Source organism: Chitinophaga sp. (genome assembly GCF_017745275.1).
GTDB lineage: Bacteria > Bacteroidota > Bacteroidia > Chitinophagales > Chitinophagaceae > Chitinophaga.
Genome location: NZ_JAGHZS010000010.1, coordinates 1 through 57671, shown reverse-complemented (window position 1 = coordinate 57671; position 57671 = coordinate 1). Strand labels below are relative to the sequence as shown.

Sequence of the window (57671 nt, the reverse complement as noted above, 5' to 3'; positions counted from 1 at the left end):
CCCTGATTTCAGCATGCCGTCTTTATTCTGGAATACGAGGCGCACCCTGACCGTACCGGTTTGTGCATCTACAATATTGTTGATGGTGAGAATTTTTCCTTCTTCTCCGTAGCGGGTACCATCACCAAACTGGATAAAGAATTTCTCATCGCCCTGACCTTTCTGGATGCGGAGGAATTCCGGCAGGCGGGCCTGTGGAATGTCCATATCTGCAAACATGGGATGTTCGTTCACGATGGTGTTGATGAGGGTTTGACCGGCATTCACGATATCACCTACTTTGATTTGTACGATTCCTATTTTACCGGTTACCGGTGCTTTCACCACGGCATGGTTCACATCAGTACCGGCTTTGGCTACTGCGGCCTTTGCAGCGGCCAGGTTGGCTTGTGAGGAGATCATGGCGGTATAGGCCTGATCTACGGTTTGCTTGGAAATGGCGTCGTGGTCCAGCAGGGTTTTATACCTTTCATAGTCCTTTTTCTTTTGGGCCAGATCGGCTTCTGCCTGTTGCTGACTGGCGGCCACCTGGCCGTATGCAGCGGCGGCGCGGCTCCGGTCTATATCATATAGGGGTTGTCCTTTGGTCACATTGCTGCCATCGGGCACGCGGATGGCTTCCAGGTAGCCGGAAACATCCGGGCGGAGTTCCACCACATCGTGGGCCATGAGGGTAGCCGGAAATTTCTCGGCTACGGTATACACGGCAGGCACCACCTCAGCGGCTACTACCGTTGGTTTCATCTTTCCCATCATCCCGGCCTGCTGTTGCTTTTTGCTGTTGCCACAGGCCACACAGAGTATCATACCTGCCACGTAAAAGTTCCGCTTGTAGTTTACTAGATACATATGAGAAATTAATTGCGAATTACGAATACAAAAAAGCTAACTGCTTACTTAATTTTGCCCATGGCTTTATCCAGGTCTGTTTTGCTGATCAGGGTATTGAGCAGGGCCTGCACATAATCCACCTGCGCCTGTTTCAGCTCACTTTCCGCGGAAGTCACATCCAGGCTGGTAGCTACGCCCTGTTCAAATTTGAGTACAATGCGGTCATATATTCCCTGCGTAAGGCCCATGTTGGTTTTCTGCGTTACAAACCGGGATTTGTTATTGAGATATTGGGTATTTGAATTGGCTACTTCTACCTTAATTTGTTGGCCGAGATAGTCCAGGTCGTTTTGCGACTTCTTTAAAGTAATTTTTCCTTCCCGGATCTGGTGGAGTCTTTCTGTACCGGTAAATATGGGCCAGGAAAGTGTTAGTCCAAGTGCTGACGCGCCATAGCCGGTTTTATACAGGTCGCCGAATTTTTGGGAGAAATAATTAAAGCCATAGTTTACATAGGCGTTTAGTGTAGGAAGATAGCCCATCTTCTTGCTTTTCAGGCTCAGTTCATTCAGGGCAATCTGAGTACGCTGGATGCTGTATTCAATCCTGTCCTGTACCTGGTAGTCGATGGTATCCGCTACATATGCATCCACATTCAGGTCCTGTACGGTTTCGGTGAGTGTGAGTTTTGCTTCCTGCGGCATGCCCATCTGGAACTTCAATAACTGCATCGTATATACGAGAACGCGGATCTGTGTTTCTATATCTGTCACCACATTATTATAGGATACCTGGATACGATCTACGTCTACCCGTTCTGCCACTCCCACCTCATAGCGGGCTTTGGTATCAGAAAGGGTTTTGCTCAGCTGGGCCATATTGGCTTTGGCGAGGCGGATATTTTCTTCATTGGCCAGCACCGCGTAATAGGCTTTGGTGATGGCCACTTTGGTATCTATTTCTGTACGTTTATACGCCTTTTTCGATAAGTCACCATACACATGAGAAGCTTTCAGGCCCAGGAAATAATCGCTGTTAAAGATGGCCTGATCTACCTGCCCGGTAACAGAAGAATTCCATTTGGTACCAAACTGCACGGGGGTTCTTTTGTTGGGGTCTGCACCGGTGAGATCGGGAATCAGGGAAGTTTGTAGTTTAATGTTGTCTATCAGCCCTGCATTGACGTTTGCGTGGGGCAAAAACTTACCGGTAGCTTCTTTTATCTGCTCCTGGGAGAATTGTACATCCAGCCGGGCATTTACCACATCGTTCTGATGATCCAGTCCGTATTGTATGCAATTCACCAGGTTAAAAGCATAGCTGCCAGGCTGGGTCGTATCTGCCTGCCCGTAAGCTGTTATTCCTGGTAGTAAAAGAAGGGTGAAAAGAAAAAAACGACAATGCATACTTATTACTTTGAAAGTATATGATGATTGATAAATACTTAACAACGAACAGGTAAAAAGGTTGTGCCCTTTTTGCGGCCACGGGAACGCAAACGGGACGGGGTGCATCGTAATAGCTAATAACGGTTGGCTAATAGCTATTTTCGTATCTTTCAAAAAAGTTATTGTTAACTATGTCTATGTCCGTTATAAAAGAACCCAAACCCTTTCATCGTGAGTTTGAGTTAGAGCGATTAATCCTGTTCAGTGATGCGGTATTTGCTATTGCCATTACTTTATTGATTATTGAAATCAAATTGCCTGCTTTACCGGGAAAAATGCCTGCCAGTGGTTACTGGGATTTGCTAAGACCGACTGCTATTGAGTTTCTGACCTTTACCGCCAGCTTTGTATTTATTGGAAATTTTTGGGTCCGGCATCTTCATTTATGCCGCTTTCTTCAAAATTACAACGAAGGATTGATTCATCGCAATCTTTTCTTTTTATTTTTTATTGTATCGTTTCCATTTTCTACTTCGGCGATTTTGCATACGTCTGCTCATTTTATGCTACCGTTCTTTATCTACCTCTGTAACCTGACGGGATGTTTGGCGGCGTTATTCTGGATCAGTTACTATGTGTTTCAGAAAAATCCGCAACTGTCGGTGCCAGGGCATCACACGGAGAAAGAGTTGTTGTACCAGCGCTGTAAATATGGATTTCTCACGGCGGCAACGGGTTTTACCTGTATTGCCATGACCTATTTCCTGTACCCTGAGAATACTGCGTACCAGCGTGTCAGTTATATGGTTATCCCGGTGCTGGGTTTGTTTAATTATTTCCGTTTAAAAATAAAAAAACGCAATACCCTTCGCCTGGTACACAAAGTGGAGGCGAATAACTGAAACCGTAGCTTATGATGGAACTGGATAAAAGGGAAGCGCAATTGCTCCGTCGTGCTATTCATCAGTGGGAGGAAGAGCAACTGATTACTACTGAGCAGGCCGGCAGGCTGCAGGAGAGCTATAAGGTGGTGAATAACGACTGGCAAACCATTACCCTGTATATATTCATTGCCGCCATTTCCTGTGCGCTGATGGCTTTCGGCTCACTGGTACTGGACGAGAAGTGGATAGAAATTATCCGGAAGAAATTTTCGCTCACAGATGGCGTGATTGCACTACTGTTTGCGGGGCTGACCATCTTTTTATGTTACGAGGGCTGGCGCCGCAACAAGCGGCAGCCGGTGTTTTCTTTTAACCGGGAACTTTTCTGGCTGTTGCCCATACTCAGTATAGGCGTCAGCGTGGTATACCTGGGCAAAAGCGTCAGTTACCTCAACGGCAACTACGGTGCTTTCTGGCTGCTGGCCACGGCTTGTTTTGGCGTGTTGGGCATTACGCTGTACTCCAGGCTGATGTGGATTGCCACACTTTTATGCCTGGTACCGGCTTATGTAAAGCTTACTTATTATCTCACCGACGATGCTGCCTATTTCCTTGGCATGAACCTCCCCTGCCGCATGGCGTTATTAGGGGCGCTGCTGGTGGGTGTTGCCTGGATATTACGTCCACTAAACATCTATACCCCGGTGAAACATATTACCTGGAGCGGCGGCTGGCTGCTACTGATTATTTCAGGCTGGCTCATCTCTATCTTTGGTAACTGTGGCACCTGGGATGAATGGCAGCAGTTGCGGCAAATACACTTATTGCAATGGGTGATTATTTATACCGCGCTGTGTGTGGGCATACTGCTGCTGGGCATCCGAATGAAGGACGACCTGTTACGCGACCTGGGCGTTATTTTTCTTTTACTGGATCTGTATACCCGTTACTTCGAATATCTCTGGGATCATACAAATAAGGGGCTTTTCTTCGGAATACTGGCTATTTCATTCTGGTGGGCCGGAAGGCTAATAGAAAGGAGCAGAAAGCAGAAAGCATAAAGCAAAAAGCTATTGTGGAGTATGATCGCAGCGGATATATTATTCGCGTTGATCATACTCCACAATAGCTTTTTGCTTTATGCTTTCTGCTTTCTGCTTTCTGCTACGCCACTGCCACTTCCTGCGCTGCCAGGCCATAGCGGCCGGTATCACTCACGCTCCAGTCGAAATTACCGGTTATCCATGACCGTAGTACGGATACATAACGGAGCAGCTCATAATCCCTTTCATCTCCTTTTAGCGGTAACAGCTTTTCCAGGGTCACAAAAATGGCTACTTCTTCGTTGTGCATGCGGGCGGCCTGGTTGATAGCTTCCTGTAAGCTCAGTTGCCGGTGGTGTTGCAATACGAGCACCAGGTTGTGTACATCACCCTGGCGCGCTTCTTTGGTGCATGAAAACAGGTCGTTGGACCAACAGACGATGTTATTACAGGCCTGTATCATGCGTTGTAGCAAAGGTTGTTCAATAATGGTACGGGGGAGATAAATTTTTTCGATGATTTCTATGGCTTCAATATCCGCGAGAAGGGCGCCGGTAAAGGGGCGCATGTGAATATAGTCTTCCACAGAAGGCACCAGCCCGGCTTCACGGTTCTCCGCTTCCCAGATGCAGGACCTGAAATAGTCGTCCATGCTGCGGATGAAGCGGATGCGCCAGGCAGGGCTACCGATAACGCGCATACGTTCCCAGATACTGCTCAGGGCAGCGGGTAAAGCACCACCAGTTTCCGGTGTTACCAGCCGGTTGGATTGCAGGATATCCATGAATCCGGCCATGATACTTTTAAGGTAGTCGGCTTTACGGCCGGCGGAGGCTTCATCGCATTGGTCATCTAAAATAAAGAGCCAGGTGTTGAAATCGGCTATAATACAAAGCTCATGCAGGGCTGCATTAGGGAAAGCCCTGGCAGCCAGCCAGGCAAAGCGGGCTTTGTGAAAACGCTGCCAGGCTTTTTCGGTAGACAGCAATCCGTGAAAGGCTACCCAGGCAGCTACGTGGTCCTGGGCTTCGTTGACATGTTGGTTAATACCAGAGGGGAAGGGATACCTGATATCAGGCATGTGAATGGTTGTCATGTGTCTTTGGTTTTAATAGTTAACTATTGAGGGTACTAAAAAAGCATAGGCATAACCGGGCTTTTCCCGGCAGGAAAGCTAAATGGCATAGCAAGGACTGCCCTGTCAGGCAGCCGGCAGATAGGTGCTGAAAAATTTTACTTCCTAAACAACTCCTGGTAAAAATTAACTGGCATAGCTAAACAAAAAAATAATCAAACGCCGGTGGCATTTATCGGGATATTCATATACTGCAATACCAACGGCAAGGCACGATGAAACCAGACGGTAAATGAATCGGGGTCCTTCTCCATTAATTCAATAATATGGGCGGAAGACAAATATTGGTAATCACATACTTCAGATGGATTCGGAGATATGTTGCCGTTATAAGTCCCCAGCAACACATGGTCAAATTCATGTTCGGTTAACCCGTTATCAAATTCCGCTCTATAGGTAAACGTAAAAATTTCCTGCATGTCGCAATCGAAACCCATTTCCTCCTGTAAACGGCGATGAGCCGCTGCCGCCGTAGATTCCCCCGGATAAGGATGACTACAGCAGGTATTGGTCCACAACCCCGGGGAGTGATATTTCTCTAACGCCCTGCGTTGTAATAATATTTCCCCGGCATCATTGATGATAAATACGGAAAATGCGCGATGGAGTAATCCTTTATAATGCGCTTCCATCTTTTCCATGGCACCAATAGCTTCGTCGTGCTCGTTCACTAAAATTACGTCCGGTGATTTCATAGTCTCGCAAATATATTTTAATTAAGCTTCTGGCAGATGGAAAAACGGCTAAACTACCAAAAACAACTCTCTTTGTAGCTAAATAATGGTTGAATGGTTAACAACAGTGACTTTAACGGTTACTATACTAAATATATATAAATTTCCGGACTTTTGCAGTATAACAACAACGATTATGGCAGAAGACTTACATATTATACAGGGCAATAAGGCGGAACAGTATACCTCTCTGATCCCGCAGATAAAGGGTTTGCTGGAAGGAGAACCAGACCTGGTAGCGAACCTGGCGAATGTGGCGGCTGCATTAAAAGAGCAGTTCGGCTGGTTTTGGGTAGGATTTTACCTGGTAAAAGGAGATGAACTGGTGCTGGGACCCTTCCAGGGACCGGTAGCGTGTACACGTATCCGTAAGAACCGCGGCGTATGCGGCAGCAGCTGGGCACAGGCAGCCACACTCATTGTTCCTGACGTAGAAGCATTTCCGGGACATATTGCCTGCAGCAGCCTTTCTCGTTCAGAAATAGTAGTACCTTTAATCAGAGACGGCGAAGTAAAAGCCATCCTGGACGTAGATAGCGAACATCTTTCTCATTTTGATACAACAGATCAACAATTCCTGGAAGAAATTGTGGCACTGATTGTGTTATAGCACCACAAAATTTTGTGTCATTATTTTAGGGAGAAACCATTATGCTATTTTTTCGAAAAAGAAATACTGAAACACCACTGCCCGAAGATCTGTTGGCATTTATGTCAACAGATCTCCACTCCCATCTCCTGCCTGGCATTGATGATGGCGTACCCGATGTAGCTACGGCTGTACAGTTTATCGCGCAGCTGCAACACCTGGGCATAAAAAAAATTATTACCACTCCACATATCATGATGGATCGTTATCCTAATTCACGGGATACGATGACCGCACCTTACGAAGCCGTACAGCAATCATTATCTGCCGGAAATATTACCCTCCCCTTTCATTATGCCGCCGAATATTACCTGGATGAGCAGTTTGAGGCATTGATGAAAGCCCCCCTGCTTACGCTCAACGGGCAACTGGTGCTGGTGGAAATTTCTTTTATGTCGCCTCCCCCACAATTACATGGATGGCTTTTTGACCTGGGAGCACAAGGCTATACCCCGCTGTTGGCACATCCGGAGCGATATAACTATTGCCATAAAAATTTTGAGCTGTACCAGCAGTATAAGCAATGGGGCTGCCTGTTCCAGGTAAACCTGCTATCGCTTACCGGGTATTATGGTAAACATATTCAGCAGGCTGCAGAGAAGCTGATGGAATTAAATATGATCGATTACATCGGCACGGATCTGCACCACGAAAAACACCTGCAGGCCATCAGTAATATCAGCAAAAATAAAAAGCTGCGACAAGAACTGGAAAAATATCCGTTCAGGAACCATACGCTGTAGCGCTACCTGACCAGCATTAAATTACCGGTTTGTTTACGCGCCTGCTTTTTGCTATCGGTATATACAAGTACCCATATATACGTGCCCATGGGCTGTTGTGCGCCGTCCCAGGCGCCTTCGGGGTCGGCAGTCCGAAACACCAGGGCGCCCCAGCGGTTGTAGACTTCCATTTTATAATCCGTTACATCATCGTTTACCCTTGCACGGAATAAATCGTTCTGGCCATCACTGTTAGGACTAAACGCAGTGGGTACATATACCGCGCAGTTACGATGGTTCCTGATAATACCCGCCGATCCATGCGTGGCGCAGTTATGCTGGTCTTTGACGTCGAAATAATAATGCCCTTCATCCAGGTGTAACCATATATTCTCCGGCTGCCAGTTGCCGGGATCCAGTTTATAAGCATACGGCGCGGTACCGCCAGCCATTTGCAGGGTTATTTTTCCATCAGTGGTTTCATCACAACTGATATCCTTTGTGGTAACAGCGGCAATTTGCAATGGCGCAGGCTCCGTGAGTGTAATGTTGTTAAGCGGGTCTTCACAGCCTTGTTCATCTTTCACTATCAAATTATATTTCCCGGGTGGCAATTCCTTAAACAGCGGCGTATAGCTGGGTGTGGTGGCACCATTAAAATAATACCGATACGGTGGCATTCCCCCGGTGGTACGCAATTGTATCTCATTCTGGTTATCACCGTAACAGGGAGAACTCACTGTAGTGATATCACTTTTTAAATCTGTTTCCTTCACCACTACTGCCGCAGTTGTGCTGGTACCATTGGCAGAAGCAATGGTCACAGAATAATTACCAGCGGCCAACTGCTCAATATGAGAAGTGGTTTGTCCGCCAGGCTGCCATAGATACGTATAGGGAGGAATGCCACCTATTACCCTGGCAGTTGCCATCCCTGTATTTATCCCTTTACAGGTAGATTGTACGGCAATCACCACCTGCGGCACTTCCCTGATGGTTGGTGAAAAATTATCGATCAATATGGTAGATCCCAGTTCACTTTTATTACAGGGAAGTTTTCCATCTGCCCAAAAAGAAATGTATTTATAATCTTTCGAGGGACTGAACACCGCGTTGTGCTGGCTCCAGCTGGTATGGTAGAAGGGGCCCGACTTCCACAGTAATTCTGCAGAATCTTCCGGCGTATTACCTGCGTAAATAGCGAGATTACCATAACAGGCATCGTAGGTGTAATGTGCAATAAAAGCGAGATCAAAGGAAACGAGGTAGGTGTGTCCGCCTTTCAGCGCCGCTCCCTGTGCAATGGCTTCCGCCCATTGGGCGCCACCATGAAGACCTATATACGTATTTCCATCAGCTGCAGGAACGCTGATAGCATGTACTCCCGGCTGAATATCCGGTGTACCTGCGGCCTTAATCCAGGAGACAGGTACCCTTCCTTCCGCAGGAGTTCCCTCCAGCGATGGATTTTTCAAAGGAATATCCTGGCCGTAAACGATAGTACCCATACTCAGCAGCAACAGTAAGATCCCTGCTTTACTCAGTAACAGATACAGGCCGGTTGATAGTCTTTCGATATGGCTCTTCTCACATGATTTCAGGCTATGTACGAAGCATAGCAAATTATTCATAGATAGTAATTCGTAAAAAAATTAAACGCGTCGGTTTTTCAATTATTGCTTTTATAAAGACACTCCGCTACATATATTATGATTACGCAAATGTATCATTTATTAAAAGAAGAATTATTGAACACTGAATTTTTTTTCCTGCGTTAACGATTTTTTCATCTCCATCATGTAATTGTTATTCTTCTCTGTCCGGCCATCAGCGCTGGTTTTCATAACGGACACGCCACTGAATTTTACTGCGGGAGAAAATCCGTTAGACTTCCCGTTTCTAAAAGGGATCTTATTATTTTTCCATACCGGGTTGGAAACATCTATATTCCCGGTGAGTGGTTGCACACCTGCGATGTTATTATATTTTTCTTTATACCCGGAAATAAAAAATCCTATCTGAGATCCATCATCAATATGATTTTTGATGGAGCAATTTACTTCTCTTGCCTGCTGACCCGGCAGTGCGCTGAGATGTACCGAAATTCCATGTTGCGCGTTATTGAAGGTGATCGGGTTATCTATCTCTATATTATCCACAAAATCCCGGTTGCTGTTAGGTTCAATATCGATGCCCGTCATAGGCGATGTACCGTAACTATTGGAGATCACCGGCCGTATGATTTTCAGGCCATTTACACATCCTACCGAGATCCCGTTGCGGCGGTTGTAATCCAGCTGCGCATTGTAGATGGCTATATTTTGTACCGGGAATGTTTTTACATCCGGGCGTACGTCTTTCAGTTTTAATTGCCCGATGCAAATACCATCTCCCCAGCAATTAGAGATGTTAGGATGAATGATACTGATATTTTGTGAAGAGCGGATATCGATGCCCATGCCCCACTCCCCACTGTTGCCCTGGTGCTTGTCGCGATCCCCTACCAACACCGGGTAGTATACCTTCACATTTTCTACACCGGTGATGCTTAACATGGCATAACGTTCCTGATCATTAGGAGCCAGTAATAATTTAGCGCCCGGCTTGAAAACCAGGTTGCTGTTGCTATGTATTTGTAGGCCTTTTGCGTTGATCAGTATCGGGAAATCCGGGAATACCACCGTTTCATGTTTATCTATTCCTGCCTGTAAGTAGCTGGTATAATCTACAGAGCCATCTTTCACATAACCGGGCGGCAACGAGGTAGTCAGGTCAAATGCTTTGCCCATCAACGATGTAGCCTCCTGCCTGAATGCCGGTGAATCCCCTGCTATGTATGCTTTGGGCAACGGCCTGTAATCAAACTTATTGCCCTGCCCCTCACAGGCGTAGCCGCCGATAAACAATACCACTAACAGAAAAAAAATAGACCTTCTCATGAAACAATATTTTTGATACGTGTGATTGCAACATATATTATGCCACTACCGTTAGCGGCGGAATCACGGAGCCAGCCTGTATAACCGCGTGGCGCATGATAATAGCGCCTGCGCCAATAGAAGCGCCCCTGCCTATTTGTGCGCCACCACCTACATAAGCATTGGCCGCCACATGTACAAAATCGCCGATAACAGCATCATGATCTATTACTGCACCGGCGTTGATGATCACATGTTTCCCGATGCTACAGTTGGATTGTATCACTGCCCTGGCCAGCACTACCGTTCCTTCCCCTATAGTGACATCAGCCGCAATACTGGCGTCTGCGTGAAACAACGAGGCAATGCTATGGGATACACTGGCCGCCAGTCGTTCCCTTGCCTGGTTATTCCCAATACCAATCACCAATGGAGCATCCGGATAAAGCGATGTTTCATAATGTACTGCAGAAGCATGGCCTTCCTGGTCTGTAAACAAGGTCAGCACTTCTCCCCCATTACCCCGTACCAGGTCAGTTAATACGCTGGCATGGCCACCAGCGCCATAAATAACAATTGATTCCTTCATATCATCCAATAGTTTTAGTATTCATCAATGCAGGCTTTATTAATACGTAGATCAATATCAACGGTGCACATACCGTTAATAAGGTCCATAATAACGAGGCCTGGTTATTTATTATAAATGCATTCAACAACAACTGGCACAAGCCATAACCCGCTGCCACCGCCCGATGCGGCAGCTTACGTTCATTGGCCAGCAACTGGTAAAAATGTAACCGGTGTGCTTTGAAAATATTTTGCTTTAACAATAAACGATGTATAATAGTGAGACTGGCATCTACACCGTAAACCGCCAGGAACAATAAATATTTCCAATCGCCGGTGATAAAAATGAGTTTCAGCAACAGGGTAATAATCCAGAAAGCAATGGTAACACTGCCTACATCGCCTGCAAAGCAGAGCGCTTTTTTACGGAAATTGAACACCAGGAAAACAGCGCTGGCCAACATTGGCAGCCAGATAATATCCGTCTCTATAAAACTTACTTCCCGGTAGTTTACATATTGTAGTGCGGCCAATGTAACCAAGCTGTAACAGCCAGTGATACCATTAATGCCATCCATAAAATTATACGCGTTGATAATACCAATTACCAATATATAAAGCGCTGCTACTACGTATACCGGGAACAAAGAAAATGCTGCCAGGTAATAGAACATCAGCGTAACGGCGGTAAAATGAAACAGCACGCGTACTTTGTTGGGCAAGCTATACATATCGTCTACAAAGCTTACACCGCCAATGATTCCCATGCCCAATGCAGCCGGCCAGAAAGTTTGCGGATACAGTACTACTGCCGCTATGGCTGCTACCAGGAATATAATGCCTCCTCCCCGGATGGTCACCGTTTGATGAGAGCTACGTTCATTGGGTTTGTCAATGATATTAAAACGCCGGGCAATACCGAAGTAAGCCAGCATAGCAACAAAAAAGAGTATGGTTAAAATAAGGTACATCATATACTTAAAAAATTACGACTGACTAAAGCTGGCGATGGTTTTACGTAAACCCTCGGCTACATTGACCGGCAGCGCACTGATGCCTAAAGCCTTCCTGATTTTATTGTTCGAAACAATGTAGCTTTCCGTTAGTTTATTTAATCTTTCCGTGTTCAGTGGAAGCTTCATCACATCACCCACCCGGGCCATCGCCTTCACCAACCCGGCCTGCAGCGCCAGTAAGCGGGGCTTTTTTTGCAAGGTGCCGGAAATGATGTGCACCACTTCGTTGGTAGACAAACTTTCATCGTCTGCCAGGTTATAAACACCGGAGGTGATACTTTCATCGCTGATCACCCGGTTCACGATATACGACAGGTTATCTACAGATAAAAAAGAACGTTTATTCCGGAATGCCGCCAATGGATAAGGGATTCCTTTCTTCACAAATCCATATAACAAATTCAGGTTTCCTTTATTTCCCGGCCCATGAATCATACAGGGACGAAAAATAAACAGCCGTTTTCCGGCAGGCAGCGGCTTCGACAACAGGTAGGCTTCCGCCTCCTGCTTGGATTGCCCGTAAGCCGTAACAGGAGCCGGATGTACGTCTTCCTGTAAAATGCCTTCTACTTTGTCCGCCACTGCTTTTACACTGCTGAAGTAAATGAAATCCCTGGCATTACTTTGCAGGAAGAGATCGAATATTTTAATCGTTAAATCACGGTTCACTAAAAAATAGGCTTCCGCATTGCTGGTATTCTTCAGGTCGTGCGCCTTCCCTGCCAGGTGCAATACGGCGGTTACTTTATCCAGGTCTGCCACCGACAATTGCTCCCAGGTGGTGCAGGATTGCAGCAATGGGTTATTGTGATCCTTTGTTCTGGCTATGCCATGAAAAAGATGTTGGCCGGCATTGGCCTGGAGTAAGTAATTGCCGACAAAGCCGGTATGTCCTGTAATGGCGATTTCCATAATTAATTCAAGGTAAGTGCTGAGTAAATAGCCGTTGTTTCCTTTATCACTTTATCGATAGAGAATTCTTTTTCTGCCAGTATGCGGGAATGTTGCCCCATTTCTACCTGTAGCTCCCGGTTTTTTATCAACTCCAACATAGCTTCTGCCAAACGATGTTCATCTTTCGCCGGTACCAGGAACCCGTTGTAACCATCTACCACACACTCTTTGCAGCCGGGTACATCTGTGGTAATAATCGGGCGGCCAATAGCAGCGGCCTCTATCAGTGATTTGGGTAAGCCCTCGCGGTAGGAAGGCAGCACCACAATATCTGCCGCCTGTAACAGGCTCACCATGTCTTTTTGAAAACCAATCCAGCGCAGGTAATTTCCATCCATCAACGCATGAATTTTTTCATGCGGTATGGCAGCCAGGTTTTCTTTATCTACATCTCCGGCTAATATAAATTCTGCCTTATCCTGTAGTTGATTTTTCAACAACCTGGCGGCTTCAATAAATTCCATCACCCCTTTATCATACAACATCCTGGCGGGCAGTACCACCTTTACTTTGCCATTTACGGGCCCCAGTGGAGTAGCCGTAAACTCCTGCAGGTTGACTCCAGACCCTTTGATGAGGCTTACCTGCCTGTCTTCCACCAGGTTCAATGATTTGAAGGTATTGATATCATCTTCATTCTGAAAAATGAAGTGCATATTTTTTTGTTTAAACCCAAACTTCATCATCATCAGCAATACCTTTTGGGTAAAGCCTTTCCGATCGCCGGTGAAGTTGTACCCCAGCCCGCTGATGGCGTTTACTACGCCGCCGGCCTGGCTCAGGCGGGCGGCAATACTGCCATACAACGCCACTTTAATGGTAACGTGGTGTAAGAGATCCGGTTTATGTTTCCTGTACACTTCCCGCAGCAACCGGATACATTTCATTTCATACATGATATTGGTACCCGACCGTTTGAAAGGAAGATCTATAAAGTTAAGTCCATGGCTTTTTATTTCGTTACCTCTACCGGTATCGCAGGTTACAATTGTTACGTCATAACCGGCTGCTTTAGCTGCCAGCGCCACTGGCAGCCTATGCGACAGGAAAAACCAGTCCACATTCACCACCATAAATAACCGTTGTGCTTTTTTCATCTCCATAATATTTTAGCGCTTACCTTATACGATGAGCCCTTGTTTTACGATACGATACTTTCCGCTGGCCTCCCTGGGAATTTCCTTTACATAGGTGACGTCGATGTTCATCCGGTTTCCCAGCCGTTCTCTTAATTCGTGCAGGAACATTTTCTCATCTTTATCCGTAAACGTATTGTCTCTTACTATCTTCAGCTGAATATGATCTGTAGTATTTTGTATGATCTGAAATTTCACGACGCCTTTTACATACTTCACACAGTTGGAGATATTACCCAGGTTAATTTTTCCTCGCTCCTCCGAATACACGAAATCATTGATTCTGCCCTGGATGCTTTCTACAACCGGGTTGTGATTACCGCAGGTGCAGGTTTCCGCCGACAGCTTGATGCGGTCTTTAATGGCATAGCGTACCAGCGGTGTGCCGTGGGTGGTGAAAGAAGTAAATACCAGTTCACCTTCGTTGGCCGGCTGACCTTTATCGTCCAGTATTTCAAAATAACCGGTCAGCAGTTCCATATGTAATTTTCCTTGCGTGCATTCGAGGATAAACGGCGCTCCTTCCGAAGAGGCATATTGATTCACGACGGTGCCGCCGAAAAAGTTTTCAATTGCTTCGCGCTCATGCGGCATCACCGTTTCTGCCGTGGGGAATATTGCCCGCATGCGGTATGAGAGCTGATAGTTATTGGCCAGTCCCCATTTGGCAATTTCATACATGCTGGAAGGAAAGCCCACCGCATACAAGGGTTGCAGTTTATTCAGGTCGTCGATATAATGCTTCGCTGTAGTGGCGTTGATATGGAAAGTGGAATAGTAGCGGATTTTATAGCGCCAGTCGTATTTCCAATACCTGTTCTTCTCCGTATCCTTTTCTGTGAGCAGGGATTTACCACTAAACCAGGCCACCTTATTTCCCAGCTTGTAGCCGTAGCCTTTTCTGAAAAAGTCGAGGGTAGCAAAGCGGTTTTGCATGTCGTCGTAAGTAAACCGTACCTCCAGTGATTTACCGGTAGTACCTCCTGTTTTGGAAAGAATGGCTTGCTTCTTCCCGATGGTATAGATGGATTCAATATTGGCGCGGATATCTTCCTTTGACTGTATGGGCAGCCGATGGAATTGTTCCAGGCTGGTGATTTCCGTTAAACCGAGTTGTGCAAATATTTGCTTATAGTATACTGACTCCCGCGCGGCAAAATTCACAAAGGCAAATAGTTTTTCCAGCTGAAACCGCTGGAGTTTTGGCAGGTCAAACTTACGTGCGGCTTCATAATATTCCATCCATTTGGAATAGTTTCCTGAATGCCTTTTTCTATATTGCAGCACATCGAATAGGGTCACCAGGCCATTCTGGAAAACAGCAGGCAGGCGCTGATATATTTTCTCAGTCATCATTAATTATTTAGGTTCTTCTATGCGCAATCACTGGATATGGTCAGTGACGGTTTTTCTATTTAAAAAATGTTATCGAAAACAATTTCATGGCTAAAATAAAAATCAGGTAATAAAAATGTTTAAACGCAGGTGCCCGCATTTTCAACATTGGGTAAAACAATATTACCGGAATAAATATCCAGGATAATAACCCGAATCTATCAGAAAAAGCAATGTTAAAGCAAAGGTAGAATACGGCTGTCATCACGAGATACAGCTTAAAAATCCTCGTATAAAATTCGTTTTGCTCTAACCGGTTACCGAAGTGCCCAATGACTACAAAAATCATATTGAACGCCCAAAAATCAATCCGGAAGCCCACTTTATAATCATTCAGGTTATCAGTATAGCCTGATATTCTATCCAGTGAAACCAGTTCTGATACAAAGGGAATATTGTTAAATCCAAATCCCATATAGGCTGCTACAGATACCACTGCCAGCAGCACATAATAAAGCCGGATATCTTTTATTTTCCGGATGGCCAGGTCAGCCAGGAAAATAGCGACTACCGACAGGTGAAAAAATGATGCCACTACGGCGCAGAGTATTTTCTTCCAGGTATCTTCTTTGCGGTGCATCCCAAAGTACAGAATGGTAAAGCCCAACGCCACACCATTACGGATGATATTGATACCAATGGCCTGGAAAAAGAAGAAGCTCACAAAGGTCAATAGCAACAATGATCTTTTGGTAGCAGTAATCCTGTAAGTAAATGCAGTTACCGGCCACATCAACAGCACCACCATCAACGCCAGGTAAATCTGGGCACTGAAGAAACGGGAACAGATATACGTAAATACATAAAACAATAAGTCGCCCTTCACTCCCTGTAGCGCCAGGGTGAGATTACCCATACCCGCTACCCGGTTAAAGGTATCAATATAGGCGGCCGTATCTTTTCCCACATCTGCCGACCGGCTACCAAATACCAGGACGATATAAGCCACAATCACACCGACAATGAGATTATCAAATCCCTTATCGTTCCATCGCCTGATATCCAGCTTGAGTACATATAGCAATGCCAGAAAAAAAGCGAATAAGTATCCTACAATATCTTCCCAAAAAAATACCTGCATAAATTATTTACACCTATCCTTTTTTCATAAAACTTAGCGTAAAATGAATATAATCCCCTATACCCAGGAAGTGGTTGTATTTCCTGGCAATTACCAAAGCCCACTTCACCTTTTTATGCTGCAGGTATTTCATTACCCGTCTTACAATCAGTTGCTGATAGTATTTCTTCTGGTAATGTTCCTGCACATTGTCAGTGTTGAGGTAATATACCAGCGACTTGTCCGGCGCCGGCAACCTCACGGACGCCCTGTTTTCCGCGTCCTGTATATAATAAGATTTTACTTCAGGGCTCATAGCTACCTGGAAATGCTGTGCCAGTCGTGCCCACACATCCAGGTCTTCTCCATGGGTAATTTTTTCATTAAACGGCAATATGCTGCTGAATGCTTCTTTCTTCACACAAACCGCAGAAGAATGGATCACCGCATTATTGAGCACCAGCTTGAAATAGTTGCCGATAATACCTCCTCCTGCCACAATATTTTTTTTACCGATCTCCCCACTGCGTGTCATCCCTGCAAAGCCGGTAGCGAAAACGCTGGCGGTAGGATAGTTAGTGATCAATTGTTGTATGGTGGCCAGGAAATCCGGCGCCCATAAGTCATCTCCATCAATAAAGGCAATGTAGCCCGCCTTCGCCTCCCGGATACCGGTGTTACGCGCACTCGATACGCCACCATTCGGTTTGTCTACAATCCGTATCCGTGGATCTGCGATGGCAGCCACTACTTCCCGGCTCTTGTCTTTGGAGCCATCGTTAACTACCAGCAATTCAAAATCTCCCAACGTTTGCGCCAATATCGATTGAATGGTTTTTCCAATGCTTTCTTCCTTGTTATATAGCGGAAGTACCACAGAAAATGTAGGTGTATATGCCATTGCTATGCTGCTTTCTTTTTTAGAAATGTTCCCAGGATAAATTGCCGGTCGTTTGCAGGAATGATAAACCTATAGGCGATCAATGCTGCGCCACCGCCTGCTACTGCCAATGATAATCCCACCTGGATAATATTATGCTGGTTTACAAAATATAAACAACCGGTGCCCAGTATACCAATTACTGCCAGCGTAAGAATCCCAGGCAGCAAGGCTTTGAAATAGCCGTTCTTTACCTGCATCAAATGAGAGGCATACCAGGTGGTAAAGAGCAGGTTTTTCATGGTGAGCACGATCATGCTGGCAATCGCCACTGCATACAGTCCCAGGTCTGTATATTTCACCAGTCCCAGGCTTAACGCGAAGTTGATCACTCCCAATATCAATGTAACAATACCAGGTGTTTTAGCTTTGTTGTATGCCTGGAAAATAGAGAGTAAAGGAATTACCGATACATTCACGATCAGGTGCAGTGTCAGCGTATTCATGAGGGGAGCAAGCACTACGTAATCTTTCCCCAACCAGAAATATAAAATAGACTTGGAAAAACAGCAGATGATACCTACCGGGAAGGCCAGGAATATGGCCAGCAGCCGGACAATACGCTGCGACAACTCCGCCATCTTTTCTGTTTTACCCTGTGTATACAACAACACCAGTGCGGTACCAATTCCTCCCGATACCACGGCACCCAATGCACGAATTAATACCCCCCATTGCATCACCGCCGCAAACTTTCCGGAGGCGGCAGGCCCGAGGTAGATATTAATAATGAAGAGGTCCATATTGAGGAATAATACGGTAGCCACGTGATTCACTGTCAGCCAGCCTCCGAGGCCAAAAATTTCTTTCAGCTTCGCTTTGCGAAAACTTTTAACAGAGATGCTGATATAAGGTGATAATTTTTTCCATATCCGGATACTGTAAAATAACGTAGCCACTGATCCGATGGCGTAAGCAATGCCGATGTACACAATAGACTTGCCAAACGCCAGGATCAGGCAGGGCGACAGGATAGCATAAGTTAGCAGGGCAATCCGGTCTGCGATATTTTTCAGGTATACTTTATTATAGGCGTTCGCTATGGCAGTGAATACACCTGCAATGATGAGCAGTGAAAAGGAGATACTCATCAGTACATATAACTCCCGTGTATCATTTACTAATCCTGCAGGGATATTGAGTAATTTGTCTACATAAAAAATACAACCTAAAAACACCGGGATCACCAGCACCACAATGGTGGCCAGCTGAGTCCAGAAGGCAGTATTGAAAGTATGATTGATTCCTTCCACATCATCGCGTTGCATGTCCATCATCAGGAACCTGGAGAGAGAACCATTGATAGCAATGGTGATAATGTTAACGTAGGAATATAAAGACAACCCAATAGATACGATACCGAATACTGCTACACCCAATGATTTTACAAAGAAGGAAGGCAATAACAACCCGATGATGATATTCAATACAAAGATCATCACATTGCTGAAGAGGTTCGTTTTATAGTTGCTCCTATAGTCAATATCCGTTTTAATGGATACCATGGCCGGTTTCGGCGTTGCTGGGGCTACAGGAGTATCTGCTACCGCTGCTGAATGATACTGGCGCATGTTTCTAAATTTTTGTAAACGATATTCGTAGCTGTAGCTGGTGGCAGGGTAGCCAGCGTTGCTCTTTTATGCAACAGGTCGTCCAGCAATGTGTTTCTGCTGGCTTTGTCCTGTGCAGTAAGCGACGCTACCTGGTATGCCGGGTTATAGCCTACTGAATGGAGAAAGTCTGTACATTTTGTGTGGTATTCAAACAGCATAAACGGTACTTCTGCGATGTAAGACATAATCGCAGAATGCAGCCGGAAGCCAATGAACAGATCACATTTTTTCATATTATCCCAGAAGGCCAACGTATCCTTGTCGTAATCAACGAGGCTGATGGTCACCTTTTTATAAGTCTTCACCTGGCTGATGATCCGCTCTGTCAGCGGTTTATCGCCTACGTGTTCATTGGCGTTAAAAATGAAAAATCTGAATTCAACATCGCTATACATTTCGTGCAGGGAAGAAAGGAGCAGCAGGAGTTGTTGTTCCCGTTCCTGTTCTTTCTGTGGATTGCCGTTATGATATTTTTCATAATTGCATACGCTGATGCCGATTATTTTCCGGTTGTTTTCGGAAGCAGGGGTAGCTTCCGGGGTTACATAGGAAGTATCGTTACCGATGAGCGGCAACAGTGCAGCTACATCAAAGCCCTTTTCCACTTTGCTTTCCAGTTTCATTTCCTGCACATAATCCATGGATTGCTGATCTCTCACCGATACATATCTGAATTTGTTCAGGTAGTTTTTGATGTAGTTGAAATCAGCTTTTGTTTTAAAGGGGCCGACGGAGATACCGAGTGCATATAATTTTTTATACTGGTAGATGTTGCGTACATCTACGATGGACCTGGCGCCATCGCCGAATGTAGAGCCGCCCACGTGAATAATATTACTGCTTTTCAATGCTTCCATATACAGTTGCCCGTATTTGATATATTTATTGGCAGAAAGCTTTGATGACTGTATATATTTCAGTTGGGGCAGGTCTAAACCCTGCACATGCGTGTTCCTGAGACCGAACTTATTTTTAAAAGTCCAGTCTGCCACTACACAGAATACGTCGTCTCCTATGTTTTTATGGCCATAGTATCCCCTCAGGTAAGTGCGATTGCCTGTCATAACAAATTTATACCGGAAAAATGCTTAAATATTATTTGCTGTTATTCGTGTCTTTTTTGTTAGAAAAAAGTTGGGTTATCGCGGTACCAATTCACCGCAATTTCCAGTCCGTTTGCAACGGAAAATACCGGTTGATATCCTACCAGCTGGTTCGCTTTGCTGATATCTGCCAGGCTATGTTTCACGTCACCTTTACGTTCTGGTTTATATGTTGGAGGCACTACAAAATTGGTGATAGCGCCTATTTTTTCCCATAGTTCATTGAGGGTGGTACGTTCGCCAAAGGCGATATTAATAATTTCGGCGGTGGTTATTCCGTCTGCAAAAAGGGCTTTGATGTTAGCCTGCACAGCGTTTTCAACGAAAGTAAAGTCGCGGCTGGTTTCCCCGTCACCATTAATCGTAGGTACTTCTTTGCGCAGTGCGGCATCAATAAACAACGGAATAACGGCGGCATAAGCGCCTTTAGGATTTTGCCGTGGGCCAAACACGTTAAAGTAGCGCAGACCAATGGTATGAAAGTCATATGTCCGGGAAAACACCTGTGCATATAATTCGTTCACATATTTGGTTACTGCGTAGGGAGACAATGGATTCCCGATTTTATCTTCTACTTTAGGTAATCCCGGATGATCCCCGTAGGTGCTGGAGCTGGCAGCATATACCATCCGTTTTACACCGGCATCGCGGGCGGCCACTAATATGTTCAGGAAGCCGGAGATGTTTACCTCGTTGGTGGTCACCGGATCATTGATAGAGCGGGGAACGGAGCCCAGCGCTGCCTGGTGGGATACGTAGTCAATACCATCCATCGCTTTCCTGCAATCTTCCTGTTGGCGGATATCACCTTCCAGCAGTTCGAAATGCGGATTGCTTAAAAAGGGAGCGATATTATTCCTGGAGCCGGTAGAGAAATTGTCCAGCACCCTCACCTTTTTTGCACCGTATTTCAAGAGATATTCTACCAGGTTAGAGCCGATAAAGCCGGCGCCGCCTGTGATTAAAAAGCTATATGCTGATAAGTCTTGCTGATGATATGCCTGTTTGTACATAAATTTTTCTTTGTCGAATATTCCTGAAATACCTGTGTTTATATTTTAAATTACAACCTGCCGTCTACCAGGTCTCTTTGTAAAGTGCCTTTTACGTCGTAGATCACTGAAGTAGGTTTGCACAATTTTTTAATGTCGAGCGCTTTAAACTGGTGATGTGAAACCGCCAGTACTACAGCATCGAACTTACTTTCCGGTGCCAGTTCCTTTACAGACTGCCAGCCGTATTCATGTTCCACTTCTGCTGGTTCTGCCCATGGATCGAGGATGGTGATGTTAGTATTATAGTCTGCCAGGTTTTTGAGTATATCTACTACTTTGGTATTGCGTACATCGGGGCAGTTTTCTTTGAACGTAACACCCAGCACCAGTATTTTTGAGCCTTTTACGGCAATATCTTTCTTCACCATCAGTTTAATAACTTCCTGGGATACATATGCTCCCATGCTATCATTTAACCGGCGTCCTGCCAGGATAATTTCCGGATGGTAACCGGCTTCCTGCGCTTTTTGTGCGAGGTAATACGGATCTACGCCAATACAGTGTCCACCTACCAAACCAGGTCTGAAGTTCAGGAAGTTCCATTTGGTGCCGGCAGCTTTCAGTACTTCTTCTGTATCGATGCCCAGGCAATTGAAGATTTTTGCCAGTTCATTCACAAAAGCAATATTGATATCGCGTTGTGCATTCTCGATCACCTTTGCTGCTTCGGCTACCCGTATAGAGCTGGCCTGGTAAGTACCTGCGGTGATCACTGACTTGTATAAATTGTTTACCTTCTCTCCTACTTCCGGGGTAGATCCCGAGGTAATTTTCAAAATTTTAGATACCGTATGTTCTTTATCACCCGGGTTAATACGTTCCGGTGAGTAGCCCGCGAAGAAGTCCTTATTGAATTTCAGGCCGGATGTTTTTTCAAGTACCGGTACGCAATCATCCTCTGTAGCGCCTGGGTATACGGTAGATTCATACACTACGATATCGCCTGGTTTCAATACTTTTCCTACAGTTTGACTGGCTTTAATCAGTGGTGTCAGATCCGGCCTGTTGTTTTTATCTACCGGTGTGGGTACGGTGACAATGAAAAAATTACAATCCCTGATATCGTCCAGTTGATTGGAGCAGAAAAGCCCGATGCCGGCTTTGTCTGTGGTGAGTACCCGCTGCAGGTCTTCTGACGACAGCTCCAGGGTATGGTCTTCTCCTCCATTCAGTTCTTTAATACGTGCTTCGTTAATATCAAACCCTACTACCTTATACTTTTTGGCAAATTCTACAGCCAATGGTAATCCTACATATCCCAGTCCAATAATTGCAATTTTTACGTCCATATGAGTTCTACGTTTGTAGTTATTTTTTGCTAAAAATGTTTTTTAATCTCCTAAAGGTACTTTTTTTGTGATCCATTCCATCATTCCCGTAGCCATAGCCGTATCCATAGCCGTATCCATAGCTGCCTGACGTTTTCACATCATTGATGATAATGTTAAGTTTAGGCATTTTATGCTGGATGTAAAGGTCCCTGGATAGCTTCAGCTGTTCTTTAAAGGTATAGTTCTGGCGGACTAAAAACAAGGTGGCATCCGCGAAGCGTGCCAGCAGCTGTCCGTCCGTTACCAGGCCTATGGGCGCGGTATCCACAACGATAAAGTCGAACCGGTCCCTCAGCGCATCAAAGAGTTTTGCTGTTTCTTCCTGTAATAACAGTTCAGCGGGATTGGGCGGAATGGGTCCGGAAGAAATGAGCCAACAGTTGTCGTGTATGCCGGAAGGCCGGATAATCTGATCCAGGGAGGATTTACCGATCACGTAGGTGCTGAATCCCACGTTATTGGGAATATCCAGGCCGGCAGAGATCCTCGGTTTCCGGAGGTCCATTTCCAGCAACACCACCTTTTTACCCGATAAAGCCAGTACTGCGGCCAGGTTGGTGGCTACAAACGACTTCCCTTCCCCGCTCATACTGGAGGTGAGCATGATCACTTTCTCGTTGGCACGGGTCAGGATAAACTGTAAGTTGGTACGCATGGCGCGGAACTGCTCTACTATCGGGGAGTTCGACTTTGCCGTGGCCACAATGAGCTGTTGCCCGTTGTTATGGCCAATTTCCGCGATAATAGGCACCGGTGTCTGATCGGATACGTCTTTCTTATGGAAGATGCGTTTATTCAGTAGCTCTTTCAGGTAGAAGATAGTAGCCGGACATCCCACCCCTAAAATAAACGACAGCAGGTAGATAATCAGTGGATTCGGATTATACGGTTTAGCGTCGCTCTTGGCGGGATCCACGATCCGGCTGATGGCCAGGTTCGAGGATTTTGAGATCGCCGATTCTTCTCTTTTCTTCAGCAGGAATAAATACAGTTCCTGCTTAATCGCCTGTTGCCGGGAAATGTCCAGGAACACGCGCTCTGTGGCGGGTACCTTTTCTATTTTCCGGTTCACCGTACCTACATTCTGCTGCAGCTCATTGATGCTCACCTGGATGCCCTGCTTCAGGGACGACAGGTTACTACGCAGATCTGCCCGCAAGCCCACCAGCTGTTCGTTCAGGTTTTTTATAAACGGATTGGCCTCAGTGCTGGTAAGCAGTTGCCTGTCACGCTCCATCTGCAGGGTATTGTACTTACCTATTAACCCAACGAAGGTAGGATCTGCCACCACCAGGGCGGAAGGCACCACATGCGTGGCGTTCTTGTTATCCTCCAGGTATTGTTCCAGCGCGGTAACTACGGATAAGCGAACCTGTTGGTCTGTCAACTGTTTCATCAGGTCGCCCGTACCCACTACCAGCTGCTTGGATTGCTCCTCGATGTTGGCCAGCTTATTCTGTTGTTTGAATTGTTGTATTTCATTTTCTACGCCCGATAGCTCTTTGCTGACAATTACCAACCGGTTATCGACAAACGAAATGGTGCTGTCAACGATGCGGTTCTTATCTTCCACGCTGGCATGCAGGTATACGTCGATCAGCTTATTGAGTACCGCTTCTCCCTTTGCAGGTACGCCGGAAGAATAAGTCATGTCGATGGTGCTTACCTGTTTGTTAGGGATATTCACCGTGAATTGCTTCTGAAAATCGGCTACTGCCTGATCTATAGAAATTACCTTCACCAGGATATCTTCATCCAGCAAAGGATACATAGCTTTACGTTCTACTACCAGGATGCCTTCCGGCAGTTGCAGCGTGTCGTTCCAGGCACCGCGCAGGCTCAGGTCTTCCCGGGACAAGGCAAAGCTGTCTTTCCCCATGGCCGACACCGTATATGATACAGAGGTAAGTGTATCTTTTAAGGCCAGCCAGTGCATAGCAATGGGCAGGCGTTCATAGATTTCCGTTTTCTTTACATGCCCGGCGATAAAATACGTGACATTCAGCTGTAAATCCTTTACTACTTTTTCTGTGAGTGAGCGGGATTTTAATATTTCTGCTTCATTGTCGACACTGTTCTTATTATTAAATATTTCCAGCTGATCCAGGATTTCGCCGCCAGGAATATCGCCTCCTTTCTGTTGATCCTGTACCAGGATCTTAGCACTGATTTTATAATCCGGCGATGCGTATCGCAGGTACAACCGGGCCACCACGGCCAGTCCTATCACACAAAGAACAAACCAATACCAGTTGCGGAGGGTTTTGTCCAGTATTTTGCGGACGTCTAACCCAGTACCTTTCGGCTCTTCGAAAGGCTGAATATCATTTAAAGGAAACCGGTTATCCGTCTTAATAATATTGTGCATATCCCTCTAAAATTTAACTCTGGTTAATAAAACGATCAGTACTGATATTACAGAAGACGCAATTGTAATGTTTCTTAAGCGTGCGCCATCTGATGCCGTTACTTTTGATTTATTAGGCTCCACATATATCACATCTCCCTGTTGTAAATAGTAGTAAGGTGACGCAAACAGGCGGCTTTCGTTCAGGTTCAGGCGAACGAATTCCTGTTGGTCGTTTTTCTTCCGGATCAATAAAACGTTCTCTCGTTTACCGTATATGGTCAGGTCTCCTGCCACTCCCAGCGCATCCAGCACAGTTACCTTTTCGTTGGGCATAATATAGGAAGATGGTCTGGCTACCTCTCCCAACACGGTGATCTTAAAATTCGCGAAGCGGACATTTACTACCGGATCTTTGTAGAAAGCAGCCACTTTGGTCTGTATCTCATCACGTACCACGTCTGTTGTTTTACCCTTTACCTCGAGCTTACCAATCATGGGCAAACTCACGGTACCTGCTTTATCTACCAGGTATCCACTCACATTGGTGCCGGTTACTGCAGCAGATGGTGCAGGAATACTGGTACTACCGGTGGCCGGTACATTAGGCACATTCTGTTGATTCATGATCGCTGTAGCAGTAGGATCCATCGTTTGAACGGTGATTTGTAAAATATCATCCGGCTGGATAACTGGTGTACTGTAGGCCGCAAGATTGACCATACTTTGCTTCACGGTATCCGGTACATCCTTGAAATACGTAATATTCTTAGGACCCGAACAAGCCGCGAGAAAAAGACTGCACGCACCTATGACGACAGCAAACAAGATCTTATCAGCGGATGCGAAGCATCTGCACGTACTAAGTATTTTCATTATACGATATGGCTATTAAATAAATAACAAACTCATTGATTAAAAAATGAATGAGCGATATATCATGCGGCAGTAAATACTGCTACTTCTTTTTTTACATTTTAATTTTGTCTTTGTCCAGTTCTTCATAAGAAGAATTCTGGCTGATAAACTCCGGTACCAGTTCCTTCATTTTCTGTACTGTTGGCGTAAGATAGTGTCCTTTGGCAGTGTTTATCAATTGGTTAATCTGCTCATTTACTTCGGTAAAATCTGATGACCTTACTTTGGCGATCATAATTTTTTCGTGGTAAGTGGGCATTGTATTTTCTGCATTGTTCAACAATTCTTCGTAGAGCTTTTCGCCGGGGCGAAGGCCTGTGAAAACGATTTGTATATCGCGGCCAGGCTCTTTGCCGGTCATGCGGATCATTTTCCTTGCCAGTTCTGCAATCTTCATGGGTTTGCCCATGTCGAAAACAAAGATCTCACCTCCCTGTCCCATGGCGCCGGCTTCCAGCACCAGCTGGCAGGCTTCGGGGATGGTCATAAAATAACGGGTGATTTCCGGGTGTGTGACTGTGATCGGACCACCTTTTTCCAGCTGTTGTTTAAAGCGTGGAATAACGGAGCCATTAGAGCCTAACACATTTCCAAAGCGGGTGGTAATAAAACGTGTAGGCGTTGGCGTATACACTGGTCCCATCTTCAGAAATTTTTCATTCAGCTTATTGTTATATGCCTGCGTGAAAATTTCAGCGATACGTTTGGAGGCACCCATTACATTGGTAGGGTTTACTGCCTTATCGGTAGATACCATTACGAATTTCTCCACGCCGTGTTCTACTGCCAGTTCCGCTACTATCTTGGTTCCCAGTACATTGTTCATAACAGCAATGGATGGATTTTTTTCCATCATGGGAACATGTTTATAGGCGGCTGCATGGTAAACAATGGCCGGTGCGTAAATATCGAACAGTTGCTGCATGCGGACACTATCGCATACATTTCCGATGAAAGGAATGATCGGTACATTCACCCCTTTCTCATTTATTTCCAGCTCCAGCTCATGCAACGGAGATTCTGCCTTGTCGCACAGTACAATTACAGAAGGTTCGTAGTTGAGGAGTTGCCTTACTATTTCACTACCAATAGAGCCGGCTGCTCCTGTTACCAGGATACTTTTGCCTTTGAGTTCTTTGCTCAGCTGTTGATTTTTGATACTGATGACAGATCTTTCCAGGAGATCTTCGATGTTGAGGTCTTTCAATTGGATGCTATTATTGGAAGTGGCTCCTTCCGTCCATTCGCTCACAGGAATAATTTTTTGTACTCTTATATTCAGTGCAATACATTCTTCTACCAGCTCATTGAGGTGGGCTGCGTCGAGAGGATCGTTGGGGATGAGCAGCAAGGAGATCTTCCCTTCTTTCACCATTTTAAACAACTGTCCTTTGCGTGAATTATACACAGGCAGACCTTCAATTGATTTTCCTGCGTGCGCCTTGGTATCAGCCAGGAATGCGGTAATTCTGACATCGGCGGCAGGATCATCGGCAATGGCTTTGCGCAACATGAGGCTGGAATGGCCAGTATAATAAATAGCTGCGCGGGTACGGCTCTGGCTACGGAAATTATTATAGTATTTGAATATCCATTTCACCAGCAGGCGATAGGATAAGAGGAAGAACGCCGTGATAAAGAAGTTAATCAGTATCACCGACATGGGGAATGCATTCAGCCGTGCTTCTAGCAGGTGGCTGCGATCCGTGGCAAAGAGGAAAAGGCTGCTGAGTACATTGAGTCCGGCAATGCGGCCAATATCGGCCATGCTGGTAAATCTGACGATCCCGCGGTAGGTACGTAATACTAACGACAGTACGAGATTAATTCCTAATACGACGGTCCCGATCTGCAACATCGGATAGGCCTCTAATGCATCTACATCAAAGTTAAATCTGAGCAAAAAGGCTAAGTTGATTGCTATAACGGAACACCCCAGGTCTAACAGCAGTATTAGCCATGACGGGGTAATCCACGATGAACTACGCACCATAGGTTCAATAATAAGATATGGTTATTAAATGTATTTATATTCGCCTGGTCAACTACCTCCGCGTTTTTTTCAAGGTTTTCATAGTGTCGCGTGAGTTAATCCAGACCGGGTATTAAAAATGATTTACAAACTATTCGGTTTTCAAAGTTAGCACAAAGTAAATACTAAATTTGATAAGTTCTGTTATCAAAAGGTAAACTGTGGAAAAAAAATTTTAAAAGTTTCCTTAAAACACAGATGAATAGTGCATAGCATGCCCGAATCGGCTTAAAAGGCGATTATAAAACCAGTAAATCGGCTACAGTTAACTGCTGAAACGCAATAGAAAGGCGCTGCTACAGCAAATAACTTTACCGGATATACGAAATAGGCGGATCAGCTTATACAGCTGTCCATACTAAATACTATTAAAGAAACCTGGCAACATTGGTGGTGATGCCTCCCTACTGTTTGTAATTGTTGTAACGATTTGCTAATCTCTTGCTGCTCTAAAGTGTCAGATAGATAATACATGGTCATGGTCTTTCAATTTTTGGTTAACGCAGTGTGACTAAAAATATGGCTAAGTAAATATGGTTATAAAACCTGCGTTAAAATCAATCTTGCAACGCACGCATTCGAACAAACACCATACCAATTTACTAATTATTGAAATTATATCACTAAAGTTAGTAAACTATTTATTCAAATACTGTTGTGGTTAAAAAATAACTAAACGATACGGATACCTTACTATGAGCAGAAAGCAGAAAGCAAAAAGCAAAAAGCTATTGAAGCGGTTGATCAAAGCGGATTTTGCTATATACAGGATTAAACTGATTTTATTTTTTTGATTAGCAAAGATGGGAGATGAAAGCGGATGTACCCGCTTTTATCTCCCATCTTTGTTTAAAGTCTTTAAAATATCATCACAAAATCAGCATAGTCAGTTTAATCCTGTATATAGCAAAATCCGCTTTGATCAACCGCTTCAATAGCTTTTTGCTTTTTGCTTTCTGCTTTCTGCTTTAGCTTCTGCCTTCTACGTTATGCTTCTGTCACAAACACTACCAGGCTTTTTGCGCCGTGAGCGCCGAGTACCAGTGATTGTTCAATGTCAGCCGTTTTGGATGGGCCCGCAATGAATACACCGAAACCGGTTTGTGGCGCGCCAATTTTTTCATAGGCCTCATGCATCGTCGGCAATATGTTTTGACGAGGGAGTACAATGGCCAGGTGCTGACAGATAAATGGCAACACTCTCACCTGCATTTCCTGCTCGGTGAGCCAGATAGCGCCATTTTCTGCTACCCCCCATTGTCCGGGTACAATGGCCATATCTACATCTTCAAGCAAATGCGGATCTTCGTTTGCCCATTCCCGTGATACTTCCCGGGCATTGATCACCCTTTGTAAATTCGGGTAATGTTCGGCCAGCAAAGCTGGTATCTCCGTTTCATCTTTTATTTCAAACAGGCTGCCTCCCAGTGCTTCCAGCACCTTCCGGTAAGCGTCCAGTGTACCGGGCATATTTCCGGAGAGTCCCTGCAAAGCCGGAAGCGGCGCAAACTCCGGCTGGTTTTGTTTTACCGCGGCTAATATTTTATCCCTGCTGCTCATGAAGATTTTTTATTTTTTGCATACCATTCGGAGAATGACTGTGCCGGTGGCGCCGGCATCTCCCGTTGTTTGTACCAGGGATTCATACGGTTGTTCACCATCCCGGGAAATGCACGCATTACCCAGCGCCCCATTTTCCCGGCCGCTTTATAGGTACGGGGTGCCGATAATACCCCTGTCATGATTTTCATGCTGGCTGTTTTCGCCGCAGATGTGTGTCCCTCCTGTACCAATACCTGCCGCCATTTATATAACTGCTGATGAATATCAATTTTCACCGGGCATACATTGGAACAGGAGCCGCATAAGGTAGAGGCAAAAGGCAGATCTTTATAATCCTTCATATCCAGGTTGGGCGCGAGAATAGCGCCAATAGGCCCTGCTACCGCGGTATGATAACTGTGTCCGCCACTGCGCCGGTATACCGGGCAGGTGTTCATACAGGCACCACAACGGATACATTTCAGTGAGTTGCGGAAGTCTTCCCGCCCCAGCTGCCTGCTTCGTCCATTATCTACCAGCACAATATGCAGTTCCTGGCCTTTGCGGGGCGCACGGAAATGGCTGGAATAGGTAGTAATAGGCTGACCGGTAGCGCTGCGTGCCAGCAGGCGCAAAAACACGCCCAGGTGCTTACGCTCCGGGATAATTTTTTCAATACCCATACAGGCAATATGTACATCCGCCAGGTGCGCACCCATGTCAGCATTCCCTTCATTGGTACACACTACCATTTCCCCGGTTTCAGCTACGGCAAAATTCACCCCTGTAATGGCGGCGTTGGCCTGGAGAAATTCCTTACGCAGGTGCAATCTCGCGGCAGCCGTGAGGAATTGAGGATCCGCGTTACCGGCGGGTGTTCCCAGGTGTTCATGAAACAGCTCCCCTATTTCCTCTTTCTTTTTATGAATACAAGGCAATACAATATGGCTTGGTGGCTCTTTTGCCAATTGCACAATTCTTTCTCCCAGGTCCGTATCTATCACATCAATGCCGTTGGCTTCCAGGTGTGGATTGAGGTGGCATTCTTCCGTTAACATGGACTTACTCTTCACCATCCGTTTTACGCCATGCTTTTTCAGGATGTCGGTAACAATGCGGTTATGCTCTGCTGCATCGGCGGCCCAATGCACAATAGCGCCGTTTTGCTGTGCCTGTTGTTCAAATTGCAGGAGGTAGTCGTGCAAGTTGCCGAGGGCATTGAATTTTATCTGGGAGGCCGTGTCCCTCAGCAGCTCCCATTCGGGAATAGTCCAGGCAATGCGGTCGCGTTTCGCGCGCACCCACCATAACGTTTCATCATGCCAGTTAACCCTCGGCTCATTTTCGTTGAACTTGTCTGCCAGTGTCGCGTGATCAGCTGTTTGCCTGTTCATGGATATTTTGATTGAGAATTTCAGCAATATGCATCACTTTTACGCCGGCGTGCTGACGGCGCAAAATACCTTCCATGTGCATCAGACAACTCACATCTGTTCCTGTGATGACTTCCGCACCGTGTTTAACGTGGTCGGCTACACGGTCTTTTCCCATCTTCACCGACACCGCTTCTTCTGCCACGCAGAATGTTCCTCCAAATCCGCAGCACTCATCCTGGCGGTCGAGCGGTATCAGCTCTACGCCTTCTACCATCCGTAACAGCTTTTCCGGTTTGGAAAATGGCGCTGCCACCAGTTCACTCATCTGTGCCAATGCCAGCCCACGCTGGCCATGGCAGCTCTGGTGCAGGCCCACCTTACAAGGGAAACGGGCAGGGAGCGATTCCACCTTCAGGATATCGGTCAGGAACTCCGTCAGTTCGTATATACGTTGACGTATATGCGTGGCTTTATCTTCCTTCTCCGGATCGTGTAAATGGTCTTTGATATGCAATACACAACTACCGGAAGGTCCTACAATATAATCGTAGTCTGCAAAATTTTTGATAAACAGGGTATTACACTGGTGCGTCAGGTGTTCATAGCCGGAGTTAGCCATGGGCTGGCCGCAACAGGTTTGTCCCTGCGGGTACTCTACTTCACAACCCAGTTTTTGCAGTAGCTGCAGGGTAGCAATACCTACCTGCGGATAAAACTGGTCAATATAACATGGTATAAATAATCCTACTTTCACGGGTAAAGTAATTTAGTAGCTTTTAGCTGTTATCCGTTCACTGTTAGCGGCGAGGTAGCGAAAACAAGTGTTTATCCTGTAGCTGCCTTGCTGAAGCTTATTGACAATATGCAAATTTAGCTGGCAAGGCCACAGTAATCCTACCTCTTTTTTACCGGTTACTGGCTTATTTTTCACTGACCTAAAGTAAAGAAACGGGGGAATATTTGCAACCCGGACTATCCTGCTGTGGAGCGGAAAGCGGAAAGCTGAAAGCAAAAAGCAAAAAGCTATTGTAGCGAATGACTAACGCGAGTAAATAAATTACTATCCGCTTTTATCATTCGCTACAATAGCTTTTTGCTTTCAGCTTTCCGCTTTATGCTCCATTCATGATCTGCTCCTCCTGCTTCTTCTTCAGGTACCATTGTACCACGCGGATTTCCGCGAAACTGGCGGCATCTCCTACTCTCTCTTTAATGGGGCCGGCAGCGGTAGCGCCGAGTTCACCGATGTGTTTGAGTATGAGACGCATGGTTCTTTCGGAAACAAAGCGATGGATGTCCATTTCACCGGCTTCCACGCATTGCGCCAGATGGCTTTCTATGGTGCCAATGGCCAGTTGACGGGCAGTGGCGATATCAGCAATCGATTTACCTGCCAGGTATAACTCCAGCGTTCCTCTCCGGCTGGCTCCTTTCTCTACTTTACCTTTTGCGGCCTTTTCTTTGGCAGCATTAGCGGGAATGGCGGCGGCAGCAGCATCGGCATCCCGTAGTTTGGTATAATCTTTCAGGCCGGCCGTAAAGTTCAGTTCAGCATAAGACACCTCCCACACATGGCGTAGCTTATTCCAGCAGTCGGATTCCAGCGCCATGAGTTGCAGCAGGTATTTCTTTGATTTGGCCTTTTTTACTTCGGCAATATGCGCCTGTATAGGCAATATCAGGTCGTCGTGGATGCTCTGGGTGAAATAGCCGATGGCTTTGTTGACACGTTGCTCCAGTTGTTCCATTTCACCGGTTTGCACGGCGGTATCCAGTAACTGGTGCAGTTGCACCACGAATTTAGCGGCTACTTCCTGTTGTTGTTCTACTTTGGCCGACAGGCTGCGACTCAATTTGATGGCGGCATCAAAATCGGGTACTTTTTTATCCTGGATCCAAACGGCGTGACTGCGGATGGTGGCCTGCATGCGGTACCAGTCGAACAACTGCAACAGCGAGGTGGCCTGGAATTTCTTCCGTTCCATTTCCAGCAGCACTACCAGTTCGTTAGCTTCATTTTCTTTTTCCGCAAATTCAATCACCTGCCGGTCTGTTTTGATACTGCCATGCCCAATGCGGGAATGCAGTACCAGTCCTTCCAGCGACGTACAGCGGCTGAGCGCCACGTATACCTGCCCGGGAGCAAAGGCATAACCGGCGTCGATAATGGCGCGTTCGAAGGTAAGCCCCTGGCTTTTATGGATGGTGATCGCCCAGGCCAGGCGGATGGGGAACTGGGTAAAGCTACCTATTTCTTCTTCCTCTATGCTGTTTTCTTCCTGGTTATAAGAATACCGGATATTACGCCAGGTTTCTTTGCCCAGCTTCAGTTCTTCATGAGAACCTGCCAGTACCAGCATAATTTCCTCGTCGTTGATTTCCTTGACGGTGGCGAGTTTACCATTGTAATACCGCCGGGGTTGGGCCAGGTCGTTTTTCAGGAACATTACCTGGGCACCTATTTTCAGTTGCAGCAATAGTTCTGTAGGAAGGGCCTTATCGCTGAAATCACCGTCTATCTTGCCTTCGAAACGATATACTTTTCCCGGCATGTCGGCCAGGCGCCGGGCATTGATTTCATCTGCCTTCCTGTTATGGGTAGTGAGTACGATATATTCTTCGTCTTCTCCTTTAAAATTCGGCTGATAATGCTCATTCAGCAGCACCAGGTCTTCATGGAGCACATCGTTATTACGTATGCGGTTGAGTATATCGATGAAATGTTGTTCATTCTGGCGGTAAATTTTCTTCAGTTCGATATAGAGCGGCGGCGCCTGTTCTATTACTTTGGCAGCGAAGAAAAAGGTGCTGTTGTAATATTCAGAAAGCATCTGCCACTCTGCATCCGGTACAACCGGTGGGAGCTGGTACAGATCGCCGATAAACAGTACCTGTACACCTCCGAAAGGCAGCAGCGGTTTATTGCGGAAGTGGCGCAGGATAACGTCAATAGCATCGAGCATATCGCAGCGTACCATACTAACCTCATCGATGATGAGTAATTCCATTTCCTGCAACAGCACTTTCTTATCGTTTGTAAAACGAATATTACGGAACAGGCCATGCTTGTCTGTACCACTGATTTCATCCATTCCAAAGCCTCTTTTAGTGCCTGGGATAAACGGGCCGAAAGGCAGCTGGAAAAAAGAGTGCATGGTAACACCACCTGCGTTGATGGCAGCTACTCCTGTGGGTGCTACCACTACCGTATTTTTCTTTGTATGTTCTTTGATGTATTTCAGGAACGTAGTTTTCCCTGTACCGGCTTTACCGGTAAGGAAGATATGGCGGTGTGTGTGGTTTATGAAATCTGCCGCCAGGTGAAAGATGGTATTCGTATTATCCGGTTGGGGCATCGAGTTTATAAATTGAAACTGCAAATATACAGAAAAGCCGAAAGCAAAAAGCTATTGTCGCGGATGAACTCAAGCGGATATATGATACGCACTGATCACTCGCGACAATAGCTTTATGCTTTATGCTTTTTGCTTTCAGCTTTTCTGTATATTCGTTTTAGTTTTTGCCAACAAAATAATCTACATGGAAACCATCAAAATAGCGACAGCCCAGTTCGAAAACAAAAGCAACGACAAAGCCTATAATCTCAGTGTCATCCGTAAATTATCTGCACAGGCGGCGGCAGACGGTGCACAGGCGGTAGCCTTTCATGAGTGTTCTGTGACGGGCTATACTTTTGCCCGGCATTTATCAAAAGAACAGATGCTGGCGTTATCTGAATTTATCCCGGATGGTCCTTCCATCAAAGCATTGCAGGAAATTGCGGCGGAAAATAATATCGCGGTACTGGCGGGATTATTTGAAAAAGATGCAGACGACAATTTATTCAAAGCCTATGTATGTGTAGATAAAAACGGGCTGGTAGCCAAATACCGGAAGCTGCATCCGTTTATCAATCCGCATCTCCAGCCGGGTAATGAATATGTGGTATTTGATTTATTAGGATGGAAATGTGGTATGCTGATCTGTTATGATAACAATATCACAGAAAATGTACGGGCAACTGCCTTGCTGGGTGCTGAAATCATTTTCATGCCCCATGTGACCATGTGTACGCCATCTACGCGGCCGGGCGCGGGCTTCGTGGATCCAAAGTTATGGGAACTGCGCCATACCGATCCTACTTCGCTGCGACTGGAATTTGATGGTATGAAAGGCCGCTCCTGGCTGATGAAGTGGTTGCCGGCGCGTGCATACGACAACGCCGTATATGCTGTTTTCTCCAACCCGATCGGCATGGATGATGACCAGTTAAAAAATGGCTGTTCCATGATCCTGGATCCGTTTGGAGATGTGATAGCAGAATGCCGGAAACTGGATGATGACGTAGTAACGGCAACGCTTACACGAAATAAACTGACCCAGGCGGGTGGCCATCGTTATCGCCTGGCACGCAGACCGGATTTATATGGAGAAGTAATTGCAGCACCGCATACTTCTGTACAGAAAGTGGTATGGCTACAAGATAAAGCATAGTAGCTTGATAATTTATCGACGGCTGGCTTTTCTTGTCAAAAACAGCTACAGTAATGGATTTCACAAGTAACGTCCAAAAATAAATTCATAAAATAAGCTATGTATAAATGATGCTGATAAATTTACATCGTCTGTTAACTGGCGCAACCTGTTCTATTACAAGCAGACATTGTTTTTTAACTATCATTTATATCTATGACAAAAATGAAACTTTTGGCGGCTGTAGCATGCTTTGCCCTCGTATTTTCAGGCTGTAAGAAAAAAGACAAAACCGGCGATTACAACAGAGCTGCTATTATTGGTAAATGGACTTTCACGGAAACATACTTCATTGTTGGCGGGCAAAATAAGCCGGGGGAACCTTATGCACAGGGAGAGTACCTCCGCTTCACCGATAACAATAACCTGTATGCCGGCGACAAAAACACCGTAGCCGGGCAGGAAAGAATGGGGTATTATAAAATAGATGGGAGTACTTTAACAATGGCTGACAACAAGGAGCTTACCAAAGAGCCGGAAGTCTGGCACCTGGATGCTATCAGCAATACCGACATTACAATGTCTATGGAAGAAGAAGAATCGGGTATAAAAGGTAAGGTGATTGTGAAGCTAAAAAAATAAAGCACTTTTTAAGTGTGTCAAAGAAAAACGCTCCCATCCCGGAGCGTTTTTTTATGCAGTGATCAGCACATAAAAAAACCGCCCCTGCAAAGCAGGAGCGGTTTATACAAAACTATTATAAAATAAATTATGCCAGTCTTACGTTAACAGCATTCGGGCCTTTTCTGCCTTCTTCCACGTCGAATACTACGCGGTCATTTTCGCCGATGCTTTCTTTGATACCAGATACGTGAACAAAAATTTCTTGTCCTGAACCTTCGATTTTAATGAATCCAAAACCTTTAGCTTCATTAAAAAATTTTACTACACCTGTTTGCATTATATTTAATATTTAATTGTGAACGTGTTCTCGCCATTTACTTTAACAGCAGGCGGCTACCTGGGCAACTACAAGAAAAAGTGTAAGTAAAAGCTGAATGTGAGAGGTGATCTACTAACAGAATTGCAATACATTATCTTAAGAAGCGGTACGAAGATAGGGGATTCCCTGATACCACCCTAATTTATTTTAAAAAGTTTCTCGCGCCAGGGCCGCGCTGGCTCATTATTCCATATTAAAATATATTTTCGCATTATATATGAAACAGCCTGACGCATGGCGAATAAAAGCCATATTAACCGGATCTGCGGGTAACCTGGTAGAATGGTACGATTGGTACATTTACGCCACTTTCTCCCTATATTTTGCGCCGATATTTTTTCCGAAGGGCAATTATACTGCCCAGTTGCTCAATACTGCCGCCATTTTCGCGGTAGGCTTCCTGATGCGCCCTATCGGGGGCTGGCTATTTGGCCGTATAGCGGATAAGCAAGGCCGGAAAGCGTCGATGACGCTGTCGGTACTGCTGATGTCACTGGGATCACTGCTGATTGCCTTTACCCCGTCCTATGAACAAATTGGCGTTGCCGCTCCTGCCCTGCTCCTGCTGGCCCGGCTGCTACAGGGGCTGAGCGTAGGTGGTGAGTACGGCACCTCCGCCACCTATCTGAGCGAAGTAGCCACCCCTGAATTACGGGGCTTTTACTCCAGTTTTCAGTATGTCACCCTGATTGGCGGCCAATTAACCGCCTTGGGTGTGCAAATGCTGCTACAGAAGGTATTCCTGACGCCTGACCAGCTACACGAGTGGGGCTGGCGCATTCCGTTTGTAATTGGTGCCGCCCTGGCGCTTTTTGCACTATATCTGCGCCGGCATATGCAGGAAAGTACTTCTTTCGAACAAATAAAAAATGAAAAGGAGAAGGGATCGCTGAAAGTACTGTTCCGTCAGCATCCAAAAGCGGCATTGACCGTAGTGGGCCTTACCATGGGTGGTACGCTGGCATTTTACACCTATACCACTTACATGCAGAAATTCCTGGTGAACACCGTGCACCTGAGCATTGAGCATGCCACCACCATCACTTTTTTCCTGATGCTGATCTTTGCCTGCCTACAGCCATTGTTTGGATGGATCTCGGATATATACGGCCGTAAACCTTTGTTGATAGGCTTCGGCGTACTGGGCACCCTGTTTACCGTACCTATTCTCACCGCTATCAGTCAAACCAGTTCAGAATGGACCGCCTTCTGGCTGATATTACTCGCCCTGCTCATTGTGAGCGGTTATACTTCCATTAATGCAGTAGTAAAAGCAGAAATGTTTCCCGCGGAAGTGCGGGCATTAGGCGTTGGATTCCCTTATGCCATTACTGTGGCCATTTTTGGAGGAACAGCGGAGTCCATAGCCCTGTATTTTAAAAAGACAGGGCATGAGCCGATGTACTACTGGTACGTTACCATTTGCATTTTTATCTCTTTGCTGGTGTACCTCGTCTCTCGTGATACTAAAAAGACGTCTTTGCTGGATAAGGATGCGTGATTTCCCGGACGGTGCCATCGTGGTAACCAATGATCAACCTGCTGGCGTAGTCGAGAAACAAGCCATTTTCCACTACGCCGGGAATGTTGTTGAGCTGCGTATGTAACGCAGGTGCGTTGTGTATTTTCTGGTAATGGCAATCCAGGATATAATTGCCGTTATCGGTAACAAAGCGGTTGTTATCTTTCAAACGTAATACAGGATGGGCGCCTAATGCCACCAGATGTTTGAAAGTAAGCTCCCAGCCAAAAGTGGTTACTTCTACCGGCAACGGAAATTTGCCCAGGTGCTTCACCAGCTTTTGTTCATCTATCACCACCAACATTTCTTTGGAGGCAGCCGCAATTATTTTTTCACGTAACAACGCTCCCCCGCCGCCTTTAATCAGCTGCAACTGCGTATCGGCTTCATCTGCACCATCAATATCGATATCTATCTTTTCTACCTGATCAAAATCCACCAACGGTATGGCTTGTTCCACCGCCAGTTGGGCGGATTGCTGCGAAGTAGCCACAGCCCTGATCTCCAGGCCGGCCTTTACCATCTCGCCAATACGCATAATCGTGTAATACGCCGTACTACCAGTACCTAAACCTACTGTCATTCCTGACTTAATGTAGCTGGCCGCTTTTTCTCCCGCGGCTTTTTTTCCGATATCTGTTTGTTGCATGAATCAAAAGTAAGGAAAAGCAGAAAGCAAAAAGCGGAAAGCAAAAAGCTATTGTAGCGGATGGACCAACGCGGATATATTATACGCACTGATCATCCGCTACAATAGCTTTTTGCTTTCCGCTTTCCGCTTTCTGCCCTATCTAAATCTCGCCGGCGAAAAGGCCCTGATATCGATGCTTGTTTTCTGTTGATTGGCCAGTTCGGTTAACAGCTTACCGGTGGCGGGTCCGAGGCTGAGTCCCATCATGGCATGACCGCTGCCGAGTAAAAAGTTCTGATAACCGGGCAGGTAACCGATGTAAGGCAAACCATCTGGTGAACAGGGTCTGCATCCACTCCATACGGCTGTTTTTTCCGGCATTTTTATAGGGAGATTGGTAAAGTAGTGTTGTATAGAATCTACGATTCCTGCCACACGGTTCATATTCACGTTTTCGTTCACCGGCGCTACCTCCATGGTACCACCATAGCGCAACCTGTTACCCATGGGCGTCATCGCTACCCTGGCTTCGCATAAAATAGCCGGAATATTCAAGTTTACGGTTGGTGATTCCAGGGTCACGGAATATCCTTTACCTGGCATCATCGGTACCGCTGCTCCCGCCAAACGTGCTACTGCAGGTGTCCAGGAGCCGGTGGCCAATACAAATAAATCAGCGGTATGCGTTTCACTGCCTGTAACAACGGCCGTTACTTTTTGCCCGTTGGTTTTTACCGCTGTTACTTCTTTATCCGGGAGAAATTGTACTTGCTTTTGTTGCAAATAAGCGATCAGCTGTCCCATGAGATCATTGGGATAGAGGTGTCCATCACAGCGATAGTGTACGCCTCCCAGCACATCCATCTCCAGCTGTGGCTCCAGCTGCTGCAAAGCGGCTTTATCCAGCACTACGGCATCCAGGCCCATGTCATTGGCCTGGTGCGCCATATGCGCTTCTTCCTCTCCTACAGCCGCGGTTTTATAATACATGATAATGCCTTTGCGTTCGAGGCCAAACTTAAAACCTTCCTGCTGCGCCAGATCTGTATACAGCGAACGGCTAAAAATGTTGATATCCCGCAGGGGCAATGCCGATGCCGCCACATGTTGTGCGTTGGCACTTTTCATAAATTTCAGCCCCCAGCCTATCAACTGTCTGCTGAGCGCAGGCTTTACGTAAAAAGGGCTCTTGCTGTTAAACATCCAGCGTATGCCCTGTGATACAATACCCGGCGCTGCCAATGGTACAAAGTGACTGGGTACAATCATGCCCAGGTTGCCATAGGAGCAGTTGTTGCTGAAATCTCCCTTATCAATAACAGTTACATCCCAACCGCTTTCCTGCAGGTAGTAAGCGCTGCTAAGACCAATAATACCGCCGCCTATGACGATTGCTTTCATATTTTCAATTAATTTGATCGTCCGCGCTTTTATTCGCGGAGCGCCTTGTTCCTGATAATGTTTAGCCCTATATCAACAGGCAACTAACAGCATCGCGTAAACGAAATTTTGCTTCAAAAAATCACCTCTTCCCCGATGCTACAGGACCTGGAATCCGTGTACATACGGATCATCGTCATCCAGGATAATGGTATTGTAGCCCGTTACCATGGCCCAGCCTTCTATGCCGGGTACAATTGCCGGCTTGCCGGCCATGGTGGTTTCAGCCTCAATGGTGCCGATAAACTGCGAGCCGATGATACTTTCATGGATGAAGCGATCGCCCTGTTTCAGTTTTCCTTTGGCATACCATTGCGCCATTCTCGCGGAAGTACCGGTACCACAGGGAGACCGGTCAATAGCTTTATCTCCGTAAAACACCGCATTGCGCGCCGTCGCCTCCGGGCTAATGGTGGCGCCTGTCCACAGTAAATGACTCAACCCTTTGATATGTTCATTCTCCGGATGTATGAAGGTGTATTTTTCGTTGAGGCGTTTACGTAATTCACGGCTCCAGGAAATCAGCTGATCTGCGGTGTAGTTTTCCAGACCAGGAAAATTATCCTGCGGATCCACGATGGCGTAGAAATTCCCGCCATAAGCCACATCTACCCGCAACGTGCCCAGATCAGGGCATTCCACTTCCAGGTTTTCTGCCGCCAGGAATGATTTTACGTTAGTGAGCTTTACAGATTTCACCTTCTTCCCTTCCTGTACATAATCTACCAATACCAGTCCTGCCGGTGTTTCCAGGCGGAGTTTGCCGGGTACTTTAGGTGTTACCAGTCCTTGTTCAATGGCGATAGTCACCGTACCAATGGTACCGTGACCGCACATAGGCAGGCAGCCGCTGGTTTCAATATATAATACACCGATATCATTGGCGTCATCGGTGGGTGGATACAGGATGCTGCCACTCATCATATCGTGCCCTCTTGGTTCAAACATTAGTCCTTTGCGGATCCAGTCGAACTCCCGCAGAAAATGCAGGCGTTTCTCCATCATGTTATTGCCTTGAAGAATAGGGCCACCACCTGCTACCAGTCGTACCGGGTTACCGCAGGTATGGGCGTCTATGCAAAAAAAAGTTTTAGCTGCCATAGCATACAAATTATTTTCTAACGGCGTCTTTGGTGAGCTGACCGTCTATACGGCGCCAGATGCCTAAAGGATTTTCATCTTTCAATGCGGCCGGGAGCAGGTGTGCTGGCCAGTCCTGGTAACATAGCGGTCTTGCAAAACGCACTATCGCGGACGCACCTACGGAAGTACTTCGTATATCCGTGGTAGCCGGGAATGGTCCACCGTGTTGCATGGCATAGCATACTTCCACGCCGGTAGGTACATTATTCAGGATAATGCGGCCTACTTTTTCAGACAACGCTGTAATAGCGCCCGAAAAGCGTGTCAGATCCGCATCTTCTGCCATTATGGTACCGGTTAGCTGCCCGTGTAACTGCGCAATCACTGCCTGCAGTTCTGCCTCGTTATTGCATACCACCAACAGCGAGGTGGGGCCAAACACTTCCTGCTGCAATTCTGTATTGGAAATAAAGTGTTGTGCGCTGACGCGATAAAGGGCTGGAGAACCTTTGGTAGCTTCTCTTTCAGCGCCGCCGGCGTACAGTGTTTCCACGCCTTTCCTGCGTGAGAGCTGCTCCCTGTTTTCGTAGTAGTGGTAGCAGATGCCGGGATTGAGCATGGTAATAGCGGGGATGGCAGACAGCTCCTGTTGCAGGGTAGTGGCAAATTGCGTAGTAGCCTCGTCAGCCAGAGCGATGAGCAGACCGGGATTGGTGCAGAACTGACCGGCGCCCAGGGTGATAGACTGCGCATATTGTTTGGCTACGCTGTCTGCCGCTGCTGCCAGTTTAGCCGGCAATAGCAGTACCGGGTTGATGCTGCTCATTTCCGCATATACCGGAATAGGCTCCGGGCGTTGGGTTACAGCATCGAAGATAGCGGTACCTACTTTAAAGGAGCCGGTGAAGCCGATGGCTTTAATGCCGTGGTGTTTCACCAGTTGTTGCCCGATAGCGGGTCCGGTTCCGGAAAGACTGGAAAACACGCCATCCGGCATACCACATTGTTTCGCGGCCTTTTGAATGGCGAGGGCCACCAATTCATTGGTGCCGGGATGCGATTCATGAGCTTTCACAATGACCGGGTTACCGGCAGCCAGCGCTGATGCAGTGTCGCCACCTGCTGTGGAGAAGGCGAGCGGGAAGTTGCTGGCCGGAAATACCAATACGGGCCCCAATGGTACCAGCATTTTTCGTATATCCGCTCTCGGTAGTGGTGTCCGATCCGGTTGTGCGGGATCAATCACAGCTTCTACCCAGGAGCCTTCCCTTAATACGCTGGCGAAGAGTTTCAGCTGGGAAACGGTGCGCATGCGTTCTCCGGTAATACGGCCTAAAGGCAGGCCGGATTCTGCCACGGCTCTTTCCAGCAGGACATCACCCAGTCCCAGTATTTCTGCCGCGATGGTTTCCAGGAAAACCGCTCTTTCTTCCGGAGAAGAAAGGCGGTATACCTGGAAAGCAGCAGTAGCTTTATCTACCGCGAGGTTTACCTCTGCAGCAGTGGCGATAGTAAATGTTTCCGGCAACGCTGTATTGCTAACGGGATTGTATGCACGAAGTACATCTGTGCCCTCCGCAACGTCAGCGAAGCCTATGATATTTTTTCCAGTAATCATCCGGGGAGATTTAAATATTCCGGCAGCACAGGGCGGTTAGCCAGGGCGTCCGCAATTACTTTTTCAACGTGTGCAAGTTCTGCACCTGTTGGCAATAAACGTGGAGCACGTACAATAGCAGTACCGATACCGGTGGCGGCAGCGGCCATTTTGATGTATTGTACCAGTTTAGGATCAATATCCAGTTCCAGCAATGGCATGAACCAGCGGTAAATGGCAAGTGCTTCCGGAATACGTCCGGCCTTTACCAGGCGGTAAATAGCCACAGTTTCACGTGGGAAAGCATCTACCAGCCCGGCTACCCAGCCATTGGCACCCAGTACCAGGCATTCTAACGCCAAAGTATCTACGCCGCCAAGTATGCTAAAGCGATCCCCGAAGCGGTTGAACATACGAATAACATTGGTGGTATCGCGGGTAGACTCTTTTACCGCCTGGATGTTGGGAGCTTTTGCCAGTTCCGCGAACATGTCCAGGGTCACAAGAATTTTATAATCTACCGGGTTGTTATAGATCATAATCGGTAACGACGTACTGTTGGCTACCGCCAGGAAGTAGGCCACGGTTTCTGCATCATCCGCCTTATAACGCATGGGAGGCAACAGCATCAAACCAGCCGCACCCGCTTCTTCCGCTGCTTTGGCGCAACCGATAGCGGCTTTGGTGGTTTGCTCTGCAATATTCATCACAACGGGAATTTTACCTCCCAGGAAAGCTACTGCATGTTTTACCAATGCATACTTTTCTTCATTCTGTAAACTACTGGCTTCGCCCAGTGAGCCGCCCAGAATAATACCATTAACGCCTGCATCTACCTGCGCCTGCAGGTTTTTGTCGAACATCTCATAATCAATATGATCGTCGGCGGTGAAAGGAGTGAGCAATGCGGGAAATACGCCTTGCCAGTTAATTTGTGCCATTTTCCTATCTTTTTTTATGCCAACAAAAATAGCTGGAGACCCGCTATGGCATGCTGCTGTAATTAATCAATTATACGCATATTTTAACCTAAAACAACGCGCTTTCCGTGGGAAACAAAAAATATTTGCATAGAATTTAACGTATCGGTTTGAGAAAATTTCTTTAATTTAAAAGATTCCCCGGTCAACCAGGTATCCCATGCTTAAGGTAAGATTTTTCGTTTATTTGTTAACATTACTGCTTTGTACGCAAGCCGGCAGCAGCCAGTCCTGCACGGGAATTGGCCAAACACCCTCCTCCGCATTTCCTGTTTGCGGCATAAAAGTTTTCAAGCAGGCATCTGTTCCTATTTGTGGCTCAAATCTCGTCCCTGGCCCGGTTTGTAATAACCCGGATGATGGCCCGCATATTGATAAAAATCCTTACTGGTACAAATTCACCTGTTACCAAACCGGTACGCTGGGATTTACTATCCGCCCGCTGATATTGCAGGAAGACTATGACTGGCAGCTATTCGATATTACCGGGCGCAATCCCACTGATGTATTTACCGATCCAAGCCTGTTTGTTTGCATGAACTGGTCAGGAGAATTTGGTATTACGGGCGCTTCGGCCGCCGGCACTTCCAATAGCGTTTGTGGCGGCCAGAGACAACCGCTCTTCAGCATTATGCCCACACTGGAACAAGGCCACGAATACCTGTTGCTTATCAGCCACTTCTCCGATACACAAAGCGGATATGAATTGTCTTTTGGTGGCGGCACCGCGGTGATCACTGATCCGAACATTCCTCATCTAAAACAGTCTGCCTATAACTGCGGCCCTTTTACAGCAGGCATTAAGCTCAGTAAGAAAATTCAATGCAGCAGCATCTCAAAAGATGGCAGCGAGTTTATATTTAACGGCCCCGGCATTCCCGGTGTTAAACTGGTCAGCGTCACCGGAGTAGACTGTAGTAGCGGGTTTGATACAGATTCGCTTTTGCTGCAGTTCGACAAAGCATTGCCCGTAGGCACGTATAATGTCATATCGAAAAATGGCACAGACCAGAACACCTTCCTGGATGCCTGTGGCAACCAGCTTCCAACAGGCGAGTCCGTTAGCTTCCGGGTATTGCCCACGCTCCCGGTACCAATGGGCACCATTAAAACGCCGCCCTGTGCACCTGATGAACTGCTGCTGACCTTTGCAGCCGGTATCCGCTGCCAGTCTATTTCACCGGATGGAAAAGATTTTGTGCTCAGCGGCCCCAATGCGGTGAAGATCATCGCCGCATCCGGCAATTGCAGCAGTGATGGACTCACGACCACCATCTCCCTAAAACTGGATAAAAGAATATTACAGGCAGGCAATTATACAGTGACACTCGTAAAAGGCCCTGATGGCAATACTATCGAGAGCGAATGCCATGTACAAAGCCCGGCAGGACAAACGGCTAACGTCACCATTCCTCCGCAGCCCTATGTGGCCCTGGGACCTGTTACTCCCCCACCTTGCGGTCCGGATAATATTCAACTGGTATTTGATGATTACATCCGCTGCAGCTCCGTATCACCGGATGGAAGCGAATTTACCATCAGCGGGCCTGTGCCCGTAGTCATTACGAAAGCTATTACTACCTGCGATGCCAACGGACTAACAAAAATCATCACGCTACAACTGAAAGACCGTATACTTAAGGATGGTCAATATGAGGTACAACTGAAAGCCGGAAAAGACGGTAATACGCTGCAAAGTGAATGCTGGCAGGAAACTCCGGCTGGTGCACGTCAACCATTTACGATTGCACCACAGCCGGCGGTATTGTTAGGAGCCACCGCTCCTGCTACCTGCGCCCCCACTACGTTGCGACTAGGTGTTTCCATACCGGTGCGTTGCAGTTCTATTGCGGCGGACGGCAGCGACTTTACCATTAGTGGTCCCAAACCGGCCAGCATTGTAAAAGCCAGCGGCATCTGCAATAATAATCAACTCACGGATACGATTGAACTGCAATTATCTGCCCCCATACAAAATGCAGGTGACTATGTCATCACGCTCCGCAACGGCTCGGATGGCAACACCTTACAAAGTGAATGCTGGCAATTGGCAGTTATTAATCAACAAACACTATTTCGTACAGCCGATACCGTTAATGCGTCATTTACCTATACCGTCGCGCAGGATTGCCGCATCAGTACCTTCAATTTTCAGCATGACGGAAAGAACCAGGTGAACCAGTGGAAATGGAGCTTCGACGATGGCACCACATTTAATACCCAAAATCCCACAAAAGTATTTACCACGCTTGGCATGAAACACCTGGAACTAACGGTTTCCAATGGCGTGTGTTCAGATACCAAAAGTAAAGATACCCTCATCAGAAGTGAGGTAACCGCGCTGTTTGACGTAGATCCGGGCCCTTACTGCCCGCTGGACCTGGTGATTCCGCAGAATAAAAGTCTTGGCGCCATCAAATCCTGGACCTGGGACTATGGCAACGGCGCCCGCACCAACGGCGCTACCCCCATCCGCATGCAATACTACCCTACCCAGAAGGAACAGCAATATCTTATCCGGCTCATCGTGAAAAATGAGGCCAACTGCCAGGATACTGCCGATCATTATATCACTGCCGTAGCCAGTTGCTATATAGATGTGCCTACAGCGTTTTCTCCCAACAACGACGGGCAAAACGATTATCTCTATCCGCTGAATGCCTACAAAGCGGTAGACCTGCATTTCTCCGTCTATAACCGGGTCGGCAACCTCTTATTTGAAACCACCGACTGGCGCCACAAATGGGATGGCACGGTGAATGGAAAAGCAGCGGATATCGGCACCTATGTATGGATGCTGCGATACACCGAAAAAGAAAGCGGCAAAAAGGTGTTTCGTAAAGGCACCACCGTGCTGCTCCGGTAATCCATTTTTGGAATTCTACCGGAAGTCCCCTAATTTTTGCGCGGATTAAATGACAGATACATTGAAAGTACCCATTATATTAGCCATGGCAGCCACGTTAGCGGGCAGCCAGGCCATTGCACAAGACTCCACCGCCATCAAAGCCATTAACGCCAGCAGCCTGGCACAACATATCAGCATACTGGCCTCCGATGCGTTTGAAGGCCGCAAGCCCTTCACCCGCGGAGAAGACAGCACCATTCAATACCTGGCCGCACAGTTTAAACAACTGGGATTACAACCCGGCAACGGCAACAGCTATTTCCAGGAGGTACCCATGGTGTCTATCTATTCCAAACCCGCCAGCGACCTGGTGATTAAAGGCAATGGTGGCAGCGTATCGTTATCCTACCTGGAAGACTTTGTGGCAGCCACCCGCCGTGTACAGGACCAGGTGAACGTCCGCAATTCCCCGCTGGTATTTGCCGGCTACGGCATCGTAGCACCGGAGTATCAATGGAACGATTATAAAGGACTGGATGTAAAAGGCAAAACAGTGATTGTGCTTATCAACGATCCGGGCTTCGCCGACAGCACCCTGTTTAAAGGTCGTACTATGACGTACTACGGCCGCTGGACTTATAAATTTGAAGAAGCCGCCCGGCAAGGCGCCACCGGCGTGATCATCATCCATGAAACCGCTGCCGCCAGCTATCCTTGGAAAGTAGTGCGCAGCGGCTGGTCTAATTCCAAGCTCTATCTTCAAACTGCCGACAACAACCAACACCGCGCCGCACTGGAAGGATGGATATCACAGGATGCCGCCACGAAAATATTCCAACTGGCCGGCATCTCACCTGATATCATGCAAAAGGCCAGGACAAAAGATTTCAGGCCGGTAGACCTCCATTTACAAACATCTCTCGAAATAAATAATACCATAAAAAAATCCACCTCCCATAATGTGCTGGCCGTACTGCCCGGCGCCAAACGGCCGCAGGAATGTGTTGTATATTCCGCCCACTGGGATCATTTTGGTATAGGCGAACCCGTTAAAGGCGACTCTATTTACAACGGCGCTGTAGACAACGCCACCGGCACCGCCGGCCTGCTGGAACTGGCTACTGCCTTTACCCGCTTGCCACAACCACCTGCGCGGTCTGTGCTGTTCCTCTCCGTTACCGGCGAAGAACAAGGTCTGCTGGGCTCCGAATACTATGCCACACATCCCACCTTTGCCATGAACAAAATAGTTGCCGATATTAACCTGGATGTACTCAATACTTTTGGTCGCACCAAAGATATTACTGTCATTGGCAAGGGACAATCAGAGTTGGATGAATACGCCCTGCGTGCTGCGGAAAGGCAACAACGCACTACCATCCCCGAAGCCAATCCCGAAGGCGGCTGGTTCTTCCGCTCCGACCACTTCAACTTCGCCAAGAAAGGCGTGCCAGGATTGTATATCGGCCCCGGTACCAACGCCATTGGCCACGAAGCCGGGTGGGCCAAAGAACAGACAGCAGCGTATAACCGTTTACGTTACCACTCCCCTGCCGATGAATTCACCCCCGCCACCTGGAACCTGGAGGGCATGCTGGAAGACATCCGCCTGCTGTTTGACGTAGGCTACCACCTCAGCCAGGAGAGCAGCTTCCCAAAATGGAAAAATGGATCAGAATTTAAAGCATATAGAAAATAATGGCCATGGTGTTATTCGGATTGATCATGATAGGACTCATCCTGTTCCTGTACTTCAAAAATATATACAGTCGCAGGCAAAGCAAGAAAATAGCCGTACCGGAAGGATACCAGTCGCTCCTGCAGGAACATGTGCGCTACTACCAGCAGCTCAGCCCCTCTGATAAAACGCGCTTTGAAGGCATGGTACAACGCTTTCTCAAAAGAACCAGTATAGAAGGCGTAGGCACCGAAGTAACGGCGCTCGACCGCGTGCTCGTTGCCGCCAGCGGCATCATCCCCATCTTTGGATTCAAAGACTGGGAATATTTTAATCTTACCAACGTCATACTTTACCCTGATACTTTCGATGAAAGCTATCAATACGAAGGGAATCGCCGTAATATCCTCGGCATGGTAGGCAGCGGCGCTCTCAACGGACAAATGATCCTCTCCCGCTCCGCCCTGCGCGAAGGCTTCTCCAACATCACCGATAAAAACAATACCGCCATTCATGAATTTGTGCACCTGCTGGATAAAACAGATGGCACCATCGATGGGTTCCCCAGCAAACTACTGGACCACAGCTACGCCATTCCGTGGATGAAGCTGGTGCATCAGACCATACAGGAAATTTCAGAAGGGCATACGGATATTAATCCTTATGCCGCGATGAATGAAGCAGAGTTTTTTGCGGTAATATCGGAATACTTTTTTGAAAGGCCGGATTTGCTGGCGGAGAAGCACCCGGAATTGTATGGGATGTTGACGAAGATATTCAGGCAGGATCCGGCGGGGAAGGTGTAAGAACCTTTCCCGCAAATATGCTCCTACGAAATTGCAACCTGGAAAAGCATTATTACCTCTTTTAAGCATCGAACAAAAAACAGGGAAAGAAAAGGAGACAACAATACCAACAGAAAGGAAATAATGCATCCAAAAATCTGCTGAAATCTGCTCTCGTTGTTGTATTGTTTTAGAGCTGCTTTAAATACATTCTTATTGTATACGCATTTCTTAACTACCCGATACACCAAATAGGAAAGCATTAACACCAATACCCAAATTACCACGCTATGTAGTCTGGAAAACTTTGACATGCCCCATAATAATAACATGATGGCATAGCTATTCCATATTGCCACCAGAAATAATAATGCAGTGCATTTGGGATCATTGGCGCGTAATTTTCCAGCTACTTTATATAAATGTCCATACAAATATCCTGACATAGGTAGGCTCTTAGGCTTTCTCCGGTTGTTTCACATCACTCATTTACTTTGAATTATTACCTGTATCTTTTACCAGTCTCTCATATATTTTTAGTACCAGTAGAAACACGACGTTTAATCCTCCTGAAACCATCAATAGAAAAAAAATGCTCAGTACGTCTGCTGTTGTTGCGATGCCGTTACTTTGTGTATTGTTATATAAAACAAACAGTACCAGGCTAAGCAGCACCGCGAACACGTCTAAAATCAAAATAGTGAACCGTACCAAATGCGTGTTTGTCTGTAGCTTATCCAACACAGTCTCCATTGTACCGAATGTCCAGATACAATAACCAACAAGGATTATCCAATTTCTATTGCTGGTTCCTAAGCTATCAGTTACATATTGAACTGTAGAGAATCGCTCAACAGTCCAATTATAGCTGGATAGATATACAGCTACTATTACTACCAGATAAACAACAAATGCAATTATTCGGACTGCTGTGCTCATTTACAGGTAATTATTCCTCCTTTGCCAATCGTCTAGCACTACTAATTTAGCCATTAATTACTTCATCATCCAAACGTCCCGCTTCTATAGCTTTCATAAGATGACCTACTGTTAAGATCGCTATCTTATCCGGCATAAGTGACATACCCGGTTCAGGATAAAAATACTTCGTAAAATAAAAATTAGCAATATCAACGTTATATCTTTTACTAAACCGTACTATCAAGTCTTCTCCATCATCACCGGTTATGCCAAGATCATTCTCTAGCTATGTCTCCAGCGTAATAGGCACTTCAAAGGCGGCGCATTGATCGTATATGAAAGTGACTAAATCCTGAAATATTACTTCTTTCATTTCCTTCATTTTACGTACTCAATACCACTCTTAAATTTCTCCCTATCGACTTCCAGTTTATTCATTCCTAATCATTTATCCTAACAACTCACAAAGAAAAGCAGCTGGAAGATCTACTCCAGCTGCTCCTGAATTACTCTTAAATTAACAATGCTTCTTCAATATAGCTGTCAGACTACTTTACTTTGCACGATAATAGAAAATCAGAAATAAAACCAATTCTATAGCAACAAAAATATAAAAAGGATATAAACACTTGTGCCGCTTTATATAAGTTTCTCTGTGAGCAAATAGTTTTTCTTTGGTAACATTTCTCTCCAATAAATAAAATAATGAAAAGGCGCAACCTAAAAAAAGTAGGAACATATTAAACTTGCCTAATCTAAAGTGGCTGACAAGCATTGCAGCAAGACATACATTAAGACCGACTACAATACTAATCATTTGATTTGCCCTATATATATATCCACGTCCACTTCGATAATATCGGATTTTGTAGAGCATGTATATTAAGGAATATTGGATTTTTTCCATGTATAGATAATAGGTTTGCTACCTGCTTTTTAATAAAGAAGCTTATTTACTTATGGGAATTCGTCTATTCGTTAATTATCTCATCATCCCATCGTCCTGCTTCTATTGTTTTCATAAATTTCAGCTAAGGAAGTTAGAGTTTCCATAGCAGCTTTATTCTTAATTCCAGCTCTAAGTAAAGCAGCTGGAGGATCTACTTCCGGCTGCCCAAAAATGCATCTTGTGTCGGACTAACCAGGGCTTTTACCTATTAGCTTCTTTACTTTTATCTGGACATTCCACTGTCTTATTCATTTTATACTCATTGGATCTATCTTCTTATACTTAAATATCATAAATCTCCTTTTCAACAATTGCTTGTTTACTTTAAGATTAGTTAATCCCTGTGGATTCCTGTAATAATCCAGATTCACTTCTTCAATAAGCAGGTCATTAGTCGCAGGAAGGATATCTGAACGCAGTGTGTCTATCTTATATATCTTTCCCAACTCGAAGATCAAATAAAGATCTTTAGGCTTATTTTTTCTTGATTCCCGGATCAACTTGATATAGGTTTTTCTGTCTCTTTTACTGAATTCTTTATTCCTTATTGAAATGCTACAGAAATAGACATTACTGCTATCCATTGGGTGTAATTCCCATACCTTAAAAGTTCGGGAACTTGCAAGTGAATCCAAACTAATAAACGTTGGCCATTTATCCTCCCTGCTTTGTGCAAAGGCAGAGAAAATATAAAACAAAACCAGGTTAACAGTTATCAGCTTTTTATACATTATACATCAATTTCTTTTTTTCACTTCATAAACATCTTTAAAAACTAACTTATACACACGTATCCTCCATTCATCCCTTATTTCCTTTCTTTCCTGAAACCAATCCCTCCCATCCAAATCAACAATATTAGTAGGGTTGTTGCCAACATAGTTATAGGGAGACCAACTTAAATAATGCCCAGCACTTGGATCAATAGTATACCAGCGGTCTATTTGTGGGTCTTGCATCCTAGCCCCTAGTCATATAATTCAAGTCCGGATCCATCTCCGAACTCTTTACTCTGTAGTTCTTTACCATTGTATTTCAGGCGGTTTTCAGCGTAGGTACTTCCCTTCAACGCATTGGAACTAATCCCCGCCATCGTCAATCCAAATGGATAATAGTGCGCTGCTCCAAAAATTAAACAATTTATTCGTTTGACCTATACCAATTCTCTTTTACATTCGACCATCCATCTTTATAATATATCGTCTTGTATTTCTCATTAGAAAATCTTATCAAGTCAGGTCTTTCACTATTTAAAAGGCCAATAAATACATTTCCAAGTGTATCCACTTTAAGAATATTAACTTTGTATGACAAAAAACGAATAGCCAACTGTTGTAATAGCACTTTGTCAATATTGGTAGTATCTGCCATTAGACGTGTACTTGTTTTGACTACAGTCTTCAAGTCTCTATTGACATATACAATAAAAGGGCCATTGCTACCACTTACTGAAAGATCATTATCTATAAACAATATAAGTGAACGTTCTTTGTCTCTTCCCCGAAAGTATACACATCTATTTGTAAATGCAGTAAAATCACCATGGCCGTATTTCTTTACAAATACTTCTTGTTGCCTACTACTGCATGAAAACAAAGGAAAGAAAAGCACCGCAAGCAAAAATCGCTTAAACAAATACATATTTATTAATTTATTGCTAAAAAAACAGATATAGGCAATAAAGGTCCTACTTCTACCTTGCCAGAGTACTCTATTTCTTTATAGTAATTAGTATATCCATGTTCAAACCCTTTCATTATGGAATACTGATCATCTTTGGAGTCCAATTGGGGCATATCAAATATGTATAAAAGCTTAGACTAAATTTACTCGTCATAATTTTAGTTTTTTTGCTACAATAGTATGATCATAATTTGACAGCAAGATATAACATTCTGTTCTAAGGAAATAGGAGTCTTTTTTCCTTAAAGAAGTACCAGCTTCTATCTTATATATACTACACGAAAAGAAAGTGGCAGGGATACCTGTCGCCTTCTTTAAGAAAACATTTTTCATATCAAAGAAAAACAGCTAACTGATATGTTTATTTATGTATTCCGGTCGTATCATTACTTGCGGTTCAATTCAAACCTCGTGAAGTTGCCGAAGAATCATTACAATTTCCTATCTAACTGAAAAATACCATTTCGATTTTTCACCATCTATATAATATACGCAATGTTCTGCTTCCAACAGTTCAATAAAAAAAGGTTGTTTCATACATCCTCCGTCGCGCAAAAGATAACTCACGATTTTATTTTCACTGACCGTTCGATCCCATTGCGCAAAGTCCAAATTACCATCTTTATTAAAATCTCCGATACATAAGGGAGCCTGAAAGCTTCCGTCATCGTTATTCAATGTTATAAGTGGATAAATCCTAGTTTCATTTTTCTCTGTCACATCACATAACAAAATATACCATGGTTGCGGAGACGTACCGTTGAAGTCCATTTTCTCAAACTGAACAGTTATATATTTTCTCTTACCATGTTGAAATTCATACATAGCAGTCATATCCAATCTCAAGGGTTTTCCACTAACCGGTACACCAAATAATGAATCAAGATTATGCTTTTTATTACATATCATTATTGATTCGTGTTCAATCAGTCCCTTCTCTTCAAACCAATTAATCGAATACTTATACAATTTTATTTTCAAAAGTGTATTTTTTTCCTCCAATATGCACAACGAATTGGGTATATCAGAATGGGGTCTAATACTTTTAACCCTAACTGTTTTAAAATGAGGATCACTTATGCGTTTAAATTGCAAAACTTCTCTTTGCAGTGCAGCATAAGAAAACAACAGAGTATCTTTGCCCCCAACATTCCGGGCATTCACCGAAGGGATAAAATAACCAGTTATACAAGCGACCACAATGGTCAAGCATTTAATTAGTTTTGGCACCTTGAGCATCTTTCCATTTTTTTTCCCATTGAGTTGGGAATAATTTATTAGAACAGGTAAATTTAAATGATTGTAGGTAATGGACTCTATCTTCTTATTGAGATCTTTGGTAAGATTACCAACCGTGTCGTATTTATAATCGTCTCCGGTACGATTACCATCTTTAAAAAAAAACCGCAGACAATTGCCTGCGGGTGCCTTATAATAAATTTCACCTATTTTAATCACTAAAAGCTCCTCTTAAAGTACGGCCTATAGACTTAATGTTTATAATGATAAATAGCAGAAAAACCCATAAAGAAAAAGGTTGCACTTTTAGATCTAATCCAGCTTTATTTAAACTGAACCCAAAAGAATAGGCCTCTATAACAGGGGTAAACGCAATTAAATTAAGCGTACCAAACAATAGTGTAATAAAAGTGATGACTTTACCAATCTTAGGCCTCAATACTATTGCAACCAGGCTTGCCAATACAAAAAATACACCCCAATAATGCTTATTAACTAATAATATATTAGTAGTTAATGTTGTGTAAATACTATACCCTATAGCTATAATCAATATTGCAAGTGGTATATATTGCAGGATCCTTCTAAAATTCATAACCATATAATATTTAAAACTTACGTTCGTATGATATACTTCCTCCAATCCTCGTTTGTGTTGCTGAATTAACTTTTACGTTATCTGTGCTAATAATAGGTATTGTCTTAATTACCATAGTAGCATCAACAGCAACCTTTACACCAGCGGACTGCTGTCCAGCATTTGTCCCTGTCAACTGGCTTGTGTAATAAACATCTGCGGCTACACTTGCTGTCGCATTTCCTGTTCCCGCTGTCTGCTTTACTCCCACAGATACAGTAGCACTAGTTCCATTCGCATCTGTGGAAGTTTTTCCCGCTGCAGATAAAGGAACCCCACCAACATTACCGCTTACAGCAATTTTCTCTTCAACTTTATTTACAACATTGCTGGACGCTTTTACTTCAACAGGACTAACCTGGCCTGCTGTCTTAAAATATTCTCCCAAATTCAACTTTGCCTCCACTTTATTCTCACTTATTGTGGTTGTGGTGGTAGACTGCACCGGTCCAGCCTTGACGGTTACTACCTGTTCCTTATTTGCATGTACTTCTCCTTTAAACGATAATAAACTTCCAACCGCTGCAAAATACTGTCTAAAGGCATCATTTATATATGCCAATGGATTGGAGTTCTGATTAATCGGAACACTTTCCAGCCCCTCTAATTCAATATGACTTGTTACTTTATTCTCTGAAAAGGCATAAGGAGAATTATATACGTACTTATCTGCCAATGGGTCAATTTGTATAAATCTACCAATCTGCGGATCATGATTTCGATATTTAAAGCCATACCAATCTAAACTTAACTCAGTATCAAAATCTTGTCCCTGGAATTTCTTACGGTTCTCCGGATAATTGCTTCCTTTTAAAGCGCTTGAACTAATCCCACTCATTGTGAGTCCAAACGGATAATAATGTGTCTCCTCCAATACCGGTCCTGACGCCTGCGCCACTACTACATTATCAAAGAACACATCCTGCTGACTTTCATTACTGGTGTACACATACAGGAAACCACTCTTCTTAACCGGCATTTTATCCTGTGCCAATGTCTGTAACTGATCTGGCTCAGCTTTTACCTGTTTTATCCCACTGTTCTCTTCAACTAAGTTAAACTGATCATCAAATAAAACAAAATTAAGATAAGCTTTTGGGCGATCTGGTTTGCCCTGATCCGGATCCTTCTCTTTCAGACGCTGGTAATCATTATTATAGAAATTCGCATTAAATGGCGTTGAATTACTATTACCACTGATGCCATGAGCTCCGCCAGAAGATGATGCACCGCTGAATGTTTGTACCAGGTCTGCCAGCATATTTTCCGCAGTACTGTTACCAGATGTTTTATCCTTAGGACCCGGTGACTTATAAAATGCCTTAGCACCTATTTGAATGGTATCCCCTGCCATTACACGTAAAACAAGAGAAGGTCCTATTTTCTTTCCGCCATTGGCAGCCGTTAATTTTGCCACGGACTGGTTATTGCTGCCATTATCTTCCGCAGGGTAGCCTACCGGTTTAGCTGCACGGGTATTATCCAGGTTACTGAATAAGGCTTCTTCTGTAGCGGCTACCGGAGCTTCCATCGTAGCAGCATACATAGTCAGATCTGTTTGCTCGGTTAGCACCAGCCGGGTATTGCCCAGGTGATCTTTCACATAGTAATCATATACCCAACTTACAGGTTGACCGGTTTTAAATACCGTACGGATACGCCCCTCCTCATGACCACCAAACTGCAAGGTGTCATTCTGGTAAACGAGATTATTTACATAATCGGTAGTAGTAACTTTAGATTGCCCGCCGGTCAGATCTGTAACGATCTTTCTCACCTTCGTTCCCCCAGCCGTATACTGGTACTTAATAGTTCCTTTGCCGGTAATACTGATGAGAACAGGTAAATTTAAATGATTGTAGGTAATGGACTCTATCTTCTTATTCAGATCTTTATTGAGATTACCCATCACATCATAACTATAATCATCTCCGGTACGATTACCATCTTTAAAATCACCCAAAGCACTGATAACAGCACTACTATCATAAACTCCACCCAGTTTGTTACTATTAGGCAGGTAACTGTAAACTAACTTATCTATCTCTTTATTGGCAGTGCCATCCAACCCCCATTGATTCATCTTTCCTATATTACCATTGGCATCATAGGCAATCCAGTTGACGGAGAAGTCAGCTTTGTCTTTTGTCCATGGACCATTGTTGGTATTCTGCTGCCGGAACTCCGCCTGGATCAAACGATTGGCACGGTCATAATTATACCCATACGCACGGCCAACAGGATCGTTCCAGCCTCTCCAGCTAATACCAGCAATATTACCATTAAAAACAGTATCCTTAAAGCCATAGTCATAATTCAGCTCCTGGCCGAAGTAAGCACCACTACCGCTACTCACATACTGTTTATTGATTCCTCTCATCCAACCACGAATGTTGTAGTCATAAGCCAGTGACTCTATCGGAGCTGCTGTTCCCTTAATACCCAGGCGCTTTGTTTTAAGTTGCCCCAGCTCATCATACTCGTTGGAGGCAATCGTTCTTTCCAGGTTAACATCATCATTGAATCTTTTCTTTACCGCTGTTAACCTCCCAGCTGCATCATAAGACATCATCGTTAGTGTAGTCACTGATGGGATACTGCCACTGCGGATATTTCGCTGACGCTGATAAGAACTCAGTAACTTACCATTGAAATCATACTGATTGGTAAGTGTATCTCTACCTCCGGTAGCATTATCGCTGATTACCTGAACCACCCGGCCTTTGTCATCATAGTAATTAGTCGTAGTCAGCCACTGATCTGTGTCTATAACGCGTACTTTACTTCCCGTCACCATTCCTTTCGTCATGTTGCTGATGACAAAAAATTCTTTATAAGAATTACTTCCCGCATTCAATTTTGAAGAATCTCCCCTGGCCGGCGACTGTACTCCCGTGAATTCATACCCATCGTAAAAAGTATAGGTAAGTGGTGTTAAGTCGGCCGGGGATATATTTGGCAACGGATTGGATACCTGTACTGCGCTTCTGCCATTAATTAATGCGGTATTGATAAGCATCTCTGCTTCTTTACCTGTACCGGTATCAAACCCATCTGTCAAGGTAATACTATTGGTTGCCTCATATTTGTTACGATCATACACACCTGTTACCAGGTCCGCTTCACCGGGAAAGGTATACACTGTGGAATCCGTTGTATTGAGTACGCTATTCATACTCTGCTGAAGTGCCGACCGGGTAATAGCTTTTTTGTACAACGCAGTTTCAACAGGCCGGTTTAAACCATCATAAAACGTAACTAACCAGGTATTAGCCATTTTCAGGTTGCCATCTTGCATAAACACCAACCGGTCACGGTTATCATATACCATTTCAACCACTGCAGCGTCGGGCACTTTCTTGGTAATCATCCGGTTGCGGCCATCGTAGCTATATTGAAAACAAAGACCTGCCGCTACATTCGTCAGATTCCAGCTTCCTAAAAGCTTCTCTACAGCCAGCGGAGGGATCACAAAGGAGAGATTATTCAAATCATCATAAACATAATAAG

General features: G+C 45.4%; 46 protein-coding genes and 1 pseudogene (1 of these 47 running past the window's edge). 10 read left to right on the top strand and 37 right to left on the bottom strand.

Annotation, left to right across the window (positions count from 1 at the left end):
- Positions 1 to 849, bottom strand: partial view of an efflux RND transporter periplasmic adaptor subunit gene (locus tag J7623_RS27020; protein ID WP_291926868.1) — the 5' portion only. The gene continues 291 nt to the left of window position 1, outside the view; the window shows 849 of its 1140 coding nt (coding positions 1–849); the start codon lies at positions 847 to 849; its stop codon lies beyond the left edge, outside the window.
- Between the two features lie 44 nt (positions 850 to 893).
- Positions 894 to 2237 (bottom strand): TolC family protein, encoded by a 1344-nt coding sequence (locus J7623_RS27015; RefSeq protein ID WP_291926866.1) that lies wholly within the window; start codon positions 2235 to 2237, stop codon positions 894 to 896.
- A 179-nt stretch (positions 2238 to 2416) separates the two neighbouring features.
- Between J7623_RS27015 and J7623_RS27010 the strand changes: the two genes are divergently transcribed.
- Together J7623_RS27010 and J7623_RS27005 are read left to right on the top strand one after the other, a co-directional pair.
- Positions 2417 to 3121 (top strand): TMEM175 family protein, encoded by a 705-nt coding sequence (locus J7623_RS27010; protein ID WP_291926863.1) that lies wholly within the window; start codon positions 2417 to 2419, stop codon positions 3119 to 3121.
- Positions 3122 to 3132: 11 nt separating this feature from the next.
- Positions 3133 to 4164: a hypothetical protein gene (locus tag J7623_RS27005; RefSeq protein ID WP_291926861.1), complete on the top strand. Its 1032-nt coding sequence runs from the start codon at positions 3133 to 3135 to the stop codon at positions 4162 to 4164.
- 103 nt (positions 4165 to 4267) lie between these two features.
- Here the strand turns inward: J7623_RS27005 and J7623_RS27000 are convergent, their stop codons facing one another.
- The gene (locus tag J7623_RS27000; protein WP_291926858.1) at positions 4268 to 5242 is read right to left on the bottom strand and encodes a hypothetical protein; all 975 of its coding nucleotides are present in this window, start codon (positions 5240 to 5242) and stop codon (positions 4268 to 4270) included.
- A 194-nt stretch (positions 5243 to 5436) separates the two neighbouring features.
- A complete protein-coding gene (gene idi / locus J7623_RS26995) occupies positions 5437 to 5976 on the bottom strand; it encodes an isopentenyl-diphosphate Delta-isomerase (protein WP_291926854.1) in 540 nt (179 codons plus the stop codon).
- Between the two features lie 175 nt (positions 5977 to 6151).
- On the opposite strand from idi, the gene J7623_RS26990 reads away from it, so the two are divergent.
- A complete protein-coding gene (locus J7623_RS26990) occupies positions 6152 to 6625 on the top strand; it encodes a GAF domain-containing protein (RefSeq protein WP_291926851.1) in 474 nt (157 codons plus the stop codon).
- A gap of 41 nt (positions 6626 to 6666) precedes the next feature.
- Positions 6667 to 7407: a CpsB/CapC family capsule biosynthesis tyrosine phosphatase gene (locus tag J7623_RS26985; protein ID WP_291926848.1), complete on the top strand. Its 741-nt coding sequence runs from the start codon at positions 6667 to 6669 to the stop codon at positions 7405 to 7407.
- Between the two features lie 2 nt (positions 7408 to 7409).
- Here the strand turns inward: J7623_RS26985 and J7623_RS26980 are convergent, their stop codons facing one another.
- The 20 genes from J7623_RS26980 to J7623_RS26885 form a co-directional block, all read right to left on the bottom strand.
- On the bottom strand, positions 7410 to 9017 hold the full coding sequence (locus tag J7623_RS26980; RefSeq protein ID WP_291926845.1) for a gliding motility-associated C-terminal domain-containing protein: 1608 nt from the start codon (positions 9015 to 9017) through the stop codon (positions 7410 to 7412).
- A 114-nt stretch (positions 9018 to 9131) separates the two neighbouring features.
- Positions 9132 to 10325, bottom strand: coding sequence for a right-handed parallel beta-helix repeat-containing protein (locus tag J7623_RS26975; RefSeq protein WP_291926842.1), 1194 nt, complete (start codon positions 10323 to 10325; stop codon positions 9132 to 9134).
- Between the two features lie 37 nt (positions 10326 to 10362).
- Entirely contained in the window at positions 10363 to 10893 is a 531-nt protein-coding gene (locus J7623_RS26970; RefSeq protein WP_291926839.1) for a hypothetical protein, read from the bottom strand.
- 1 nt (position 10894) lies between these two features.
- Positions 10895 to 11848, bottom strand: coding sequence for a glycosyltransferase family 4 protein (locus tag J7623_RS26965; RefSeq protein ID WP_291926836.1), 954 nt, complete (start codon positions 11846 to 11848; stop codon positions 10895 to 10897).
- A gap of 12 nt (positions 11849 to 11860) precedes the next feature.
- Positions 11861 to 12802, bottom strand: a complete 942-nt coding sequence (locus tag J7623_RS26960) for an NAD-dependent epimerase/dehydratase family protein (protein WP_291926832.1) — start codon at positions 12800 to 12802, stop codon at positions 11861 to 11863.
- A gap of 2 nt (positions 12803 to 12804) precedes the next feature.
- Positions 12805 to 13941 (bottom strand): glycosyltransferase family 4 protein, encoded by a 1137-nt coding sequence (locus tag J7623_RS26955; RefSeq protein WP_291926829.1) that lies wholly within the window; start codon positions 13939 to 13941, stop codon positions 12805 to 12807.
- Positions 13942 to 13965: 24 nt separating this feature from the next.
- Positions 13966 to 15333, bottom strand: a complete 1368-nt coding sequence (locus J7623_RS26950) for a hypothetical protein (protein WP_291926826.1) — start codon at positions 15331 to 15333, stop codon at positions 13966 to 13968.
- Between the two features lie 58 nt (positions 15334 to 15391).
- Positions 15392 to 16456, bottom strand: coding sequence for an EpsG family protein (locus J7623_RS26945; RefSeq protein ID WP_291926823.1), 1065 nt, complete (start codon positions 16454 to 16456; stop codon positions 15392 to 15394).
- 13 nt (positions 16457 to 16469) lie between these two features.
- Positions 16470 to 17336, bottom strand: coding sequence for a glycosyltransferase family 2 protein (locus tag J7623_RS26940; protein WP_291926820.1), 867 nt, complete (start codon positions 17334 to 17336; stop codon positions 16470 to 16472).
- Between the two features lie 2 nt (positions 17337 to 17338).
- Positions 17339 to 18946, bottom strand: a complete 1608-nt coding sequence (locus J7623_RS26935; protein ID WP_291926817.1) for an oligosaccharide flippase family protein — start codon at positions 18944 to 18946, stop codon at positions 17339 to 17341.
- Complete coding sequence (locus J7623_RS26930) at positions 18919 to 20052, bottom strand: polysaccharide pyruvyl transferase family protein (protein ID WP_291926814.1); 1134 nt, start codon at positions 20050 to 20052, stop codon at positions 18919 to 18921. Before J7623_RS26930 ends, J7623_RS26935 begins: the two co-directional genes overlap by 28 nt.
- Positions 20053 to 20111: 59 nt before the next feature.
- The gene (locus J7623_RS26925; RefSeq protein WP_291926812.1) at positions 20112 to 21104 is read right to left on the bottom strand and encodes an SDR family oxidoreductase; all 993 of its coding nucleotides are present in this window, start codon (positions 21102 to 21104) and stop codon (positions 20112 to 20114) included.
- Positions 21105 to 21154: 50 nt separating this feature from the next.
- The gene (locus tag J7623_RS26920; protein ID WP_291926810.1) at positions 21155 to 22435 is read right to left on the bottom strand and encodes a nucleotide sugar dehydrogenase; all 1281 of its coding nucleotides are present in this window, start codon (positions 22433 to 22435) and stop codon (positions 21155 to 21157) included.
- Between the two features lie 19 nt (positions 22436 to 22454).
- Positions 22455 to 24845, bottom strand: a complete 2391-nt coding sequence (locus tag J7623_RS26915) for a tyrosine-protein kinase (RefSeq protein WP_291926807.1) — start codon at positions 24843 to 24845, stop codon at positions 22455 to 22457.
- Positions 24846 to 24851: 6 nt separating this feature from the next.
- Positions 24852 to 25547 (bottom strand): polysaccharide biosynthesis/export family protein, encoded by a 696-nt coding sequence (locus tag J7623_RS26910; RefSeq protein WP_291926804.1) that lies wholly within the window; start codon positions 25545 to 25547, stop codon positions 24852 to 24854.
- A gap of 247 nt (positions 25548 to 25794) precedes the next feature.
- Positions 25795 to 27645, bottom strand: a complete 1851-nt coding sequence (locus J7623_RS26905) for a nucleoside-diphosphate sugar epimerase/dehydratase (protein WP_291926801.1) — start codon at positions 27643 to 27645, stop codon at positions 25795 to 25797.
- A gap of 1116 nt (positions 27646 to 28761) precedes the next feature.
- Positions 28762 to 29334: an LUD domain-containing protein gene (locus J7623_RS26900; RefSeq protein ID WP_291926798.1), complete on the bottom strand. Its 573-nt coding sequence runs from the start codon at positions 29332 to 29334 to the stop codon at positions 28762 to 28764.
- The gene (locus J7623_RS26895) at positions 29331 to 30710 is read right to left on the bottom strand and encodes a lactate utilization protein B (protein ID WP_291926795.1); all 1380 of its coding nucleotides are present in this window, start codon (positions 30708 to 30710) and stop codon (positions 29331 to 29333) included. Before J7623_RS26895 ends, J7623_RS26900 begins: the two co-directional genes overlap by 4 nt.
- Entirely contained in the window at positions 30691 to 31446 is a 756-nt protein-coding gene (locus tag J7623_RS26890; RefSeq protein ID WP_291926793.1) for a (Fe-S)-binding protein, read from the bottom strand. The genes J7623_RS26895 and J7623_RS26890 overlap by 20 nt, the downstream gene beginning before the upstream one ends.
- Positions 31447 to 31804: 358 nt before the next feature.
- A complete protein-coding gene (locus J7623_RS26885; protein ID WP_291926791.1) occupies positions 31805 to 34048 on the bottom strand; it encodes a helix-turn-helix domain-containing protein in 2244 nt (747 codons plus the stop codon).
- 184 nt (positions 34049 to 34232) lie between these two features.
- Between J7623_RS26885 and J7623_RS26880 the strand changes: the two genes are divergently transcribed.
- Together J7623_RS26880 and J7623_RS26875 are read left to right on the top strand one after the other, a co-directional pair.
- Positions 34233 to 35186 (top strand): nitrilase family protein, encoded by a 954-nt coding sequence (locus J7623_RS26880; RefSeq protein WP_291926789.1) that lies wholly within the window; start codon positions 34233 to 34235, stop codon positions 35184 to 35186.
- Between the two features lie 195 nt (positions 35187 to 35381).
- The gene (locus tag J7623_RS26875) at positions 35382 to 35807 is read left to right on the top strand and encodes a lipocalin family protein (RefSeq protein ID WP_291926787.1); all 426 of its coding nucleotides are present in this window, start codon (positions 35382 to 35384) and stop codon (positions 35805 to 35807) included.
- A 127-nt stretch (positions 35808 to 35934) separates the two neighbouring features.
- Here the strand turns inward: J7623_RS26875 and J7623_RS26870 are convergent, their stop codons facing one another.
- Complete coding sequence (locus J7623_RS26870; protein ID WP_079472790.1) at positions 35935 to 36126, bottom strand: cold-shock protein; 192 nt, start codon at positions 36124 to 36126, stop codon at positions 35935 to 35937.
- Positions 36127 to 36385: 259 nt separating this feature from the next.
- Here J7623_RS26870 and J7623_RS26865 point away from each other — a divergent pair, with 259 nt between their 5' ends.
- On the top strand, positions 36386 to 37669 hold the full coding sequence (locus J7623_RS26865; RefSeq protein WP_291926770.1) for an MFS transporter: 1284 nt from the start codon (positions 36386 to 36388) through the stop codon (positions 37667 to 37669).
- On the opposite strand, the gene rpiA is transcribed toward J7623_RS26865, so the two are convergent.
- From rpiA to J7623_RS26840, 5 genes are all read right to left on the bottom strand, one after another.
- Positions 37635 to 38339, bottom strand: coding sequence for a ribose-5-phosphate isomerase RpiA (rpiA, locus tag J7623_RS26860; RefSeq protein WP_291926768.1), 705 nt, complete (start codon positions 38337 to 38339; stop codon positions 37635 to 37637). The genes J7623_RS26865 and rpiA overlap by 35 nt on opposite strands.
- Before the next feature lie 138 nt (positions 38340 to 38477).
- Positions 38478 to 39722, bottom strand: a complete 1245-nt coding sequence (locus J7623_RS26855; protein ID WP_291926766.1) for an FAD-dependent oxidoreductase — start codon at positions 39720 to 39722, stop codon at positions 38478 to 38480.
- 138 nt (positions 39723 to 39860) lie between these two features.
- Entirely contained in the window at positions 39861 to 40862 is a 1002-nt protein-coding gene (locus J7623_RS26850) for a 4-hydroxyproline epimerase (RefSeq protein WP_291926764.1), read from the bottom strand.
- 10 nt (positions 40863 to 40872) lie between these two features.
- Complete coding sequence (locus tag J7623_RS26845) at positions 40873 to 42462, bottom strand: aldehyde dehydrogenase (NADP(+)) (RefSeq protein WP_291926762.1); 1590 nt, start codon at positions 42460 to 42462, stop codon at positions 40873 to 40875.
- On the bottom strand, positions 42459 to 43382 hold the full coding sequence (locus J7623_RS26840) for a dihydrodipicolinate synthase family protein (RefSeq protein ID WP_291926759.1): 924 nt from the start codon (positions 43380 to 43382) through the stop codon (positions 42459 to 42461). Before J7623_RS26840 ends, J7623_RS26845 begins: the two co-directional genes overlap by 4 nt.
- A 199-nt stretch (positions 43383 to 43581) precedes the next feature.
- On the opposite strand from J7623_RS26840, the gene J7623_RS26835 reads away from it, so the two are divergent.
- Genes J7623_RS26835 through J7623_RS26825 form a run of 3 tightly spaced genes read left to right on the top strand, consistent with a single transcriptional unit; the run spans position 43582 to position 48753 of the window.
- On the top strand, positions 43582 to 46287 hold the full coding sequence (locus J7623_RS26835; RefSeq protein WP_291926757.1) for a PKD domain-containing protein: 2706 nt from the start codon (positions 43582 to 43584) through the stop codon (positions 46285 to 46287).
- A 49-nt stretch (positions 46288 to 46336) separates the two neighbouring features.
- Complete coding sequence (locus J7623_RS26830; RefSeq protein WP_291926755.1) at positions 46337 to 47968, top strand: M28 family metallopeptidase; 1632 nt, start codon at positions 46337 to 46339, stop codon at positions 47966 to 47968.
- Between the two features lie 5 nt (positions 47969 to 47973).
- Positions 47974 to 48753 carry a M90 family metallopeptidase gene (locus J7623_RS26825; protein WP_291926754.1) on the top strand — a complete coding sequence of 260 codons (780 nt, stop codon included), beginning with the start codon at positions 47974 to 47976 and terminating at the stop codon, positions 48751 to 48753.
- A gap of 964 nt (positions 48754 to 49717) precedes the next feature.
- Here the strand turns inward: J7623_RS26825 and J7623_RS31795 are convergent.
- The 7 genes and pseudogenes from J7623_RS31795 to J7623_RS26795 form a co-directional block, all read right to left on the bottom strand.
- A pseudogene (locus J7623_RS31795) lies at positions 49718 to 49927 on the bottom strand (DUF1493 family protein); the annotation flags it as partial.
- A gap of 1412 nt (positions 49928 to 51339) precedes the next feature.
- Positions 51340 to 51561: a hypothetical protein gene (locus tag J7623_RS26820; RefSeq protein WP_291926752.1), complete on the bottom strand. Its 222-nt coding sequence runs from the start codon at positions 51559 to 51561 to the stop codon at positions 51340 to 51342.
- Positions 51562 to 51569: 8 nt separating this feature from the next.
- A complete protein-coding gene (locus tag J7623_RS26815; protein ID WP_291926750.1) occupies positions 51570 to 51695 on the bottom strand; it encodes a hypothetical protein in 126 nt (41 codons plus the stop codon).
- Between the two features lie 47 nt (positions 51696 to 51742).
- A complete protein-coding gene (locus J7623_RS26810) occupies positions 51743 to 52243 on the bottom strand; it encodes a hypothetical protein (protein WP_291926747.1) in 501 nt (166 codons plus the stop codon).
- A 483-nt stretch (positions 52244 to 52726) separates the two neighbouring features.
- On the bottom strand, positions 52727 to 53743 hold the full coding sequence (locus tag J7623_RS26805; protein ID WP_291926742.1) for a hypothetical protein: 1017 nt from the start codon (positions 53741 to 53743) through the stop codon (positions 52727 to 52729).
- The gene (locus J7623_RS26800) at positions 53736 to 54119 is read right to left on the bottom strand and encodes a hypothetical protein (RefSeq protein ID WP_291926739.1); all 384 of its coding nucleotides are present in this window, start codon (positions 54117 to 54119) and stop codon (positions 53736 to 53738) included. Before J7623_RS26800 ends, J7623_RS26805 begins: the two co-directional genes overlap by 8 nt.
- Positions 54120 to 54132: 13 nt before the next feature.
- A partial coding sequence (locus J7623_RS26795) for an RHS repeat-associated core domain-containing protein (protein ID WP_291926735.1) occupies positions 54133 to 57671 on the bottom strand: 3539 nt, incomplete at its 5' end.

What these genes read in the sequence shown, in the direction of transcription:
- J7623_RS27015 (WP_291926866.1), bottom strand. Translation starts at nt 2,237, where the DNA reads ATGCATTGTCGTTTTTTTCTTTTCACCCTTCTTTTACTACCAGGAATA.
- J7623_RS27010 (WP_291926863.1), top strand. Translation starts at nt 2,417, where the DNA reads ATGTCCGTTATAAAAGAACCCAAACCCTTTCATCGTGAGTTTGAGTTA.
- J7623_RS27005 (WP_291926861.1), top strand. Translation starts at nt 3,133, where the DNA reads ATGATGGAACTGGATAAAAGGGAAGCGCAATTGCTCCGTCGTGCTATT.
- J7623_RS27000 (WP_291926858.1), bottom strand. Translation starts at nt 5,242, where the DNA reads ATGACAACCATTCACATGCCTGATATCAGGTATCCCTTCCCCTCTGGT.
- idi (WP_291926854.1), bottom strand. Translation starts at nt 5,976, where the DNA reads ATGAAATCACCGGACGTAATTTTAGTGAACGAGCACGACGAAGCTATT.
- J7623_RS26990 (WP_291926851.1), top strand. Translation starts at nt 6,152, where the DNA reads ATGGCAGAAGACTTACATATTATACAGGGCAATAAGGCGGAACAGTAT.
- J7623_RS26985 (WP_291926848.1), top strand. Translation starts at nt 6,667, where the DNA reads ATGCTATTTTTTCGAAAAAGAAATACTGAAACACCACTGCCCGAAGAT.
- J7623_RS26980 (WP_291926845.1), bottom strand. Translation starts at nt 9,017, where the DNA reads ATGAATAATTTGCTATGCTTCGTACATAGCCTGAAATCATGTGAGAAG.
- J7623_RS26975 (WP_291926842.1), bottom strand. Translation starts at nt 10,325, where the DNA reads ATGAGAAGGTCTATTTTTTTTCTGTTAGTGGTATTGTTTATCGGCGGC.
- J7623_RS26970 (WP_291926839.1), bottom strand. Translation starts at nt 10,893, where the DNA reads ATGAAGGAATCAATTGTTATTTATGGCGCTGGTGGCCATGCCAGCGTA.
- J7623_RS26965 (WP_291926836.1), bottom strand. Translation starts at nt 11,848, where the DNA reads ATGATGTACCTTATTTTAACCATACTCTTTTTTGTTGCTATGCTGGCT.
- J7623_RS26960 (WP_291926832.1), bottom strand. Translation starts at nt 12,802, where the DNA reads ATGGAAATCGCCATTACAGGACATACCGGCTTTGTCGGCAATTACTTA.
- J7623_RS26955 (WP_291926829.1), bottom strand. Translation starts at nt 13,941, where the DNA reads ATGAAAAAAGCACAACGGTTATTTATGGTGGTGAATGTGGACTGGTTT.
- J7623_RS26950 (WP_291926826.1), bottom strand. Translation starts at nt 15,333, where the DNA reads ATGACTGAGAAAATATATCAGCGCCTGCCTGCTGTTTTCCAGAATGGC.
- J7623_RS26945 (WP_291926823.1), bottom strand. Translation starts at nt 16,456, where the DNA reads ATGCAGGTATTTTTTTGGGAAGATATTGTAGGATACTTATTCGCTTTT.
- J7623_RS26940 (WP_291926820.1), bottom strand. Translation starts at nt 17,336, where the DNA reads ATGGCATATACACCTACATTTTCTGTGGTACTTCCGCTATATAACAAG.
- J7623_RS26935 (WP_291926817.1), bottom strand. Translation starts at nt 18,946, where the DNA reads ATGCGCCAGTATCATTCAGCAGCGGTAGCAGATACTCCTGTAGCCCCA.
- J7623_RS26930 (WP_291926814.1), bottom strand. Translation starts at nt 20,052, where the DNA reads ATGACAGGCAATCGCACTTACCTGAGGGGATACTATGGCCATAAAAAC.
- J7623_RS26925 (WP_291926812.1), bottom strand. Translation starts at nt 21,104, where the DNA reads ATGTACAAACAGGCATATCATCAGCAAGACTTATCAGCATATAGCTTT.
- J7623_RS26920 (WP_291926810.1), bottom strand. Translation starts at nt 22,435, where the DNA reads ATGGACGTAAAAATTGCAATTATTGGACTGGGATATGTAGGATTACCA.
- J7623_RS26915 (WP_291926807.1), bottom strand. Translation starts at nt 24,845, where the DNA reads ATGCACAATATTATTAAGACGGATAACCGGTTTCCTTTAAATGATATT.
- J7623_RS26910 (WP_291926804.1), bottom strand. Translation starts at nt 25,547, where the DNA reads ATGGTCAATCTTGCGGCCTACAGTACACCAGTTATCCAGCCGGATGAT.
- J7623_RS26900 (WP_291926798.1), bottom strand. Translation starts at nt 29,334, where the DNA reads ATGAGCAGCAGGGATAAAATATTAGCCGCGGTAAAACAAAACCAGCCG.
- J7623_RS26895 (WP_291926795.1), bottom strand. Translation starts at nt 30,710, where the DNA reads ATGAACAGGCAAACAGCTGATCACGCGACACTGGCAGACAAGTTCAAC.
- J7623_RS26885 (WP_291926791.1), bottom strand. Translation starts at nt 34,048, where the DNA reads ATGCCCCAACCGGATAATACGAATACCATCTTTCACCTGGCGGCAGAT.
- J7623_RS26880 (WP_291926789.1), top strand. Translation starts at nt 34,233, where the DNA reads ATGGAAACCATCAAAATAGCGACAGCCCAGTTCGAAAACAAAAGCAAC.
- J7623_RS26875 (WP_291926787.1), top strand. Translation starts at nt 35,382, where the DNA reads ATGACAAAAATGAAACTTTTGGCGGCTGTAGCATGCTTTGCCCTCGTA.
- J7623_RS26870 (WP_079472790.1), bottom strand. Translation starts at nt 36,126, where the DNA reads ATGCAAACAGGTGTAGTAAAATTTTTTAATGAAGCTAAAGGTTTTGGA.
- J7623_RS26865 (WP_291926770.1), top strand. Translation starts at nt 36,386, where the DNA reads ATGAAACAGCCTGACGCATGGCGAATAAAAGCCATATTAACCGGATCT.
- rpiA (WP_291926768.1), bottom strand. Translation starts at nt 38,339, where the DNA reads ATGCAACAAACAGATATCGGAAAAAAAGCCGCGGGAGAAAAAGCGGCC.
- J7623_RS26855 (WP_291926766.1), bottom strand. Translation starts at nt 39,722, where the DNA reads ATGAAAGCAATCGTCATAGGCGGCGGTATTATTGGTCTTAGCAGCGCT.
- J7623_RS26850 (WP_291926764.1), bottom strand. Translation starts at nt 40,862, where the DNA reads ATGGCAGCTAAAACTTTTTTTTGCATAGACGCCCATACCTGCGGTAAC.
- J7623_RS26845 (WP_291926762.1), bottom strand. Translation starts at nt 42,462, where the DNA reads ATGATTACTGGAAAAAATATCATAGGCTTCGCTGACGTTGCGGAGGGC.
- J7623_RS26840 (WP_291926759.1), bottom strand. Translation starts at nt 43,382, where the DNA reads ATGGCACAAATTAACTGGCAAGGCGTATTTCCCGCATTGCTCACTCCT.
- J7623_RS26835 (WP_291926757.1), top strand. Translation starts at nt 43,582, where the DNA reads ATGCTTAAGGTAAGATTTTTCGTTTATTTGTTAACATTACTGCTTTGT.
- J7623_RS26830 (WP_291926755.1), top strand. Translation starts at nt 46,337, where the DNA reads ATGACAGATACATTGAAAGTACCCATTATATTAGCCATGGCAGCCACG.
- J7623_RS26825 (WP_291926754.1), top strand. Translation starts at nt 47,974, where the DNA reads ATGGTGTTATTCGGATTGATCATGATAGGACTCATCCTGTTCCTGTAC.
- J7623_RS26820 (WP_291926752.1), bottom strand. Translation starts at nt 51,561, where the DNA reads ATGCAAGACCCACAAATAGACCGCTGGTATACTATTGATCCAAGTGCT.
- J7623_RS26815 (WP_291926750.1), bottom strand. Translation starts at nt 51,695, where the DNA reads ATGGCGGGGATTAGTTCCAATGCGTTGAAGGGAAGTACCTACGCTGAA.
- J7623_RS26810 (WP_291926747.1), bottom strand. Translation starts at nt 52,243, where the DNA reads ATGTATTTGTTTAAGCGATTTTTGCTTGCGGTGCTTTTCTTTCCTTTG.
- J7623_RS26800 (WP_291926739.1), bottom strand. Translation starts at nt 54,119, where the DNA reads ATGAATTTTAGAAGGATCCTGCAATATATACCACTTGCAATATTGATT.